We start from the raw sequence: 57,671 nt of genomic DNA, 5'->3' as shown, positions 1-57,671 counted from the left end.
CAGCATGAGAGTAGTTTTGCAACGATCCAAAAGAGCATCGGTGACAGTCGGCGGCGCCATCACCGGCGCCATAAGCTCCGGCTATGTGCTGCTTGTCGGCATCACCCATGAAGATACAGAAAAAGACGCCGATTATTTGGCCGGCAAGATTGCACAGCTTCGCCTGTTCGAAGACGAAGAAGGCAAGATGAACCGGTCGATTCTCGACAACGGCGGCGAGGTCCTGTCGATCTCCCAGTTTACGCTGTACGGCGACGTCAAAAAAGGGCGCCGGCCAAGTTTTATCTCGGCGGCCCGGCCGGAAACGGCTGAACCGCTTTGGCAGGCCTTTAACGACGCGCTGCGAGGTCATGGACTGGTTGTGGAAACCGGCATCTTCGGCGCCATGATGGACGTCCAGCTGGTCAATGACGGCCCGGTGACGATCCTGGTGGAGTCTAAATAGGTTCAAGGCTGAAGAATTCGCTTCAAGCGGCGACTTCCTCGGGAGCAGCCGCCTTACGCTTATTTTTCTAAGTGTATTGCATCTGTTAGCTAAGGAAAAATAGTTTTGCAGCATCAAATAAGATGAATTTTGAGAAGTACAGGCGATTTAGCCTGTGCTTCTTTTTGGTTTGTCCGGCTTATTCACACTTCCTGCGCGATACGCACTTTGGTGGCCGGGGATATGCACGTTTTTTTAAAAATACGCACGTTCAGCAGAAGATACGCACGAAAACCAAAAATACGCACAAAAAAGCACAGAGAAAATTTTCTCCGTGCTTTTTTTATTGGGCTAATTGGGCATCGAAATAATTGATGATGCCGGTGTAGAGGCCGAGCGCCGCCTGTTCGCGGAATTGATTGGTGGTCAGGACGCGTTCTTCGTTGAAGTTGCTGAGGAAGCCAAGCTCGACGAGAACGGCCGGCAGCTGGTTTTCGCGGAGCACCAGGTAATTGCCGTGCTGGACGCCGCGGTCACGCAAGCTTAGTTTGCCGCCAAGGCCGGAGTTTAGGTATTCGGCCAATTCTTTTTGGAAATCGTGCTGGTAATAAGATGTGAATCCGGACACGCTGCTGTCGTCGGTGGCATCATAGTGGATGCTGATAAAAGCATCAGCTCCAGCCTGTTGGCTTTCGCTGACCCGTTTGCGGAGATCGACATACGTGTCGGATTGCCTTGTCGTGACGACTTCAGCTCCTGCCGCTTTCAAATGGTGGGACAGAATTTCTGCCGTTTTTAAGGTCAAATCTTTTTCTTTTGTTTTGCGGGCGCCGACTGTACCGCCGTCATTGCCGCCATGCCCCGGATCGAGGACGATGGTGATGCCGTTCAAAGTGCCTTTTTTGCGTTCAGGCAAATCGGTCTGTTCTTTTTCGCCAGCTGCGTCGTTTGAAGATACGACCCATTCAGCTACAAAAGCAGTTTGCCCATCCGGCAAGGATACTTGATACCATTCGTTTTGCTTGCCGGTCACAGCCAGTTTGTCTCCGGCATCAGCTCGGCTGGCAACTTCAGAAGCGGTTGAAGCTTCGGTCCGGAGATTGGTTCCATCAGTCAGGATGGTAACGGACTCTTTTGCATCGCTCTCTACAGTTTCTGCCGTCTGGTCGGATAATTGGCCGTGGAAAGCATAAACCCAGCCATTTTTGTCTTCAGCCAATTTGATTTCCACCCAATTGCCTGTCATGGAAACGACAGGGAAGACCTGTCCTTGATTGACCTTCTGCTGGATCTTCGAGCTGAGGTCGGGTTTTGAACGGACATTCAATGCGCTGACAGCAACTTCGAAAGAAGAGACTTTTGAAATTGCGTCTTTCTTCTGTGAGGGCTCTGTTTTGTCAGCCGATTGTTCGGAGTCAGCCGTTCCTTCAGCTAGGCTTATGTATTGCTTTGAGACAAATCCGCGCGTATTGCGGAAGCTGATTTCAATCCATTCACCAGTTGTGCTGATCACTTCAGCCTCTTCGCCGGCATTCATTTTGGTCAGCACAGCAGCCGATAAATCAGCTTGGGCACGGACATTCAAGCCATTGACCGAAGATACGGCCGTTTGTCCGGATGCCGTTTGGTCTGCATCGGTAGCTGTTGTCAGCCATGAAGCGATCCAGCCTTCTTGGTTATCGACACGGATTTCCAGCCAATCGCCTTGTTTTGAAATGACGGAAGCGGCCTGCCCTTGCTCTAAATCGCCTGTCACACTGTATGACAACCCCGGACCGGACCTGATATTGATCGTGGTCCCAGAAATTTCGACGGTGCCGGTATCGGCCTGTACATGGTCTTTATCGAGCAGCGGCAAGCTGCCAGCTATAAATAAAAAGAATAAAATAAGTGCGATGGATCCTTTGCGTTTCATGCCATTCCCCCTTAAAACAATTTCTATTCAATAGTATCAAAAAAAGGGCGGCTTGTGTCAAAAAGGTTGACAAGCCATCGGGGAGTTATTAAGATTGGTTTATTATACTTATATATTTGCTGACGACGAAGAAAGTAATTGCATGATTTGGCTGAAAAGAGAGGGAAAGTCTCGGGCTGTAAACTTTCCTGCAGACAACTGCGACGAATAACACTTTCGAGGCTTTTTTCTGAAAAGCGCTTGCCGCTTATTAGGAAGAGACGGAACCGGCCGTTACCCGGAATGAGAGGATGCATCTTTTTGCATCAACTAGGGTGGAACCGCGGAAGCTTATACAAGCTCTCGTCCCTTGCGTAAAGCAAGGGGCGGGAGCTTTTTTATATGGAAAAATAAAGGAGTAGAGAGATTATGAACATTCAAGCACCACGCGGCACTTATGATGTGCTGCCTGACCAATCCGCCAAATGGCAGGAAGTCGAACAAAAGATCAATGAGTTGTGCAGGCTCTACCAATACAAGGAAATCCGCACACCGATTTTCGAACACACGGAATTATTCCAGCGTGGTGTCGGTGACACGACCGATATCGTCCAAAAGGAAATGTATACATTCCAGGACCGCGGCGACCGTTCGCTGACTTTGCGCCCTGAAGGCACAGCTTCTGTTGTCCGTTCCTACGTGGAAAATAAATTATTCGGCATGCCGGACCAGCCGGTGAAATTATTCTATACGGGCCCGATGTTCCGCTATGAACGTCCCCAGGCGGGCCGCATGCGCCAATTTGTGCAATTCGGTGTCGAAGCGATCGGTTCCAAAGATCCAGCCATCGACGCGGAAGTGATTTCATTGGCGATGGAGCTGTACCGCTCTGTCGGCCTCAAGCAATTGCGTTTGGTCATCAACTCGCTGGGCGACACGGAAAGCCGTGTGGCGCACAAAGAAGCGTTGGTCAAGCACTTCGAGCCGAGCATCAATGAATTCTGCGGCGACTGCCAGACGCGCCTGGAGAAAAATCCTTTGCGCATCCTGGATTGCAAAGTGGACCGCAACCATCCGCTGATGGCAACTGCGCCTTCACTTGCCGATTATTTGAACGGGGAATCACAGGCTTATTTTGATGAAGTGCAATCCTATCTTACAAGCATGGACATCAGCTTCGTGGTCGACCCGAATCTGGTCCGCGGGCTGGATTATTACAACCACACCGCATTCGAAATCATGAGTGACGCGGAAGGCTTTGGCGCCATCACGACCTTGGCCGGCGGCGGACGCTATAACGGCCTCGTTGAAGATCTCGGCGGACCGGAATCTCCAGGGATCGGCTTTGCGATGAGCATCGAGCGGCTGTTGTTAGCGCTTGAGATGGAAAAAGTGGAAATCGGCCAATCGCAAAACCTGGAAGTTTACGTGGTGGCGATGGATGAGACGACCAAGAAAAAAGCGTTTTCGGTCGTACGCGACTTGCGCATGAATGGCATTTCAGCGGACATGGATTTTGCTGGACGTAAAGTAAAAGCGCAGATGAAATCTGCCGACCGCAAAGGTGCCGGCTTTGTCATCGTCATCGGCGAAACGGAACTGGAAAGCGGCAAAGTGGCATTGAAGGAAATGGCGACGGGTGAGCAGCAGGAAATGGCATTCGAAGAAATCGCTGGAACCATATTGAAAAAGAAATCACTGGAGGAATAAATATGTCAAGAACGCATTATTGTGGGGAAGTCAACGAAACAGCTACTGGGCAGCGTGTTACATTAAAAGGCTGGGTACAAAAACGCCGGGATTTGGGCGGCTTGATTTTTGTCGATATCCGTGACCGTTCAGGAATTGTCCAAGTGGTCTTCAACCCTGAAATTTCGAAAGAAGCGGCCGCAATCGGCGAATCGCTTCGCAATGAATTTGTAGTACATATCGACGGGCTTGTTGTAGAGCGGACAGAAGGCCAAATCAACGCAGCAATGAAAACCGGGAAAATCGAAGTGCAGGTGGATCATGCGTCCATCATCAATGCAGCGAAAAATCCTCCGTTCGCCATCGAAGACAACACCGATGTCAATGAAGACTTGCGCTTGAAATACCGTTACCTGGACCTGCGCCGTCCTGCTATGTACGAAACATTTAAAATGCGTTCAGACGTCACCAAATCGATCCGCCGCTTTTTGGATGAAGAAGGCTTCATTGAAGTGGAAACACCGATTTTAACGAAATCGACACCTGAAGGCGCACGCGATTATTTGGTGCCAAGCCGCGTCCATGACGGTGAATTCTACGCTTTGCCCCAGTCGCCGCAGCTGTTCAAGCAAATGCTGATGGTGTCAGGCTTTGATAAGTATTACCAGATTGCCCGCTGCTTCCGCGACGAAGACCTTCGCGCAGACCGCCAGCCGGAATTTACGCAAATCGATATGGAGATGAGCTTCCAGACAATGGAAGACATTATCGGGATGAACGAGCGCCTGATGGTTCAGATGATGAAGGATGTTAAAAAAATTGACATCGAGCCGACTTTCCAACGCATGGGCTATACAGAAGCAATGGACCGTTTTGGATCGGATAAACCGGATGTGCGCTTTGGCCTGGAACTGGTCAACGTATCGGATCTGGTAAAAGATTCGGCGTTCAAAGTCTTTACCGGCGCCATCGAAAACGGCGGCCAGGTAAAACTGATCAACATCAAAGGGCAGGCAGCCAATTATTCACGCAAAGACATTGACGCGCTGGGCGCTTTTGCTGCAGTTTATGGAGCAAAAGGCTTGGCATGGCTGAAAGTCGAAGAAGAAGGCGTCAAAGGGCCGATCGCCAAATTCTTTGAAGGCGAAGCGGCAACCGCTTTGACCGAACGTGCAGAAGCAGAAACTGGAGATTTGTTGCTGTTCGTGGCTGATAAAAAGACTATTGTAGCAGATGCACTTGGTGCACTTCGCTTGAAATTCGGCAAAGAGCTCGACCTGATCGACAACTCGGTTTATAAATTCCTTTGGATCACTGACTGGCCGCTGCTCGAGTACGATGACAAGGACGGCCGCTATTATGCAGCACATCATCCTTTCACGATGCCATTTGAGGAAGACCTGGATAAATTGGCCACTGAGCCGGAGAACGTCCGTGCACAGGCTTATGACCTTGTCTTGAACGGCTATGAACTGGGCGGGGGATCTTCCCGTATTTATCGACGTGATATCCAGGAGCAGATGTTTGAAGTGCTGGGCTTCAGCAAAGAAGAAGCCAATGAGCAATTCGGTTTCCTGATGGAAGCTTTCGAATACGGAACGCCTCCGCATGGCGGGATCGCATTTGGTTTGGATCGCCTGGTTATGCTGCTTGCGGGCAGCACCAACCTGCGCGATACCATCGCATTCCCGAAAACTGCCAGCGCCAGCGACCTGCTGACAGACGCGCCGAGCCCGGTTTCCGGTGCACAGCTTGAAGAATTGAGCTTATCGCTGAACATTCAGAATAATAAAAAAGTATTAGATTAAAAGACTTGTTTAAACAAAAAAGGTGTGCTAACATACGGGTATAGAGAATCCTGATGTGTTCGTTTTAAGCAATTCGATTTTGACCCAACATTATGTCGTCGGGAGATCACATTTTACCATGGCTAACATGCCTTAACGGGAAGTTATAAGTGGTGAAGAGGTCACCCACCTGCTTTCAGCGGGTTCAAACGATGCGCACCAACAAAAACGGCACGATTGGGATTCCTAATAAAAAATCATTTTTGTCCCTTCGACAATTTATTGTCGAAGGGATTTTTAATGTGTATACTTTCTCTTATGCGTACAAAATTTGAAAGGCAGTGGCTTAATGTTACACCAATTCTCGAGAAATGAATTAGCAGTAGGAAAAGAAGGAATTGATTTATTGAAAAATGCGACGGTCGCCATTTTGGGCATCGGAGGCGTAGGGTCATTCGCGGCTGAAGCTTGTGCACGGAGCGGCGTAGGCACCATTATCCTGGTGGACAAAGACAATATCGACATCACCAATATCAACCGCCAGCTGGTCGCCAACCTATCGACGGTGGGGCAATCGAAAGCGGGCGTCATGAAAGACCGTATCGCTGACATCAATACAGAATGCAAGGTAATTTCTTTGCATATGTTCTATACAGAAGAAACCTACGAGGAGTTCTTCAGCTATAATCCGGATTACGTCATCGACGCATCCGACACGATGATCTACAAAGTCCATTTGATGGAGGAATGCTATAAGCGTGGCATCAAAATCATCGCCAGCATGGGAGCGGCCAATAAAACCGATCCAACACGCTTTAAAATCGCCGATATTTCCAAGACACATACCGATCCATTGGCGAAAATCATCCGCAAAAAACTGCGCCAGGCCGGAATCTATAAAGGGATTCCTGTCGTTTTTTCAGACGAAAGTCCGATTATCGTCCGTGAAGATGTGGTAGGAAACGTCGGCAAGCCAGATGCCACCATCCGCAAAGCGCAGATGCCGCCGTCCTCGAATGCCTTCGTGCCTTCGACCGTCGGGTTGATCGCTGCCAGCTGGGTCGTCAACGACATCACCAAATCCATCCCGATCACACGCGTCCGTATGAATTAAACGAAAGCCGGCTCTTTTCATGAGCCGGCTTTAGCTTTTAGACAAAAGAGTTATTAGTTAGAAGAATGAACGAGCAATCAGTTGGTTTTATACCGGATCCTTCACTCCAGGCGGATGCTTTCTTATCTGCAGTCAAGTTTTTTCTCGTAGTTTATTAAAAAATAGAGGGAGCGGGCTGAGGAGCGGTTGCTTTTCGTTCCGGTGCACGCTTTCCGCGGGCTCGCGCCCAAGCCTCCTCGTCCACTTCGTTCCCTGCGGGGTCTCGGTCGTCTCGCTATTCCCGCAGGAGTCATGCACCTGCACTACAAGCTATCTGATCGTGCCAAAAAGGGCATGCCAAAAAAACCTGGCGATTCCTGTTTTTTTCACCAGGTTGTCTGTGCTATAGTGAAAGGGAATTGTGTTTACGAAGCCTTGCCAGATTCGTACTGGTAAAGAAGCCCGTGGCGAATAAGGTGAAATGCAACTTTCACGAACTTATTCACACAGGCGATCACTGCAACCTGATGGGGCTTTCCATTGGGTTGCTTTTTTAATTGGTCGTAATGGTCGGCAATGGTGTTGTGCGTTTTTTTGCGGAGGGAAATCATGGTCATCACCATAAAATACAGGATGGTCCGCAGCCGCTTGTTTCCAGGGGGGGACGGCTTCAGCCGCTTCCCTCGCTCTGCTCAGTCCAGGGTCTTCAGCTCGTACTGATCCCTCAGGAGTCGCCGCCTTGCGCTCCGGATCCTGGAGTGGATGTGTTAACATGTGGATTTTTTTCCAGCTAGTTAAGAAATAGAAACAGTGGATTGGACTCGTCGCCCTGATTCAATATGACATCTCTAACCAGGCTGGGTGTGAGACTCCTGTGGTATAGAATCAGTTTAGGCTGAAGATACCAAAGAAAAGGCATTATCCGGTGGGGCTATACCTGTCTATTCATTCTTCGTAGACTTTATCTGCAATCAGCTGCCGGCTTTTTTCATGAGCCGGCTTTTCTGTGCTGTTTTCCATAGATCCGTGCATGAAAAAAGCCATCTCCGTTTAAGGAAATAGCTGTGCTCAATTTATTTTATTTTTTATTTTTCCGGAAGCTTTTCAGCTTTTCGTAGATTCCGGCAAATTTTTTCTCTTCGCCGGCGATGATCGGTTTGTAGAACTCGGCTGATTTCACTTCTTTTGGTAAATAATCCTGATCGGCCCAGCCGCCGAATGATCCGATCGGCGTGTCATGCGGATATTTGTAACCGCCGTGGCCAAGGTCCGCGCTCCCGGCGTAATGGGTGTCCCGCAAATGCATCGGGATGTCGCCGACCTCGCCTTTATTGATGGCGGCCGCGGCGGCATCAATGGCTTTATAAGCCGAATTGGATTTTTCGGACAGGCACATTTCAGCGACGGCCTGGGCGAGCGGAATGCGTGCTTCCGGAAGTCCCAGACGGTCAGCTGCTTGGCATGCCGCCAGTACATGGCCGCCGACAGCCGGATTTGCAAGTCCGATGTCCTCGTAAGCCATGACCAGCAAGCGGCGTGTGACAGCCGTCAAGTCTCCGTTTTCCAGCAGATGCGCCAAATAATACATCGCGGCGTTGACGTCGCTGCCGCGCACCGATTTTTGCAGCGCAGACAACAAGTTAAAGAAATGAGATCCTTTTTTATCGCCAAAAACACCGACACGCTTGATCATCTGTTCGACCATCTGATCTTCGACGATATATTTGCCATCGCGTTCATCAGAAGCGATGACAATCGATTCCAGCATCGTCAACGCTTTTCGGGCATCGCCATTGGTGCCTTCGGCGATTCGTTCAACCTGCTTTTCGGAAATGTCGATCTGCTCGCTGCCAAGGCCGCGCTTCGGATCGGTCAAAGCGGCGTTCAGGAGCTCGATGATGTCATCCTGCGACAGCCGTTTCAGCTGCTTGATTTCGCCGCAGCGTGAACGGATCGCTGGATTGACGTCATGGAACGGATTTTCCGTCGTCGCACCGATGAGGACGATTGAACCGCTTTCGACATGTGGCAGCAAAGCATCTTGCTGCAATTTATTAAAGCGATGAATTTCGTCGAGGAACAGCAGGACTTTTCCGGTCATCCGTGATTCGGCCACCACTTCCTCGACATCTTTCTTGCCGGAAGTGGTGGCGTTCAAAGCGATGAACGGCAGGTTGGATGTGCCGGCGATAGCGTGGGCAATGGAGGTTTTGCCAATTCCAGGCTCGCCGTAAAGCAACATGGACGGCACATGGCCGTTGCTGATCATTTTATATAGAGCCGTATGCGGCCCGATGACATCTTTTTGTCCGACGACTTCATCGATTGTCCGGGGACGCATACGGAAAGCTAAAGGTTCGTTGTGCATCAAAAAACTCCTTTCGTGCATTCGTTCTATCAGTATAGCGTTTGAAGTTTCAAAAGTCATTGCAAGTCCATTCGCCTCAAATTATGCTATACTGTTTTGAAGAATATTGGTATTTATTTGGAGTGAATCAGTTATTTATTATTAGCATTGTTCTGCTAATGATATTCCGCAAATCAGCTGCGCTTTCTGCGGGCTCCCGCCCAAGCTTCTTCAGTCGCTGCGGGGTCTTAGTCGTCTCGCTGTTCCGCAGGAGTCGCACCTGATTTACTCCATATCTTGATGAGTGGTAAAACCTTGCCTGCATCGCTGCGCTAGCTTCGTCACAAAGAGATGCCCCAAACTACCTTTTGTTCATCTCTTGGAAAGTGTCTGCCTGGAGCGATTTCTTTATTTTTAAACAGAAAGATTTTTCGTTAAATTTATTAAACTTAGAGGTGTAATGATGAAAATATCAACCAAAGGCCGTTACGGTCTGACAATTATGATCGAATTAGGAAAACTATACGGAGAAGGCCCAGTGCCGCTTCGTAAAATCGCGGCAGAAAATGATTTGTCTGAAGCTTACCTGGAGCAGCTGGTGGGGCCACTCCGCAACTCGGGTCTTGTCAAAAGTGTCCGTGGAGCATATGGCGGCTATATGCTGACGCGCCATCCGAAAGAAATTTCTGCAGGAGACGTGATCCGAGTCCTGGAAGGCCCAATCCAGCCGGTCGAAGGAATCGAAGACGAAAAGCAGCCTCAGCGTGAGCTATGGGTACGCATCCGCGATGCGGTGAAAAATGTCCTCGACACAACCACCATTGAAGATTTGGCGAATGCCAATAACGGTGAAACAGAAAATTATATGTATTATATATAAGGGAGTTAACTCATCATGAATCAAATTTATTTAGACCATGCGGCGACGTCACCGATGCATCCGGAAGTCGTTTCGGCTTTTTCCGAGGCGCTTGGTACGGTCTATGGCAATCCATCAAGCATTCACGGAACCGGAAGAGCTGCGCGTAAAGCGCTTGATGATGCCCGCAAATTGCTGGCAGCGAGCGTCCATGCCGATGACAATGAAATCATTTTCACGAGTGGCGGAACGGAAGCGGACAATTTGGCGATCTTCGGTACAGCTGCCAAAAAAATGGGTCGGCATATCATTACAACGGTGATCGAACATCATGCCGTGCTGCATGCCTGTGCAAAGCTGGAGCGTGAAGGCTACGACGTGACGTATTTGCCGGTTGGCGAAAATGGCCGCGTGCGAGCAGAAGACGTGAAAAATGCGCTGCGTGACGATACAATTCTAGTGTCGGTCATGTTGGGCAACAACGAAGTCGGCACGATCCAGCCTATCGCTGAAATCGGCGAGCTGCTGAAAGGGACAGATGTCACCTTCCATACCGATGCTGTTCAGGCATACGGTGTTTTGCCGATCGATGTCGACCGCCTGAACGTCGACTTGCTGTCGGTTTCCGCACATAAACTCAATGGCCCCAAAGGCATCGGGTTTCTATACCAGCGCAAAGGAACGGCATTGATGCCGTTAATGTACGGGGGAGAACAGGAACGCAAACGCCGTGCAGGAACGGAAAATGTACCGGCTGTTTCTGCATTTGCCAAGGCTGTGGAGATTTCACTTTCAACGATGGAAGAAAAAACAGCGGCTTTCGAACAATACAAAACCATCTTTAAATCGGCCTTGGACAAAAAGGGCGTCGACTATAAGGAAAACGGCAGCAATCAAATGCCTCATATTTTAAATCTCAGCATCCTGGGCATTGAAATCGAGTCGTTTCTGGTCAATTTGGATTTGGCGGGAATTTCAGCTTCCAGCGGATCTGCCTGTACAGCAGGTTCGATTGATCCTTCCCATGTGCTTGTTGCCATGTATGGTGAACAGGCGGCTGAAATCCGCAATTCCATCCGCTTCAGTTTCGGCATCGGATTGACGTCTGAGGATATTGAACAAGCTGCCGATAAGACAGCGCAAATCAGCCAGCGTTTGGCGTTAAAATGAAAAGGTGAGAAAAAATGACTGCAAAATCACTACAAAATACACGCGTTGTCGTCGGCATGTCCGGAGGGGTCGACTCTTCGGTTGCCGCTTATTTATTGAAAGAACAGGGCTATGATGTTATCGGCATCTTCATGAAAAACTGGGATGACACCGATGAAAACGGCGTCTGCACGGCGACGGAAGATTACGAAGACGTCATACGCGTCTGCAACCAGATCGGCATTCCGTATTACGCCGTGAATTTCGAGAAGCAATATTGGGACAAAGTCTTCACATATTTCCTGGAAGAATACAAAGCGGGCCGCACGCCGAACCCGGATGTCATGTGCAACAAGGAAATCAAATTCAAGGCATTCCTGGAGCATGCTTTGAGCCTGGGTGCGGATTATTTGGCGACCGGCCATTATGCACAGGTGGAGCAAGCGGAAAACGGAGAAACGAAAATGTTGCGCGGCAAAGACAATAACAAAGATCAAACCTATTTCCTGAACCAGTTGGATCAAAGCCAATTGTCTAAAGTGATGTTCCCGATCGGCCACATGGAAAAGAAAAAAGTCCGTGAAATCGCATTGGAAGCCGGTCTTGCAACAGCAACGAAAAAAGATTCCACCGGCATCTGTTTTATTGGCGAACGCAATTTCAAGGAATTTCTGGGACAATACCTGCCAGCGCAGCCTGGCGGGATGGAAACTTTGGAAGGCGTCAAAATGGGCAACCATGACGGGCTGATGTATTACACAATCGGCCAACGCCAGGGCCTTGGCATCGGCGGCGCCGGCGACCCGTGGTTTGTGATCGGCAAAGACTTGAAAAAGAACGTTTTATACGTTGGACAAAATATCCATCACGATGCATTGTTCTCGGATAGTCTGACTGCGGTAAACTTAAGCTTTACGTCAAACACAGCACCAACCGGCATTTTGGAGTGCACGGCGAAATTCCGCTACCGCCAGCAGGACGTGGGCGTGACTGTGGAATTTAAAGGCGAAAGAGCCATCGTGACCTTTGCAGAACCGGTTCGCGCAATCACACCCGGCCAGGCAGTCGTCTTTTATGACGGTGAAGAATGTTTGGGTGGCGGAACCATCGACCGCGTCTTTAAAAATGGCGCACGTCTGGAATATGTAGGCTAATGGGAGAGACAACAATGAATTACAACGAAATCGGCATACAGGCATTACAGGAAGGCAACACCGAAGAAGCGATCAAGGCTTTCACACAAGCCATCGAAGAACAGCCGGAAGATCCGCTTGGCTATATCAATTTTGGCCACGTGCTGACTTCCATGGACGAAATCGACCGTGCAGAGCGGTTTTTCCAAAAAGCCATTGTGCTGGATGAAACATCAGCGACGGCCTTTTACGGCCTGGCCAATCTGTATTTCAATTCAGAGCGCTATGCGGAAGCATTAAAGCTATACGAAAAAGCCTTGCAATATGAACTGGAAGGCGCAGATGCGCATTTCATGGTCGGCAAATGCTTTGAAAAGCTGGATAAGCCCAAATTGGCGCTGCCTTACCTGCAGCGTGCAGTGGAACTTGATGAAAACGATGTCCAGGCCCGCCTGAGCTATGGCATTACGTTGGCATCCATGGAATTGTTCGAACTGGCAGAACCGCAATTTCTGCAGGTGCTCGAAAGAGATCCGAATCATTCGGACGCCCATTATAATCTGGGTGTTCTTTATGCGGTTTCCACAAACCGCACAGAAGATGCCATGCATCACTTGAAACAGGCTTTTACACTTGATGAACAAAATGAAATGGCGCGCTACGCCTACGATATGATCGCAACGACACTGGAATAGCCACGTGAAAGGGAGACGACAGAAATGACCGGACAAATCGATTTGTTTCAAGAAGAAAAGCAGTTTGTATTAGGGCGTCCTGTCGTCTCGATTTTTCACAATCCCCAAAATTTATTCTCCATCGCGAAAGTGAAAATCCAGGAAACCAATACCCCATATACTGAAAAAGAAATTATTGTGTCAGGCTATTTTCCATTGTTGTCGCTTGAAGAGCAATACCGCTTTACCGGCGTGGTGAAAAACCACCCGCGCTACGGCGTTCAGTTTCAGGTAGAGACCTTCTCTAAGGAAGTGCCGGAAACCGAACAAGGAATTATCCATTATTTGTCAAGTGACATGTTCGACGGCATTGGCCAGAAAACTGCGGAAACAATTGTCAAAAAACTCGGCAAAGAGGCCATCAAGAAGATTTTGGAAAATCCGGATGCACTGGATAAAGTACCGCGTCTGTCGGATGATAAAAAAGATACCATCCGTGCAACGCTTCAGATGAACCTCGGCCTTGAGCGTGTCATGATTCAGCTCAACGACTGGGGTTTTGGTCCGCAGGTCGGCATGCGAATCTACCAGGCATATCGCGAGGAAACCATTGATATCCTGACGAAAAATCCGTTCCAGCTGATCGAGGAAATCGAAGGGATCGGCTTCCAGCGTGCCGATGAACTGGGATTGAAGCTCGGCATCACCGGCAGCCATCCGGACCGCATCAAAGCATCGATCCTGCACATCCTCAATCAGGCCTCGCTGTCTGAAGGCCATGTTTATGTAGATGCCAAGACCTTGATCCCCATGGTCAAAGGGATGCTTGAAGCGCGCCAGCAGGGCGACATTCCGATTGAGGCGATTTCCAAAGCCGCTATCGAATTAAATGAAGAAGGCAAAGTGGTGGGCGAAGAAACTCGCCTTTATTTGCCCTCGCTGTATTATTCGGAAGTCGGTATAGCCACCAAGCTGGAAACGCTGCTTGCTGAACAGGAAACCCGCACGAAGTTTCCGAGTTCGGAGGTCCGCAAAGCGCTCGGCGAGGCAGAAGAGCGGCTCGGAGTCAGCTATGCGGAAACGCAGATTGACGCCATTGAAAGCAGCATCAATTCCTCTGTCATGATCCTGACCGGCGGACCGGGTACCGGGAAGACTACCGTGGTCCGCGGACTCGTTGAAATCTATGCGGAGCTGCACGGCTTGTCGCTGGATCCGAAAGAATACGCCAAGAAAAAAGAGCCATTTCCGATCATCCTGGCAGCACCGACAGGGCGGGCAGCCAAGCGTCTGAGCGAATCAACCGATTTGCCGGCGATGACCATTCACCGGCTGCTTGGCTTTAACGGACAGGAAAAAGACGAAGAAACCGAAAAGGAAATCGAAGGCAAATTGATCATCATCGATGAAATGTCGATGGTCGACACCTGGCTTGCGCATCAGTTGCTGAAAGCAGTGCCGGAAGATGCCCAGCTGATTTTCGTTGGGGACCAGGACCAATTGCCGCCGGTCGGACCTGGCCAAGTGCTGCGGGATCTGCTCGAATCAAAACGGATCCCGACTGTGGAATTGACCGATATTTACCGGCAGTCCTCCGGCTCTTCAATCATCGAGCTGGCCCATCAAATGAAAAGCGGCCAATTGCCGGAAGACATCACCGTAAAAACGGCAGACCGTTCATTCATCAAAGCGGGAATCGATCAAATTCCATCCGTAGTTGAAAAAGTAGTGAAGAGTGCCTTGTCAAAAGGCCATTCGATCAAGGATATCCAGGTGCTGGCGCCAATGTACAAAGGTCCGGCAGGGATCGATGCCTTGAACCGGTTGATTCAGGAAATGGTCAATCCGAATCCGGAAGGCAAACGCAAAGAGCTGGTGTTCGGCGACATCACCTACCGCATCGGCGACAAAATCCTGCAGCTTGTCAACCAGCCGGAAAGCAATGTCTTTAACGGCGATATGGGCGAAGTTGTGGCAATTCTCAAGGCGAAAGAAACCGTCGAAAAACAGGACATGCTGGTGGCATCTTTTGACGGCATTGAAGTGACCTATGAACGCAGCGACCTGAACCAGCTGACGCTGGCCTATTGCTGCTCGATCCATAAATCACAGGGCTCTGAATTCTCGACCGTCATCATGCCGGTCGTCCGTGGCTATATGAAGATGCTGCGGCGCAACCTGCTTTACACCGGCATCACGCGAAGCAAGGATTTTCTCATCCTGTGCGGCGACCCGAGCGTTTTCCGCTACGGCGTTGAACGCACGGACGACGCGCAGCGGATGACCACCTTAAAAAACCGGCTGGCAGTGGCGGCGGAAGAACCGAAAACCGAACAGCAGACGAAACAAAAAGCCGAAGCCAAACAAAGCGGACCCGTCAGCCTAACAAATGAAAATGTCCACGCCATCCACCCGATGATCGGCATGGAAGGCATCACACCACAGAAGTTTATGGAAGCTTGATTTGTTAAAGGCACTTTAGAATTTATTGTTGAGCTTAAGAAATAGCTCCAGGCGGACGCTTTCCGCGGGCATGGCCTCTGCCGCTTCCCTCGCTCTGCTCAGTCCAGTGGCTCCGGCTCATGTCGCTCTGTCGCTTTGCTCCATCACTGCTCCCGCAGGAGTCGCCGCCTTCCAGTTTTTCTTTAAAGGTAATGCAAAACAGAAGTAGTAAAATTAAAAGATAGTTGACTAGCTGATTTGAAAAGATTTAAGAGGAAGATGAGTTTTATTATTAACATGGCACTTATAGGTTATGGAGCAAAACAGCTGAGACTCCCGCGGGATAGCGAAGTGCCGAAATCCACTCGGGCGTTTAGCCCGAGTTAGTTCGGCGCAAGCCCGTAGGAAAGCGAAGTTGTTTTGTGGAATAACCACACACCATGTGAACTGAACACGGACACAATAAAAAAGTCCCACTATTGACATCATCCAAAGCTTTTTCTATAATTCAAATTAGACTGATAGACAAACACATTGATGGAGACAGTATAAAATCGCATCCGGACAGAAACAGGGCCCCAGGCTGAAAGGCCCCGACGAGATCTGATTTTAGAAAGCTACTCTGGAGTGCAGCTAATCCCTGCCGTTGAACCGCGTTAAGGTGTTCGAGAGACACGGAGCTTCATGGTCCGTGTAACTAGGGTGGTACCGCGAATTAAAGCCTTCGTCCCTTTTTTGGGATGGAGGCTTTTTATTATGCAGAGGAGGAAAAACAGATGAAAAATTTAAAAGCTGAAGACATCAGACAATTATATCTCGATTTCTTTAAAGAGAAAGGCCATGACCAGGAGCCGAGTGCCCCGCTTGTGCCTTTTGAAGATCCGTCTTTATTGTGGATCAACAGCGGCGTGGCCACCTTGAAGAAGTATTTTGATGGCCGTGTCATTCCTAAAAACCCGCGGATCGTCAACGCACAAAAATCGATCCGCACAAATGATATTGAAAATGTCGGCAAAACAGCACGCCACCATACGTTCTTTGAAATGCTCGGCAATTTTTCCATTGGTGAATACTTCAAGACGGAAGCGATCCACTGGGCATGGGAATTTTTGACTGACGACAAATGGATCGGCTTTGATGCTGAGAAATTATCGGTGACCATCCATCCGGAAGACGAAGAAGCTTATGGCATTTGGTTGAACGAAGTCGGCGTGCCGGCTGAACGCATCATCCGCCTGGAAGGCAACTTCTGGGACATCGGCGAAGGGCCAAGCGGACCCAACTCTGAAATCTTCTATGATCGCGGCGAAAGCTACGGCAACGACTTGAACGATCCTGAATTGTATCCGGGCGGTGAAAATGACCGTTACCTGGAAATCTGGAACCTGGTCTTTTCGCAATTCAACCACAATCCGGACCATACTTATACGCCGCTGCCGAAACAGAATATCGATACGGGAATGGGCTTGGAGCGCATAGCTTCTGTCGTTCAGGACGTACCGACCAACTACGATACCGATCTGTTCGTGCCGATCATCCGGAAAACCGAAGAGATTTCCGGCAAGAAATACGGTGAAGATGCCAATATGGACATGGCTTTCAAAGTGATTGCCGACCATATCCGCACCGTGGCATTTGCGATCGGTGACGGAGCGTTGCCGTCGAATGAAGGCCGCGGCTACGTATTGCGCCGCCTGTTGCGCCGGGCTGTCCGCTATGCGAAAAAACTGGGCGTCGAGAAACCGTTCCTGTTTGAATTGGTTCCGGTTGTCGGCGATATCATGAAAAGCTTCTATCCGGAAGTGAACGACAAGCAGGACTTTATTGTCCGTGTCATGAAACTCGAAGAAGAACGTTTCCACGAAACCCTTCACGACGGATTGGCAATTTTATCATCGGTCATTGAAAAGCAAAAAGCGGCTGGACATTCACAAATTCCGGGTGAAGATGCATTCCGCCTGTATGACACATACGGTTTTCCGGTTGAGCTGACAGAGGAATACGCGGAAGAAGAAGGCATGACGATCGACCACGAAGGGTTTGGGGCAGCGATGCAGGCTCAACGTGACCGTGCAAGAAAAGCGCGCCAGAATGTCAATTCGATGCAGACCCAATCCGAAGTACTGGGCAATATCAAAGAAGCCAGCGAATTTATCGGTTATAGCCAAACGGTATCGGATGCCGATGTGCTGTTCATCATCAAAGACGGCGAACTGGCAGACAGCGCGCACGAAGGCGAAGAAGTTCAGGTTATCCTGGATCAGACGCCATTCTACGCGGAAAGCGGCGGGCAGATTGCAGACCACGGAACCTTGCGCAACGATTTGGTGCAAGCGGCAGTATTGGATGTCAAAAAAGCGCCAAACGGCCAGAACCTGCATTCTGTGCGCGTGGAGACCGGGGAATTGACGAAATCGGCCGTCCATGCACAGGTGGATGCGTCTGAACGCCGCCACACAGTGAAAAACCACACTGCGACACATTTGCTGCATCAAGCGTTAAAAGATATTCTGGGTACACATGTCAACCAGGCAGGATCGTACGTAGGTCCAGACCGTCTGCGTTTTGACTTCTCGCATTTTGGCCAGGTGACCAAAGAAGAACTGGAGACGATCGAGGGGATTGTCAACGAGAAAGTATGGGACGGCATTGCAGTCCAAACCGGCTACCACAATCTTCAGGAAGCAAAAGAAAGAGGTGCGATGGCATTGTTCGGCGAGAAATACGGCGATGTTGTCCGTGTTGTTGAAGTCGGGGGCTATTCACTGGAGTTATGTGGCGGCGTCCACGTGGCCAATACTTCTGAAATCGGTTTGTTTAAAATCGTTTCTGAAGGCGGCATCGGTGCCGGCATCCGCAGAATCGAAGCAGTGACTGGCAAAGGCGCATACGACAGCCTCAAAGACAGCGAACAGATTTTGGAACAGGCTTCAGGGCTTCTGAAGTCTTCTCCAAAAGACATCGTCCAAAAAGTCCAGTCTGTCCAAGCGGAAATGAAATCGCTGCAGCGTGAAAACGAGTCGTTGCTTGCAAAAATATCCAATGCACAATCTGACGATATTCTGGATAGCGCGCAGAAAGTCGGCGATATTACAGTCTTATCCGTCAAAGTGGAAGCGAAAGACAATAACCAGCTGCGCCAGATGATGGACGACCTGAAAACGAAAATCGACAAAGCGGTCATCGTTCTCGGCGCAACAGATGGAGACAAAGTCATGCTGGCTGCTGGCGTTACAAAAGATTTGGCTGGCGGGAACTACCATGCAGGGCAAATCGTCAAACACGTTGCAGAACTTTGCGGCGGAAAAGGCGGAGGCCGTCCGGATATGGCGATGGCTGGCGCAAAAGATGCCGGGAAATTGGAGTCGGCGCTCCAATCAGTTTACAGCTTAGTGAAATAGGTTTAATAAATCTGCGCTATCGGTTATAATGAAAAATAGACAGCGGGAGCAATTATTCTTATTTAAAATCCGAAAGCGAGGTGCTTGTCGTGAGTTCATTTGATCGTACTATGAAATTCGATTCGTCTGATGAGTCGATGGAGCAGGAAGTAAAGCAAGTCATGCTCCAAGTCCATGCTGCACTTGAAGAAAAAGGCTATAACCCGATCAATCAGATTGTCGGATATTTATTATCAGGTGATCCGGCTTATATTCCTCGCCATCAGGATGCGCGAAATATGATTCGCAAAATAGAACGGGATGAAATTCTGGAAGAGCTTGTAAATTTCTACATCAAGAAGAATAACGAGGAATAATGATGCGTATAATGGGACTTGATGTCGGTTCGAAAACAATCGGAGTCGCAATCAGCGATCCGATGGGCTGGACAGCCCAAGGAATCGAAACCGTCAAAATAAATGAAGCGATCGAAGAATTTGGAATGGTTCGCCTTGGTGAGCTGATCAAGCAATATGAAGTGACCGAAGCGGTTGTCGGTTACCCGAAAAACATGAACAATTCAATCGGACCGCGCGCTCAAGCATCTGAAAGATTTGCAGCTTTGCTGAAAGAAGCGTATAGTATACCGGTGGTCCTATGGGATGAACGGCTTACAACGTCGGCAGCAGAGAAGATGTTGATCTCCGCAGATGTCAGCCGTAAAAATCGCAAAAAAGTGATCGACAAGATGGCAGCAGTCATGATTTTGCAGGGCTATCTTGATTTTAAAAAATAATGAGGTGACGCAAATGGAACACGGACAAGAGCACATTACAGTCGTTGATGAAAACGGCAACGAACAATTATTTGAAGTATTGTTTACATTTGAATCAGCTGACTTCGGAAAATCATACGTTTTGTATTTCCCGGTAGGCGCTGAAGAAGATGAAGAAGGCGAGATCGAAATTCATGCATCTTCTTTCACTGAAAATGCTAACTCAGACGAAACAGTAGGCGGGGGCGAGCTTCTCCCGGTTGAAACTGATGCAGAATGGGACATGATCGAAGAAATGTTGAACACGTTCCTTGACGAAGAAGAAGAAAACGAAGAGCTTTAAAAATGAAAGGACGGAATTGATTGCTGATTCCGTCTTTTTCTTTTGTGCGATTTTCTTGTATACTGATAGAAGTTGAACATTAGCAGTCCAACTTCTGCAGTACAGAAAAGCTAGGGGGGGAACCCGTGGAGAAACAGTCAAAAAAAGAGATCATGTTCGAACGCATGACAGAAAAGAAGAAGGAAGTGAGAGTCGTCCGACGCATCGTATTAATAGTCGCGCTGGTTTTGTTGATCATCATCGGAATCGCAGGCTTTCAAACCTATAGTTACGTCACCAATGCACTAGAACCGGTTGACCCCGATTCAGAAGAAGTGATTACCGTTGAAGTGCCGATCGGTTCAAGTCTGGACAGCATTGCAGCATTGCTTGAAGAGAACGGTGTCATCAAAGATGCACGAATCTATAAATACTACGTGAAATTAAACAACGAGTCCGAATTCCAGGCAGGGACATACGGCTTGCTGTCATCTATGACCTTGGATGAAATTACGGAAAGCCTGAAAACTGGTAAAGTATACCGGGAGCCGCTCTTTACGATCAATGTCCCGGAAGGACTGACGGTGGAGGAAATTGCCGAAAATGTCATTGCCGAGAAAACCTCGTTTACGGCTGAGGAATTCCTGGAGAAGATCCAGGATCCTGCATATCTTGACGAACTGATGATCAAATATCCTGATTTATTGTCAGATGAAATACGGGGCGAGGATATCCGTTATGCACTCGAAGGATATCTGTTCCCGGCCACTTACCCCATTTATGAAGAAGATCCTTCGCTGACCCTGTTGATTGAGCAGATGCTTGATACGGCGCAGGCCAATGTCATGCAGTACCAGACCGTGCTGGACGAGCTCGATCAATCGCCGCATTGGCTGCTGACATTCGCTTCCTTGCTGGAAGAAGAAGCAACCGCGCAGGCAGACCGCCAGACCATTGCCAGTGTCTTTTATAACCGTCTGGATGATGATATGCCGCTGCAAACGGACCCGACAGTCATCTATGCAATGGGCGAGCACAAAGACCGGTTATTCAATACAGATTATGAATTTGAACATCCTTACAGCACCTACCAGAACAAAGGGTTGCCGCCAGGGCCCATTGCCAACGCCGGAGGGTCTTCGATCGAAGCAGTGCTGGACCCTGCTGAAACCGAATACTTCTACTTCCTGGCTGATTCGACAGGTGAGAACCATTTTGCCAAAACCTACGAAGAGCATTTGGCCAACCGGGATGAATATATCGGAAATTAAGACTACCGAGAAGGAAGCACCTCGCTTTCCTTCTCTTTTTATGGTAAGATTTGAAGTAATTTTTGCTGGGCCGAAAAGGAGCATTTCAGTATGGTGAATGAACGATTATCAGCGACGCTTGAAGCGATTCAAGCTTATGCCGCTGCGCAGCATGTACCGATTATGGAAGAGCAGGGCATACATGAACTGGTGGAGCTATTAAAAGTTCAGCAGCCTGAAAGGATCCTTGAAATTGGATCGGCTATCGGCTTTTCAGCGATTAAAATGGCTGAGTCATTGCCGTTATGCACGATAGATACGGTTGAACGCGATGATCCCAGGTACCGGAAAGCGGTTGAGTTTATTGCGCAGTCGGGATTTGGGGATCGGATACGCATTTTCCATGCAGATGCGCTGGAGCTGTCTTTGGCTGACCTGAAAAAAAAGTATGACGCCATCTTTATAGATGCAGCAAAAGGACAATACGAACGCTTTTTCGACAAGTACGAAGAGCTTGTGCCAAAAGGCGGAATCATATATTGCGATAATATGGCCATGCATGGACTTTCAGATTTGCCGTTGTCGGAAGTACCGAGAAGAAAGCGGACAATGATCCGCAACTTGGCGGCCTTTAAAGAGCATATGCTCAATCATCCCTGCTATGACACGGAATTATTGTCATCGGGAGACGGCATTATGATCTGCAGGAAAAAATGAATACACTAAAAAGAGGTTTGCAAGGAGCTAAACAACATGTCTAACAAACGGCCGGTCGTAATCGGGATCGCAGGGGGTTCGGGCTCGGGGAAAACGAGTGTAACGAATTCCATCTATGAAGTATTTAAAGAAAACTCAGTGGTGGTAATCGAACAGGATTACTATTATAAAGACCAAAGCCATTTGGCCTTTGAAGAACGCCTGGAAACAAACTACGATCACCCATTGGCATTTGATACGGATCTGCTGATCGAGCATATCAACAGTTTGCTTGAGCGCCAGCCAATTGAAAAACCGGTCTATAATTATGCCGAGCACACGCGTGCAGAAGAAACGGTTCTCATTGAAGCAAAAGACGTTATTATTCTGGAAGGGATTTTGGTGCTGGAAGATGTACGCTTGCGTGAATTGATGGATATCAAATTATTCGTCGATACGGATGGCGATCTGCGCATCATCCGCCGTCTGCTGCGCGACATCAACGAACGGGGACGGACCATCGATTCCGTCATCGAACAATACTTGACCGTTGTCCGTCCGATGCACAATCAGTTTATCGAACCGACAAAACGCTATGCGGATGTCATTATTCCCGAAGGCGGCCAGAACGAAGTGGCAATCGACTTGATGGTTACAAAAATCAAAACTATTCTTGAATAGATTGCTAAACTATAATATGATGAGACCAGACTGACGGATGCACAGAGGCATCCATGTCAGCAGTTGAAGGAGTGGGAAGAAATGGCTAACGAAAAACAATTTCCGATGACAGCTGCAGGAAAGCAGAAGTTAGAAGATGAACTGGACTTTCTGAAAACGATCAAACGCAAAGAAGTGGTTGAACGAATTAAAATCGCCCGCGATTTCGGTGATTTATCCGAAAACGCTGAGTATGACTCCGCTAAAGAAGATCAGGCTTTTGTAGAAGGGCGTATTTCAACACTTGAATCTATGATCCGCAATGCGGTTATCATTAATGAAAATGAATCAAATAAGGATATCGTTCGTTTAGGGACGACGGTTACATTTATAGAAGTTCCAGATGGTGATAAAGAATCCTACACAATCGTTGGATCAGCAGAAGCGGATCCTTTAGAAGGCCGCATTTCAAATGATTCTCCTATTGCAAAAAGCATGATCGGCCGCACAATCGGTGAAAACGTCAAAGTGTTGACACCAGGCGGAGAAATGGAAATCAAGATTCTTTCAATTACGTGATCGAGCGGCCATTCTGTAAAAAGGATGGCCGTTTCTCATTAAATAGGCTTTAAGTGAAACGGGAAATGAAACAAAATTATCGTTGAAACGTCAAATTTGTCATACTGGATTTATGGTAAACTATTTAGAAAGGGGGACATCCAATGACTAACGAAGAAAAACCGTATCCCTCTCGTTTGAAGAAAAAGAAAAACCGGTCAAATTCCATTTTGAATATTATGATCGGCTTGGTATTTGCATTGATTCTCATCATAGGAGTATCCATGCTGTTTAGTGGAGGGGACGATCAGGCTCAAGATCCTGAGGCAGTAACGATTTCACCTGAAACTCAAGATCAAACGAGCGGCTCCGGAGACAGTGAAGGCGAAAGCGCCGGCGCTGAAGAAGAACCGGAAGAAGATACTGAAGCGTCTGATGAAGAAAAAGAAGCGGCAGAAAAAGCTGAAAAAGAAAAAACCAAAAAAGAAGCAGAAGAAGCTAAAAAAGCTGAAGAGGAAAAAGAAGGGTCTGTCACAAAAGGCGGAACCATTACACGTGAAGACTCAAGCGATCCGATTGTGGAAGAAACCATCATCAACACTAGCTGGGAGCCGGTTGGCACAAAGCAAAAAGGTGACCATGTCTCTGTCTACCAAAAGGATTCTGCAGACTGGAACGAAAAAGTCAACGCTGTTTCCTATGCGACAGGGCTTGATGCCAATAATATGTATGTCATGATGATCAAAAATGGCGGCGGTCCGCAGAAGTCAATTGCGACTGTGCAGTCTAAAGATGAGTCTGAAAAATACCGTGTCCACATGGAATGGGTAGACGGCGAAGGCTGGAAGCCAGTGAAGATGGACGTATTAAAAACGCTGGAAGGCGCCTATTGATAAAGGCGTCTTTTTCTTTGCTATAATGGGGTATTGAAAATATATAAGTTGAACTAATTATTTATAATAGGGACTCTTCTGCTGCGGATATTCCGCAGGAAAGCGTCCGCTTATAAGGATAAGATAAATTGATTATGAAATGAGGAATGGCAAAATGAAAATCGGTGTAATTGGTGCAATGGAAGAAGAAGTTCAATTATTGAGAAGCAGATTGGAAAATCCCCAAACTGAAGAAATCGCTAAATGTGAATTTACAATGGGTACATACGAAGGACAGGAAATCGTCTTGCTGAAAAGCGGTATCGGCAAGGTCAATGCAGCGATGTCGACAACGATTCTTCTGCAGCAATACAAGCCGGATATTGTCATCAATATCGGTTCGGCAGGTGGTTTTGATGAGGAGCTTGAAGTTGGCGCCGTGGTTATTTCAGACGAAGTCCGTCACCACGATGTGGATGTCACCGTCTTCGGCTATGAAATGGGCCAGGTTCCTCAATTACCGGCAGCTTTCACTTCCAATGAAGAATTGATCGAGCTGGCGGTCAAAGCTGTTAAGGAAATGGGCGAGCATGATTACGCGGTCGGCCTGATTGCAACGGGGGATTCGTTCATGAACGACCCGGAGCGCGTTGCAAAAGTACGTGAATATTTCCCATCGATGAAAGCTGCTGAAATGGAAGCGGCAGCTGTCGCTCAAGTCTGCTATCAATTTGACGTAGCATTCGTGGTCATCCGAGCTTTGTCTGATATTGCCGGAAAAGAATCTTCTGTGTCATTCGATGAGTTCCTGCCGATGGCAGCTAAGCATTCAACGGAAATCGTCTTCAATGTAATCAGCCAGCTGGCTGCGCGCATTTAAGCTCGTAACCAGCATAGGCCAAAATAAAAAAGCTGAGGACGTTTTCTCAACGTCACTCAGCTTTTTTATACTTTTCTTAAGGTGAAGGTACTGACCATCAATAACGAGCAAATGACGAACAGGAACATGTAGACGACCGGAGAAAAAACCGCCAGCCCGAAATAGGATAAGGTGATGATCGTGCCGGCTGCGGTGATCGGCAAACCGGTAAAATACCCCGTAGCGTCTGAGATATTGAAACGTGCCAGCCGAAAACCGCCACACGAAATATAAAGTACAGTAAAAACCATTCCGATAAAACCAAAGTCCGACAAGACAAGCTGATAAATTAAAATTGCGGGGGCAACACCAAAAGATATTATGTCGCTCATCGAATCGAGCTGTTTGCCTAAATCAGATTCCTGATTGAACTTTCTTGCCACCATACCGTCAAAGCGGTCCAGAAAAGCCGCAATAAATATAAATAGCACACTATAGCTATAAGATCCATTTAAAGTGGCCATGAGTGAAGCACCACCAAACAGCATATTGCCGATTGTGATGGTATTAGCGGTCTGCGACCTCAGCTTTTTTATGGTGTGATCCATTCTTTCTGTAATTAACAATGGAAAACACTCCTTCTTTTTTGTAAACTTGTTCACTCTATTATACTGTGAAAGGTCAAAAAATGGTAGACTATTTTAGCAACGGAGGCTTCTCTATGAAAAAATATCTGTACCAGCGTTCAATCGAACTGACGAACGGAGCTTTTACTTCGAATCTGATTCGACAGTTTGCTCAATCCAAAAACAGCCGCAGGTTTATTCCAGGCTATATTAAAGCCTATCAAATCTTAGTGGATGAAGTCGAAGCGCCCATGGATTCTTTTCCAACGCTCCATGACTTTTTTGTCCGGAAATTGACTGCCGACAGCCGGCCGGTTGCTGATGCGCCGGTGGTTTCGCCCGTCGATGGAAAAATCGAAATTGCTGGAGACATGAGGGAAGGTACCCAGTTTCTGGTGAAAGGCCAGTCCTATTCCTTAGCTGACCTGCTGGGGGACAAAGCATTGGCGGACCGGTATCAGTCCGGTAAGTATGCAGTGCTGTATTTATCCCCTGCTGATTATCACCGGATCCACAGTCCGGCAGACGGAACAGTGAACAAGCAATATGTACTCGGAAAAAAATCGTATCCAGTCAATGCAGCTGGATTACAATATGGAAAAGCGCCAATCAGCGGCAATTACCGCATGATCACTGAGCTGGAAACGGCATTCGGCATGATGCTGGTGGTCAAAGTCGGTGCCATGTTCGTTAATTCCATCAAGCTGACCGAAAACGGCAGCGAGTGGCGAAAAGGTGAAGAAGTGGGCTATTTTAGTTTCGGTTCCACCGTTGTCCTGTTTTTTGAAGAGGATTCCATCAAATTTGTCGAAAATATGTCCGTTGGCCAACGGATCAAGGTGGGAGAAGCGTTAGGAAATATGATATAATCAATAGCATTAAGTTCGGAAAACAGGAGTGGGTTGCAGTGTACCAGAATTTTGTACCAAGCCAATATGTAAAAGAAGTTTTTGACATCAAGCCGGAAACATTGATCGAAAAGAATATTAAGGGCATCATCACGGATTTGGATAATACCCTTGTGGAATGGGATCGTCCGGATGCGACGCCGAAATTGATTGAATGGCTGAAATCGATGAAGGATGCCGGCATCCAGGTAGTGATCGTTTCCAACAATAAAGAATTGCGCGTCAAGTCGTTCGCGGATCCTTTGGGAATTCCATTTATTCACCAGGCTCGTAAACCGATGGGGCGTGCTTTCCGCAAAGCGCTTCGGATCATGGAAGCAAAGCGCGAGCAGGTGGTGGTGATCGGCGATCAGATGCTGACGGATATTTTCGGCGGCAATCTGAACAAAATGCATACGATCCTGGTGTTGCCAGTGGCTCAGTCTGATGGCTTCTTCACACGCTTTAACCGGAGGGTCGAACGCAGAATCATGAAGAGATTGAAAGATAAAGGACAATTGATGTGGGAGGAAGAAAATTGAGTGAAATACCAACTTGCATCGGATGCGGTGTACAGATTCAAACTGAAAACAAAGAAGAGGTAGGATACGCTCCGCCGTCTTCATTGGAAAAAGACGAAATTATTTGCCAGCGCTGTTTCCGCCTGAAGAATTACAATGAACTTCAACCGGTTTCTTTGACCGATGACGATTTTCTTCGTATTTTAAACGGATTAGGGGAACGTGATGGATTAATTGTGAAGATTGTCGATATTTTTGACTTTAACGGCAGCTGGCTCCCGGGCCTTCACCGTTTTGTCGGAAACAACGATATCTTGCTGATTGCCAATAAAGCGGATTTGTTGCCGAAATCGGTCAAACAGCATAAATTGATCCATTGGATGAAACAGGAAGCCCGTAAACTGGGGTTGCAGCCAATTGATGTTTTGACGGTCAGTGCCCATAGAGGAACTGGAATTGCGGAAGCCATGGAAGCGATAGAGAAATACCGAAAAGGCAAAGATGTCTATGTGGTCGGCTGTACGAATGTCGGCAAATCGACTTTCATCAACCGCGTCATCAAACAGGCAACTGGACAGGCGGATGTCATTACGACTTCGCATTTCCCAGGAACCACACTGGATATGATCGAAATTCCATTGGATGACAAACGTTCATTATTCGATACACCAGGCATCATCAACCATCATCAATTGGCCCATCATCTTCAAACGGCAGACCTCAAGCAGATCATGCCTAAAAAAGAAATCAAGCCGCGGGTTTTCCAGTTGAATGCAGAGCAGACGCTATTCATTGGCGGATTGGCGCGCTTCGACTTTATTCAAGGGGAACGCTCGTCCTTTACGGTCCATATCGCCAACGACCTGCCGATTCACAGGACTAAACTGGATAATGCAGATGCTTTGTATGAGCAGCATCTGGGTGATATGCTGGCACCGCCTTCAGCAGAGTACAAAGATGACTTTCCGGAATTGGTCCGCCATGAGTTCAGCATCAAGGATGCAAAGACCGATATCGTCTTTTCCGGGCTTGGCTGGATTACGATTCAGCATGGCAATGCCGTTGTTGCTGCCCATGCACCTAAAGGTGTAGAAGTTCTGTTGCGCCCATCTTTGATCTAGGAGGTTTTTAGATGAAGAAATGGTACGCGGTGATCGGTGATCCGATCGCCCATTCCCTATCCCCATTCATGCACGATACATGGTTCGAGGAACACGGCATTGATGCGGCTTATATCCCGATTCATGTGGAACCGTCGCAGCTGGAAAAATCGTTCGAAGCCATGAAGATTTTGGGCATCAGCGGTTTTAATATCACCCTTCCGCATAAGCAATCCATCGTGCCGTTTCTTGGCAGGCTGGAAGAAAGCGCCATGCAGATGAATGCCGTCAATACGGTGAGTTACGACGGAACCCATTATATCGGCTCGAATACCGATGGCGATGGTTTTGTTCGGTCAATGCTTGTCCATCCTGTTGATAAAGCATCAAAAGTACTGCTTATCGGAGCTGGTGGTGCGGCGAGAGGCATCGCTTTTGCCTTAAAGCGCGCAGGATTCACGGATGTCACGATCACCAACCGGACATTCCGCCGTGCAGAGGAATTAGCCGCTGAAACCAGAGGTTCCGCTGTAACACTTGCAACGGCCGAAGAGCGCATGAATGAGTTTACAGTTATTATTCAAACCACATCCGTCGGTTTGGCCGCGGGCGAAGCTTTGCCGATTTCCCTGGAAAGGGTCAATGCCGGTACTTTGGTGGCGGATATTATCTATAATCCACTTGAAACACCTTTTCTGAAAAAGGCTGAAGAAAAAAAATGCGTTACATTAAACGGTGTCGGCATGTTCGTCTATCAAGGTGCAATTGCATTTGAAAAATGGACAGGCGTACAGCCTGATACTGAAAAAATGATCAAATTGATCACAGAAAAACTAGGAGGCACTTATGTTAACAACTAAACAAAAAAGCTTTTTGAGAAGCGAAGCACATCATCTTGATCCGATTTTCCAGGTAGGCAAAGGCGGCGTCAGCGATACCATGCTCGTGCAGATCAAAGAAGCATTGGAAAAACGCGAATTGGTAAAAATCAGCATTCTTCAAAACAATGAAGACGGCAAAGACGAAGTGGCAAAAGCTCTTGCCCAAGGCACAAAATCAGAATTGGTTCAATTGATTGGCCATACTGTGATTCTTTATAAAAAGTCGGTCCATAACAAAAAGATTGAGCTGCCGGTTAAAAGATGAAAAAAGTGGGGATATTGGGTGGAACTTTCAATCCGCCCCATCTCGGCCATCTGATTATGGCCAATGAAGCGTACTATTCAGCCAAATTGGATGAAGTGCGCTTTATGCCTAATTTTATTGCGCCCCATAAAGAAGTGGCAGGAGCCAGTGCACGGCAGCGGCTAATGATGACCCAACTGGCGATTGCAGGCCATCCGCATTTTGGAGTGGAAGAGTTTGAAATCAACAGCGGCGGAGTTTCCTATTCTTTTGATACTTTGACGAAGCTGACCGAAAAAGAACCGGATACAGAATTTTATTTCATCATCGGGGGCGATATGGTGGAAGGTTTGCCTTCCTGGCATCGCATCGACGAACTGGTGAAGTTGATTCGCTTTATCGGAGTCAAGCGTCCGGGTTATAATACAGAGACTCCGTACCCGGTCATGATGATCGACGCGCCTGAATTGCTGTTGTCATCAACGATGTTGAGAGAACGCGCTGCTGCTGATCGGCCACTTACTTTTTTGGTGCCGGAAAAAGTGGAAGTGTTTATTCGAAAGGAGCGTTTATATGGATCACAGCCAAATGCTTGAGACCGTTAAAGAACGGCTTCCTGAAAAGCGCTTTACCCATGTGCTTGGCGTGGTGGATACGGCAATCGAGCTGGCCAGGGAATTTGGTGTTTCCGAGTCCGATGCAGAAATCGCGGCGATTCTTCACGATGTCGCGAAGTTTTCGGATCGTGACTGGATGAAGTCCATTATCGTCTCTGAAAAGCTGGATCCTCTATTGCTTGAGTATCATTCGGAGCTTTGGCATGCACCGGTAGGCGCTTATTTGGCGGAAACCGAATTCGGTGTGGAAGATAGAGATGTCCTTAACGCCATCCGTTACCATACGACAGGCCGCGAGGATATGTCCGATTTGGAAAAAGTGGTCTATATTGCCGACCTCATCGAACCCAACCGCAAGTTTTCAGGTGTTGAAGAATTGCGACAATTAAAAGAACAAGGATTGGATGTTATGATGGAAGCCTCGGTCAAACATTCCATCGAATTTTTAGTATCGAAAAATCAACCGGTATTTCCGGATTCACTGAAGTGCTACAACTACTTCGTGCAACAGAAAGGGAAAGTGAAAGAATGACTAAAGAAACTTTACTACAAGTGGCGTATAACGCTGCAGAAGATAAAAAAGCAGAAGATATCGTAGTCTTGAATATGGAGGGAATTTCGCTGTTGGCTGACTTTTTCGTTATCTGTACAGGAAACTCCGATCGCCAGGTTCAGTCGATCGCAAGAGCAATCATGGACAAAGCACACGAAGAGGGCCATGAAGTGAAAAGCATTGAAGGATTTGATTCTGCACGCTGGATTCTCGTCGATCTTGGCGATGTAGTGGCACATGTTTTCCATAAAGATGAGCGCTCGTACTACAACCTTGAACGCCTGTGGAGAGAAGCTCCGCAAATGGAAATATGAAATACGGGAAATTTGCCTCAGTCTATGATGGACTGATGGAGGATATTCCTTATGAAAAGTATGTGGAGTGGGTCGCGTCCTGCGTCCCATCCGGCAAGTTGCTGGATGTGGCGTGCGGAACCGGCACATTGTCACAGCTTTTTGCTGAATTGGGCTATGACGTGACCGCCAGTGATTTGTCAGAAGACATGCTGACGGTTGCCAATCAACGTTTCCAGGAAGCAAACCAAGCGATCCCGGTGCTTCAATTGTCTATGGACAACTTGGAGGGACTTGGCGGATTCGATGTTGTCACCATCGCCATCGATTCGCTGAATTATCTGCAGAGCGGCCAGCAGGTCCAGCAGACGTTCAAGGAAGTTCATGATGCATTAAATACGGGCGGCCATTTTTTCTTTGATGTGCATTCTGTGTTCAAAGTGGATGTGGTCTACATGGCCAGTCCATTTGTCTACGATGCAGAAGAAATCGCTTATATTTGGCATACAGAGCCGGGTGAAGCGGAGCACAGCGTGATTCATGATATGACTTTTTTCGTTCGCCACAATGATTTGTTCGAACGCTTTGAAGAAACCCATGAGCAGCAGACCTTCCCGGTCGAAGTTTATAAGAAATGGCTGGAAGCCGCTGGATTTTCCATTGAGTCGGTTACGGCCGATTTTTCGGATCAGGCACCGGACGAAGAAAGTGAACGTATTTTCTTTCATGCCAGAAAAAAATAAGATTGATCCAAACCATCTGCACCGTGCAGGTGGTTTTTTATGTATTTAAAAAGGATAGACAAAGACATTCCAATTATTATATAATTCAAACAGCTTCCATTTAATTGCCTTCTGAAGAAACGAGGAATGCCAGCTGAAACTTTCCCAGCTTCAGAACAAACCCGCATGGCTGCTGATCCCCGCTGCCGCTATTGCGCTGCTCTTAATTTACTTCTTTTTTCCACAAGTGGAGACAGAAACAACTCCTGCTACTTCTCTCGAATTGATCAACGCTGAATCCCCTCAGCAGACAGAAACCCCTGAAAAAGAAAATCCCGCAATTGCAGCAACATTGATGATCGATATGAAAGGCCAAGTGGTGAATCCGGGTGTCTATGAACTGCCGGCAGGTTCCCGCATGCAGGATGCCATCGATGCCGCTGGTGGATTTACGCCTGAAGCGGACAGCCGCGCCATCAATTTGGCATTGATCGTCGTGGATGAAACCAGTCTGTATATACCCGCAACCGGCGAAGAAACCGTTTTGCCTGCAACGGCACAGACTGTTTCAGAAGGTGGCAGCAGCCTGATCAACATCAATACGGCAACTGAAGCGGAATTGATGGAACTGCCAGGCATCGGACCTTCAAAGGCCGCTGCCATCCTGGCCTACAGGGACGAAGCCGGTAGCTTCAAGACCCCGGAAGAATTGACGGAAGTCACCGGCATTGGCGACAAAACCTTTGAACAATTAAAAGATCTCATCACCACTAAATAGAAAAACGCATAATAAAGGCTGTTGACGAAACTGTTGCCTCTGCTACACTTATTTTAACTACACAAGCAGGAGGCAATTAAATGAAGCGAATAACTTGGGACCAATTCTTCATGGCACAAAGCCATTTACTGGCACTCAGAAGCACGTGCACACGCCTGGCTGTCGGAGCGACCATTGTGCGCGACCGAAGAATCATGGCGGGCGGCTACAACGGATCGATTTCCGGTGGCGACCATTGTATTGATAAAGGCTGCTACGTAGTCGATGGACATTGTGTCCGGACGATCCATGCAGAAATGAATGCGTTATTGCAATGCGCAAAATACGGTGTCAGCGTTAATGGAGCCGATATGTACGTCAGCCATTTCCCGTGTCTGCAATGTACGAAATCGATTATCCAGGCGGGCATTTCCCGGCTGTATTACGCCACCGATTATAAAAACCATGAGTACGCCATCGAATTGTTGGAACAGTCTGGTGTAGAAGTGGTGCAAGTGGTATTCGATGAGCGGAAAATCGACTTTTTGAGTGTCGAAAAATCGGCTCTTTATGTGGAGATGCTGGAGAAATTACGTGAAAAAGGCGGAAGCGAAGAAGAATTGGCCCATTATAGCGAACGGGTGAATCAATTATTCGGAGAAATCGAAATGTAACAGCCACACATTTTTTATACCTGGCAGCGGCGACCGCTCTTGCCACATATGCAGCGCATGAAACAGCGGTTCAACTCGTGTTCATGGCGCTGCTTTTTTGTTGGATGTACTGGAAAAAAGAAAGCCCGGCACTGATTGTTGCTGTCGTTGTATTTGGCTGCGCTGTTTACCTGGTGCAGGATTTCCGCAGCCAGGATAATTATGACTACTCACAGCCTTATTCCGGAGAATTGACATTCCGTGCGGGTGCAGTCATCGACGGCGATAGCTTAAGAGGATTTGCGGCTTTGGCGGATGAGACAGTCGTCTATGCCCGTTACCGCGTAAGTTCAGAAAAAGAAAAGCTTCAAATGGAAAAACTGATGGATCAGTTGGTATTTCAGGTGTCTGGTGTTTTTGAAGCGCCCTCACCGCCTTCTCACCGCTATTCATTCAATATGGCCGACTACCTGAAGCACAATGGAGCCGCTTCGCTGTTAGCTGTCCAGTCGATTGACGGCGCTGAGGCGAACGATACGTGGACCAATCGGTTATTGGGCAGAAGAGATGCCTTGAAGCACCACATCCGTGAGCATTTTCCCGAAAGCCTGGTAGCGGAAGCAGAAGCCCTGCTGATCGGTGAACGGGAAAACATGGATCCTGAAGATCAGCGGGTGCACCAGACACTCGGCATCTCACATTTATTCGCCATTTCGGGATTGCATGTCGGAATTGCGTCAGGCCTGCTGTATGTGATTCTCATCCGTCTCCATGTCCGGAAAGAAACGGCAATCATCATTTTACTGATTGTTCTGCCGCTTTATGCGGTCATAGCAGGCGGAGCTCCTTCTGTTTGGCGTGCAGCCAGCATGGTGTCCGTCGTGTTGGCCGGAAAGCTGTTCGGTTTCCGGTTGCCTATTGCATCTATTATGTTAACAAGTATGGTTGTTTTCATGCTGTGGAATCCGTATGCCATGTATAAAATCGGATTTCAACTGTCCTACGGCGCGACATTCGGCATTATTTACTCATTGAAGTTTCTGGGCGGAATTCAATCCTCTGTCAAAACGGGATTTGCCATTACGTTCATCTCGCAGGTGACGCTGTATCCTTTGCTGCTGTTCCACTTTTATGAATTGTCGCTGTCGGCATTTTTGGTCAACAGCCTGTTTGTCCCTTTGTTTACTTTGCTCATCCTGCCGGCTAACTTCTTGCTGCTCCTTCTGACAGCCGTATTTCAGCCCGCCGCCGACTTTGTATTTTACTTTTATGAACCTTTGCGCGGGGGGATCGACCGATTCATGAGGTGGTTGGCTGGATTGCCCTATCAGCTGTGGAATCCAGGAAAGCCCGGTTTTGTTATGGTTTTTATACTGACAGCCAGTGTTTACTTGTTTTATTGCGTCGCTGAACGGAAATTCCGCTTTTGGCAGCTGCTGATTTTATTGATGCCGGCTCTGCTGTTCACTGCACTGCCTTATCTGGATCCGCGCTTGAAGGTGACTTTTCTGGATGTCGGCCAGGGTGACAGCGCACTGATTGAACTGCCTCACCGGAAGGCGATTTATTTGATTGACAGCGGCGGAGTTCTGCGTTTTGATACGGAAGCTTTCAAAGAGAAAAAGCGGCCATATGAAATCGGCCGGCAGGTTGTGGCACCTTACTTGAAAGGCAATGGCATCTCATCGATCGACGCGTTTATCATTTCCCATCCAGATGCGGATCATGCTGAAGGAGCCGAAGAAATCTTCCGGCTGTTTCCGGTCGATGAATTGCATCTGACACCGGGATCGGCATCGAATGCATTGATGGTCGAGCTGGCACCGGACGCGGCAGAAGCTCGAGTGGTCTTCCCGGGTGCCGGGTCGAACTGGACCGTCGGAGAGACGCAGTTTGCCTATTTGTCGCCAACGGATGCTGAGTATGAAGGCAACAACGATTCGCTGGTGCTGTTGATGAAGACTGGAGATTACCGGGTATTGTTTACTGGCGACCTGGAGGCAGGAGGCGAGAGGGAGTTGCTGGCGCCTTATGGCAGCGAACTCGCGGGGCTGACGGTGCTGAAAGTGGGCCATCACGGCAGCAAGACGTCCAGCAGTGAGGAATTTTTGGCTGTTCTCAAGCCTACTCTGTCGATTTTTTCGACAGGCGCAGACAATCGCTATGGCCACCCGAGTCCTGAGGTAGTGGAACGGTTTAATGAAATGAGACTCGATACGCTGAACACCGCAGAAAATGGCACTATCCGGCTGCTTTATGAAAAAGGGGAGTTAGAGCTGGAGACTATGCGTTAACCCTGATAAAGCTCTAGCAAACAAAAATTGTGCTGAACAGCAAAAAAAGGTTCCGGTCATATGACCGAAACCTTTTTTGATTTAATTACCGTGCTGCGAATTGTACAACTCCAGCGATGATAAAGATAAGGGCGAAAAATCCAAAGGATACGACAAAGCCCATACCAGCGTCGATTGCATCGTTACGCTTGGACTGTACATTCTGTTCAAATTCATTCATTGAAATCCCTCCTAATTCCTTCTAATTATAAGCGAAGACTACACAAAAATCTAGATTGAAGTAAACATAAAGAGATGAAATTATGCGTTGACACATATCTGACAAATACACAAAGCGGTGAAAATCCGATATAGTAGAGGGAGGGGAGGCTGATACGATGATTACTTCCGTGTGGAAATCCATGCGCAGCGGACAAATAGACCCTGTTTATCTCATTGTGGGAACAGAAAGCTATTTTATTGAAAAAACCTTGGACTTATTAAAAGATAAATTGACGGACGGCGGCGAACTGGAGCTGACTTTTTTTGATTTGGATGAAGTGCCGGTCGATCACGTCATCGATGAAGCGGATACCATTCCATTCTTCAGCGACCGCAAGCTGATCATTGCAAGGAATGCGTCGTTTCTGAAAGCGGCGGAGCGCGGCAAAGAAAAAATCAATCATGACCTGAAGGCATTGGAGGCCTGGCTGGAACATCCACCGGGCAGCTCAGTGACGATTTTCGTAGCGCCTTATGAAAAGCTGGACGAACGCAAAAAAGTTACCAAGCTGATGAAGCAGCACACTGTACTGGTGGAAGCTAAATCACTGCAGGTGAATGATCTGGAAAGCTGGCTGATGCACGAAGCGAAAAGTTTCGGCAAAGGCATTGACCTGAAGGCGGCTCGTCGGCTGATGGAGATGGCGGGCACCAACCTGACGCTGCTGTCTTCGGAAATCGAGAAGATGTCTCTTTACCTAGGGGCAGCAGAAGGCGATATCACGGTAGAGCTTGTGGAAGTGATGACAGCACGGACGCTTGAGCAGGATGCCTTCAAGATGCTCCAGTCGTATCTGGACGGCGATGTCAGCGGAGCGCTCAGCGTCTATTACGACCTGTTGCGGCAAAAAGAAGAACCGGTTGCGCTGACGGCATTGTTGGCTTCGCAGATCCGCTTTATGATCCAAGTGTATTATTTACAGAAAAAAGGCTATCACGCGCAACAGATCTCCAAGCAATTGAAAGCCCATCCTTACCGGGTCAAACTGCTGGTGGAAAAGCGCCAGCAGATTTCCGAAAAAAGGCTGCTGCAGGTGCTGGGTGATTTGGCGGCTATCGATCTGCAGCTGAAAACAGTCAGTGGCAATCGCGATCGCATCCTGGAATTTTTCCTGATGAAGCGCAGTGGGCATGCCAAGCGCTGAAAAATGCATAGAAAAAAGCCGGTTCCCCTGGAGGAACCGGCTTTTTAAATGTTTTACGCTTGTTTCATCAAGCGAGCTTTTTTACGAGCTGCAGTGTTTTTATGGATCAAGCCTTTAGAAGCCGCTTTTTCCACCTGTTTAATCGCCGCTTTTACAGTATCGCTAGCGTTATCGTCTTTGTTAGTCAAAGCTGTTTCAGCTTTCTTAATAGAAGAACGCATTGCTGATTTTACATGTGAGTTTTGAACATTTTTAGTGTCGTTCGTACGCACACGTTTGATTGCAGATTTAATGTTTGGCATATCTTTCACCTCCTAGACAATATGAAAGAGAGGAAATCATCCCAACTCTTTAATGTCTCTATACAACATGAGTTATTTTATCAAATCAGCGAAAGGAATGCAATAGTTACGTGCAAAGAAGTTTCCCTTGACAGTTAAATGATTTCAGGAGCTTTCATTGCTCAATGTCTGCTGTACTGCTATAATTCATAGTAGTTTATATAGGAGTGAAGAGAATGAATAATGAGGAAAGATTATCCCGTCAAAGCAAAATCCGCAACTTCTCGATTATCGCGCACATTGACCATGGCAAGTCTACGCTTGCAGACCGAATTTTAGAAATGACGGAAGCACTGACTTCCCGAGAAATGAAAGCACAGTCACTGGATTCCATGGATCTTGAACGGGAACGTGGCATTACCATTAAATTGAATGCCGTCCAGCTTAATTATAAAGCCAAAGATGGAGAAATCTATATTATGCATTTGATCGACACGCCGGGACATGTCGACTTCACCTACGAGGTATCACGAAGCCTGGCTGCCTGTGAAGGCGCTGTTTTGGTTGTCGATGCAGCTCAGGGAATTGAAGCCCAGACCTTGGCAAACGTCTACCTGGCATTGGACAATGACCTGGAAATCCTGCCGGTCATCAATAAAATCGATTTGCCGGCTGCAGATCCGGAGCGTGTCCGCCAGGAAATCGAAGAAGTGATCGGACTGGATGCTTCTGAAGCCGTTTTGGCATCAGCGAAAGCAGGAATCGGCATCGAAGACATTCTTGAACAGATCGTCGAGAAAGTTCCTGCGCCAACCGGTGACCCAAGTGCACCATTGAAAGCCCTGATTTTCGATTCTCTTTACGATCCGTACCGCGGCATTGTAGCGTATATCCGGATTGTCGAAGGCACCGTAAAACCCGGCGACCGCATCAAGATGATGGCTTCCGGAAAAGAGTTTGAAGTGATTGAAGCGGGTGTTTTCACCCCACATGCCATTCTCCGCGATGAATTGACAGTCGGCGATGTTGGCTTCTTGACCGCGTCCATTAAAAATGTCGGCGATTCAACTGTCGGCGATACCATTACGCTGGCCAACAATCCGGCAGCGAAAGCATTGCCGGGCTACCGCCGATTAAACCCGATGGTCTATTGCGGTATGTACCCGATCGATACATCGAGATACAACGATTTGCGTGACGCATTGGAGAAATTGGAATTGAACGATGCGGCATTGCAGTTCGAACCGGAATCTTCCCAAGCACTTGGTTTTGGATACCGTTGCGGTTTCCTTGGCCTGTTGCACATGGAAATTATCCAGGAACGCATTGAGCGCGAGTTCAACATCGATTTGATCACCACGGCCCCAAGCGTAATTTATGACGTCCACATGACGGACGGGGAAATTTTAAAAATCGATAACCCTGCCATGATGCCGGATGCACAGAAAATCCAGATGGTCGAAGAGCCTTACGTCAAAGCGACTGTCATGGTACCAAATGATTATGTTGGAGCGGTCATGGAAATCTGCCAGCGCAAACGCGGCAATTTCCTAACAATGGATTATGTCGATGACAGCCGTGTAAGCATCATCTATGAGTTGCCGCTGGCTGAAATTGTCTACGATTTCTTCGATCAATTGAAATCGGGCACAAAAGGCTACGCTTCATTTGATTATGAATTGATCGGCTACAAGGAATCCAACCTCGTCAAGATGGATATCCTCTTGAATACTGAACAGGTAGATGCACTGAGCTTTATCGTTCACCGAGACTTTGCTTATGAACGCGGCAAAGTCATCGTCGAAAAATTGAAGAACTTGATTCCGCGCCAGCAGTTCGAAGTGCCGATCCAAGCCGCCATCGGCCAGAAGATCGTTGCACGCCAAACAATCAGCGCGATACGTAAAAACGTCCTTGCTAAATGTTACGGGGGAGACATTTCCCGTAAGCGGAAACTTCTTGATAAGCAAAAAGAAGGTAAAAAGCGCATGAAGCAGGTTGGATCTGTCGAAGTTCCACAAGAAGCATTCATGGCGATCCTGAAAATGGACGACCAATCAAAATAAACGAAAAAAAGGAGGCGGGAAGTTCAGCCTCCTTTTCTTATTAGAAAAGAGGAAATAAAATGGTAAAAGGATTGTACATCCATATTCCATTCTGCCACCAAATCTGTTTTTACTGCGATTTCAATAAAGTTTATTTCAAAGATCAGCCTGTGGATGCCTACATCGATTCAGTGGGCAAAGAACTGGCATTATGGAAGCAGCAGGGTGCACTCGACAAGCCGCTGGAAACCATCTTTTTAGGTGGCGGTACTCCGACATCCCTGACGCCTGCCCAGTTAGAGAAACTGCTGGGCCATATCCATCGCTACGTGCCGATGGCAGAAAATCTGGAATGGACATCGGAAGCCAATCCGGATGAACTGACCAAAGATAAGATGCAGGTGCTGTTTGACGGAGGCGTCAATCGCTTAAGCATGGGCGTCCAGTCTTTTGATGAAGACCTACTGAAACGGCTTGGCCGGACCCACAGCAATTCAGACGTCAAACGCGCGGTCGATTCAGCCCGTCTGGTCGGCTTCGAGAATTTGAGCTTTGACTTGATGTACGGCTTGCCTGGGCAAACCATGCAGCAATGGGACGACACGCTCGAGCAGGCTTTTGCTTTCGACTTGCCGCATTTCTCTGCTTATTCGCTGATCATTGAACCAAAAACCGTTTTTTATAATTTAATGACGAAAGGCAAGCTCAATACTGTCACAGAAGATCTGGAAGCCGATATGTACGAAAAACTGATGAATGAGATGGACAAAAGAGGTTTGAAGCAATACGAAATCTCTAACTTTGCGCGTCCAGGACATGAATCTCACCATAACCTATTGTATTGGGACAATGTCGAATACATCGGTGTTGGAGCCGGGGCACATGGCTATGTGGATGGCGTCCGTTACTCGAATGCCGGTCCGTTGAAAAAATACATGGAGCCGTTGGATAGCGGCGAACGGCCGATTCTAAATACGCACAAAGTGCCGGTTCACGAAAAGATGGAAGAAGAAATGTTTTTGGGGCTGCGGAAAACAAATGGCGTGTCCTTGATCCACTTCCAGGAGAAATTCCAAAAACCGATTCAGGATGTTTACGGCACCATACTGGAAAAAGAAATCATCAAGGAAAACTTGGAGATTTCCGGCGGCTTTGTCCGGTTGACCAGAAAAGGCCGATTTGTCGGCAATGAAGTTTTTGAGCAATTTTTATTGGCGTAAAGCTCTTCCGTTGACAAGGATCATTATATTTGTTAATTTTAATGTAGTATTAGCACTCGGGTACGTAGAGTGCTAACAGAGGTGATGATCATGTTAACAGAACGGCAACTGCTCATCTTAAAGGTGACAGTAGATGATTATATTCAATCAGCTCAGCCGGTAGGATCGAACCAACTCTCCAAGAAACCCGAAATCCCTTTTAGTCCGGCGACCATCCGCAACGAAATGGCGGATTTGGAAGGCATGGGCTTTCTGGAAAAGACCCATACGTCTTCCGGGCGCATTCCGTCGGAGAAGGGATACCGCTATTACGTCGACCACCTGCTGACACCAAGGGCGCTGCCGCAGCAGGACATTGTGCAATTGCGCTCGGTTTTCGAAGAAAAATTGACAGAGACTGAGCAAGTCATCAAGCGCTCTGCGATGATCCTTTCGGAACTGACCAATTACACGTCCATTTTATTGGGTCCTGATGTGCGCAGGCATATCGTCAAAAAACTGTCGATTGTGCCATTGACGCAGGATACGGCGGTTGCGATCATCGTAACCGATTCAGGGCATGTGGAAAATCGCATGTTTGCCATTCCGCCGGGCCTCAATCCATCGGATATTGAAAAAATGGCCAATATCCTCAATGAACGGCTTGTCGGCGTGTCGCTGAATAATCTGCACCTGCGGCTGGAACAAGAGACGCTGACGATTTTAAAGCAGCATGTTGAACGTTACGGTGAACTTTTCCATACGTTCAGAAAAGCGGTTTTGCTGCCTCATGATGATGAAAACATCTATTATGGTGGAAAGCTGAACATCCTGAAGCAACCGGATTTCCATGACCTTCAGAAAATCAGAGATTTGATGGATGTCATGGAAGAATCCAAGCACATTCCGATGATCCTGCCAGTGGGAAGCCAAGGCCTCCATATTCGCATCGGTTCGGAAAACGCGCTGTCGGCAATGGAAGACTGCAGTGTCATTACAGTGTCGTATAATATCGGAGAAGAACAGACGGGGTCAATCGCCATAATCGGTCCAAAACGGATGGATTATAAACGCATCGTTTCCATATTGGATTTGTTGAGCGGCGATTTGTCTAAAGAGCTGACCCGTATCTTTAAAGGAACGTGAACAAAGGAGGAACAGATTTGCCTAAAAAAAATAAAACAATGAAAACAGAAGAGCATGCTGAAGATGTTGAAGTGAAAGAGCCAGTCTCGGAAGCAGATATGGAAGAGCAATCAGAATTCGCGGATACAGAAACACCGGAAGCTGATTTTTCTGCTGAAGCAGAACAAGAAACTGTAGATGAAGCAGAAGAGCTTCGCAAGCAGCTTGAAGTAGAACAAAACAAATATTTGCGTCTTATGGCAGATTATGATAATTTCAAACGGCGTACTCAAAAAGACAAAGAAATCGCCAATAAATTCCGCTCGCAATCCCTGCTGTCGGATCTTCTGCCAGTACTGGATAATTTCGAGCGTGCATTATCGCTCCAAACAAACAGTGAAGAATCGGCTTCCTTGCTGAAAGGCGTCGAGATGGTGCAAAAATCATTGACCGAAGCTGTAAGCCGTGAAGGCTTGGAAGAAATCAAAGCGGTCGGCGAACCATTCGACCCGAATTTCCACCAAGCGGTCATGCAGGAAAAAGATGAATCCGCTGAACCGGGAATTGTCTTACAGGAGTTGCAAAAAGGCTATATGCTGAAAGGCCGTGTTCTGCGTCCAGCAATGGTAAAAGTAAACGAATAAGTAGACGAGCAAAGAAACAAATAAAAATTATTGGAGGAATTTAAACATGAGCAAAATTATCGGTATTGACTTAGGTACAACTAACTCAGCAGTCGCAGTATTAGAAGGCGGCGAACCAAAAATCATTCCAAATCCAGAAGGCAACCGTACAACACCTTCTGTAGTAGCTTTCAAAAACGGTGAACGCCAAGTCGGCGAAGTGGCAAAACGCCAATCCATCACCAACCCGAACACGATCCAGTCTGTAAAACGCTTGATGGGCACTCAGCAAAAAGTAACAGCTGAAGGCAAGGAATATACGCCTCAGGAAGTTTCTGCAATGATTCTTCAATACATCAAAGGCTACGCTGAAGAATATTTAGGCGAAAAAGTTACAAGAGCGGTTATCACAGTTCCTGCTTATTTCAATGATGCGGAGCGCCAGGCAACTAAAGACGCTGGACGCATTGCAGGTCTTGAAGTGGAACGGATCATCAACGAGCCGACTGCAGCAGCACTTGCATACGGCCTTGATAAAATGGACACAGACGAAACAGTTCTTGTTTATGATCTTGGCGGCGGTACATTCGACGTATCGATCCTTGAACTTGGCGACGGCGTATTTGAAGTAAAATCAACTGCCGGCGATAACCGTCTGGGCGGAGATGATTTCGATAAATTGATCATCGATTATTTGGTACAGGAATTCAAGAAAGATAACGGCGTCGACTTGTCTAAAGACAAAATGGCGACACAGCGCCTGAAAGACGCTGCTGAAAAAGCGAAAAAAGATCTTTCCGGTGTTTCTTCAACTCAAATCTCATTGCCATTCATCACTGCTGGAGAAGCGGGACCGCTTCACTTGGAAGTTACAATGAGCCGTGCGAAATTTGATGAGCTAACTTCTTCATTGGTTGAACGCACAATGGGACCTACTCGCCAAGCGTTGAAAGATGCTGGCATCTCAGCTTCTGAACTTGACCGCGTTATCCTTGTCGGGGGATCTACACGTATCCCGGCTGTACAGGAAGCAGTCAAGAAAGAAACAGGCAAAGAGCCGCATAAAGGCGTTAACCCGGACGAAGTTGTAGCAATGGGCGCAGCAGTTCAGGGCGGCGTATTGACTGGCGACGTAAAAGACGTTGTATTATTGGACGTAACACCATTGTCACTTGGTATCGAAACAATGGGCGGCGTGTTCACGAAATTGATCGAGCGCAACACAACAATCCCGACTTCAAAATCACAGACATTCTCAACTGCCGCTGACAACCAGCCAGCTGTAGATATCCATGTACTGCAAGGGGAGCGCCCGATGGCAGCAGCCAACAAAACGCTCGGCCGTTTCCAATTGGCTGATATTCCACCAGCACAGCGCGGCGTACCGCAAATCGAAGTAAGCTTTGATATCGATAAAAACGGCATTGTCAGCGTTAAAGCGAAAGATCTTGGTACACAAAAAGAGCAGACCATCACAATTCAATCCAACACTTCTTTGACAGACGACGAAATCGATCGCATGATCAAAGACGCAGAAGAAAACGCTGAAGCGGATGCGAAAGTAAAAGAAGAAGTGGAACTTCGCAACGAAGCGGATCAAGCTGTCTTCACAACTGACAAAACGATCACTGATCTTGGTGAAGCTGTTTCTGAAGAAGAGAAAAAACAAGCGGAAGATGCACGCGATGAATTGAAAGCTGCATTGGAGTCGGATAACATCGACGACATCCGTGAGAAAAAAGACAAACTTCAGGAAATCCTGCAAGGCTTGTCAATGAAAGCTTATGAGCAGGCAGCAGCAGCTCAGCAAGCATCACAGGAAGACGGCGCAGCGCCAGACAACGACGACGTAGTCGACGCTGAGTTTGAAGAAGTAAAAGACGACAATAAGTAAGACCTTGAAAAGTCAAAGCAAAGCAACATGCTTTGGCTTTTTCAATGTCTTTGCAACAGCGATTTAAACCGTGTACAATTACAGTTGATTGCTAGAGGGAGAGTGACTTATGAATAAGCGAGATTATTATGAAGTATTAGGCGTATCCAAGTCTGCTTCTAAAGAAGAAATAAAAAAAGCTTACCGGACCTTGTCAAAAAAGTTCCATCCGGATATCAATAAAGAGGCCGATGCTACCGAGAAATTCCAGGAAGTAAAAGATGCCTATGAAGTATTAAGTGACGAGCAGAAACGTGAGCAATATGATCAGTTTGGCCATCAGGATCCAAATCAAGGCTTTGGAGGCGGAGGGGATGGCTTCGGTTTCGACGACATCTTCAGCACGTTCTTTGGCGGCGGTACGAGACGCCGCGACCCGAATGCTCCACGCAAAGGCGATGATCTGCAGTATTCCATGACCATCGATTTCATGGATGCCGTGTTCGGCAAGGAAACAGAAGTTGAAATTCCAAAAGATGAAACATGCGGTACTTGTGACGGTTCGGGTGCTAAGCCTGGAACAAAGAAAAAAACATGTCCATATTGCGGAGGCTCTGGGCAGATGAATGTGACACAGGACACGCCTTTCGGCCGAATGGTCAATCGCCGTGCCTGCCAGCATTGTGAAGGCACCGGTCAGATTATCGAAGAGAAATGCACGACTTGCCGCGGCGAAGGAAAAGTCCGCAAAGTCAAAAAAATCAAAGTCACGATTCCAGCCGGTGTCGATGATGGCCAGCAATTGCGTGTCACGGGCCAAGGTGCACCAGGCGCCAATGGAGGGCCGAACGGGGATCTGTACGTGGTATTCCGCGTAAGACCGCATAAACAGTTCCAGCGGGAAGGCGACGATATCTATTTGGATATCTCCGTTACCTATCCGCAGGCTGCATTGGGTGACGAAATTGAAGTGCCGACGATTTCTGGAAAAGTGAAATTGAAAATTCCAGCCGGCACGCAAAGTGGAGCACGTTTCCGCCTGAAAGGCAAAGGTGTTCAAAACGTCCATGGTTATGGCACTGGCGACCAGCATGTCATTGTCCGCATAAAAACACAGACAAAACTCAGCGAGAAACAAAAACAGCTATTGCGTGAGTTTGCTGAAATCAGCGGAGATATTCCAGAAGAACACAGCAGTTCTCTTTTTGAAAAAATCAAACGCACTATCAAAGGTGAATAATAAAAGCTGGAAAAAATAGGGCATTATTGGTTCGTTGCCAATTAAGGCAATCCAATTTTTACAAACAGAAGACTCTTGCGAAAAGCAGGAGTCTTACTGACTGTAAAGACGAAAAAGGAGCTGGGCGGAATTGAAATGGTTAGAACTGTCGATTCATACGACAAACGAAGCGATTGAAGCAGTTTCCAATATTATGCACGAGGCGGGAGCCAGCGGGGTTGTCATTGAGGATTCGGAAGACTTGACGAAAGAAAGAGAATATCGTTTCGGTGAAATCTATTCGCTTGATCCGGATGATTTTCCGGTGGATGGGGTTATCTTGAAAGCCTATTTGCCAGTCAACAGCTTTCTGGGAGAGACGGTCGATGCTATTAAATTGGCCATCAATAATCTGGTCTCGTTTGGCATCAATCTGGGCAAAAACGAAGTGACCATCAGTGAAGTGAACGAAGAAGACTGGGCGACATCATGGAAGAAATACTACCATCCCGTAAAAATTTCTGAACGCTTCACGATTGTTCCGACATGGGAAACCTACAATCCGGTCTCAAGCGATGAATTGATCATTGAATTGGATCCAGGGATGGCATTCGGAACAGGAACCCATCCAACCACTGTCATGAGCCTCCAGGCTTTGGAAAAGACGATCCGCCCCGGTGACCGGGTCATCGATATTGGGACAGGGTCCGGCGTGCTGGCCATTGGAGCGGCGTTATTGTCCGCCAAAGAAGTCTATGCACTTGATTTGGATGATATTGCTGTAACAGCAGCGAACGTTAATGTGAAGTTGAATAATGTCCAGAATATTGTCACGGTGGAAGAAGGCAATCTGGTAGATAAGATAGACAAGCCGGGTGACGTGGTGGTCGCCAATATTCTCGCCGAAGTCATCATGTCATTTACCGATGACGCGTTCAATATCGTTAAACCGGGTGGCCGCTATATCACTTCAGGCATCATCGCGGCGAAAAAGAATGATGTCAAAGCCGCGCTTGAGACTTCCGGTTTTGTCATTGAAGACGTCATGATGATGGAAGACTGGGTTACCATCGTTTCAAAAAAACCTGAATAACGGGGTGCCACCATGCAGCGATATTTTATAGAAGGCAAAATTCCTGAAAATCGAATAGTGGCGATAACCGGCGATGATGCAAAGCACATCGCCAAAGTTATGCGCCAAACACCCGGCGACTACTTGATCGCAGTCATGGAAGGCGAGGCCTATCTTGCGAAGATCCGGTCAGCTGACTTTGATGTGGAAGTTGAACTTGGTGAAGTATTGGAGACGCAGGTGGAATCGCCGAAAAAAGTGACCATCGCCTGCGGACTCCCGAAAGGCGACAAGCTTGATTTGATCACCCAAAAAGCGACAGAATTGGGGATGTACGCGTTGCTGCCATTTACGGCAGAACGGTCCATCGTCAAATGGGACAATTCCAAAAGTGAAAAAAAGATTGGACGCCTTCAAAAAATCGCCAAGGAAGCTGCGGAGCAGTCGCATAGGACGCATGTCCCTGAAATCCACAACCTCCACAGCTTCAAGCAGTTACTGAGCAAAGCCGAATCTTATGGTGTGGTGATCGTGGCCTATGAAGAAGAGGCACGGCAAGGCGATAGGACGCGGTTTGCCGAAATTTTGAAATCATTGTATGATAAAGATTCAGCTCTTATCGTTTTTGGTCCGGAAGGCGGTATTTCTGAAAGGGAAGTGGCGGCACTAAAAAGCGCCGGCGCCACCTTTACTTCTCTTGGCCCGCGGATTTTGCGGACAGAAACAGCACCTTTGTATGCACTGGCTGCCATTTCCTGCGAATTCGAATAAAGCCTTGTGCTGCTTCCGGACATCCTCAAAAATGCAGGGCACTGAACGGCAGCAATGTTTCCCGGTTGGGGGAAATGGCTTGATAAACAAAATGACTTTTTAAAAGAATGGAGATTTTATTCATGACAAACATTGCATCCTTTATTGACCATACTTTATTAAAACCTGAGTCGACAGAAAGCCAAGTAGTTCAACTGTGTAAAGAAGCAGCTGAGTTTAAATTCGCATCTGTTTGCGTCAATCCAACTTGGGTGGAAACAGCAGCGGCGGAGCTAACGGGCAGTGATGTGAAAGTATGCACAGTTATCGGATTTCCGCTTGGCGCTTCTACTTCTGAGACAAAAGCTTTTGAAACAACGGACGCTCTTTCAAAAGGCGCCGGTGAAATTGACATGGTCCTGAACATCGGCGCATTGAAAAGCGGCAATACCGACCACGTGAAAAAGGACATCGAAGCGGTCGTCAACGCAGCAAAAGGCAAAGCCATCGTGAAAGTGATTCTTGAAACCTGCCTGCTGACGGATGAAGAAAAAGTCACTGCTTCACGTCTGGCCAAAGAAGCAGGAGCTGACTTTGTCAAAACTTCCACCGGCTTTTCTACCGGTGGAGCAACTATTGAAGATGTGAAATTGATGCGCGAGACAGTTGGAGCTGATTTGGGTGTCAAAGCTTCCGGCGGGGTCCGCAGCCTGGAAGATGTTGAAGCGATGATCGAAGCTGGAGCTACGCGCATCGGCGCTAGCTCTGGTGTGAAGATCATGCAGGGCTTAACTTCGGATTCCGATTATTAACTATTGACCTTTCTTTGAGAATACGATATAATTTTAGAGTATATAACACTTGTTGTTCTTCGCTTCAACGTGTGTTCGGAGGGAGGGAAAAAGAGATGTCAAAAACTACTGTTCGTAAAAACGAATCGATTGAAGATGCTCTTCGCCGCTTCAAACGCACTGTTTCTAAATCTGGAACAATGCAAGAGGTTAGAAAGCGCGAGTACTATGATAAGCCGAGCGTGAAACGTAAACTAAAATCAGAAGCTGCCCGTAAACGTAAATTTTAATTGACTTTAACGAGTATAATGACTTTTAAAAAATATGAACGACCAGCCTAAACCGCCAACGCGATCAACGTGTGGCGGTTTTTCTATTTGTCACATTTGCAACATTTGTAAGCGCATTCTTTCGTTATTGGGGAAGCTTTCCTTTATAATAAAAATAGATACGTCGGGCGCATAATTGTATCAGTTTGGTTTGTGGACATTCCGCAAACCGACTTTGCTACGAGGCGCATTGGATCTAACCTGCTGAGCTGGTATGAGGTTTCAGGTTCTAACTGTCAAGTGCTTGTGCGCAACAGACCCGGCACCCATTTGGATATCGACAGCGAATATTTTCTTTCTATATGTTCAGCCCAGAAAAATGAAACTTAATTTCTGGTCATCCGTATATATACAAACAGTAAATCTGTAATGTGAAAGGAGAGATCCCATTGAGCAGAGTCAAAGTCTATCTGGGTTTTGGACTTTTACTGTTATCGTTTCTGCTCATGCTCCCGGCTATCCAGGCTGACACTTCGACAGTGTATGTCATACCCATCGAAGATGAAGTTGAAAGAGGACTGCAGGCTTTTATTGAACGGGGCATTGAAGAAGCGGAAGATGCTGGAGCCGAAGCCATTATTTTTGAAATTGATACACCTGGTGGATTTGTAAATGCGGCAGATGGCATAGCCCGTCTGCTCGACAAAACGTCAATGGAAACACTGGCCTTTATCAATCAGGATGCGCTTTCTGCCGGAGCTTTTCTGGCTTTGCACAATGATGAGATATATATGCATCCCAATGGCCGCATGGGAGCCGCACAGGTGATTGATCAGGCTGGAAACGCAGCTGCCGACAAAGCGAACAGTGCCTGGCTAGCCTCCATGAGAAGTGCAGCTCAGACAGTGGAACGTGATCCGAAGTATGCATTGGCGATGGCAGATGCCTCGGCCAGCCTACCTGAACTGGGAGTGGCTGAAGGAGAATTATTGACCTTGGGTGCACTAGAAGCTGAGCAGGTGGGTTACTCAGAAGGAACTGTATCCACTCTCGATGAGTTGCTCGTTTTGAAAGGCTTTGAAAATGCCACTATTGTGACGATCGATGAAACTTTTTCAGAAAGCCTTGCCCGTTTTCTGACCAACCCGATTGTGGTGCCCATCCTCTTGTCATTTGCAGGTCTTGGATTGCTTCTTGAGCTGTTTACGCCAGGAGTCGGGATCCCCGGAATGTTCGGCCTGACTTTTCTGATGCTGTTTTTTTATGGACATCTGGTAGCAGGCTTGGCTGGTTATGAGTCCATTATTCTATTGGTCATCGGATTCGGGCTTTTGGTGGCAGAATTCATCATACCTGGAGGTGTTGCCGGCTTCCTGGGGATTGCTGCCATTCTCGGCAGCATATTATTGGCGGGAGGAGACCTTAAGTCCACCGCCATAGCAGTACTTATTGCAATGATTGCAGCAACAGTAGGGATGGTGATTGTAGTGAAATTTTTTGGTAAACGGCTGGATTTGTTCAAACGGATTATCTTGACTGATGCCACCGACACGGAACATGGTTATGTGTCGACTACAAATCGCCCAGAGCTTGTCGGCAAAATTGCTTATACAGTGACGGCGCTTCGTCCGTCCGGCACTATCAGGTTGGACGATGAACGTATAGACGCTGTATCTGAAGGCAGGTTCATCGACAGCGGAAAAGATGTTAAGATAATCAAGGTAGAAGGTTCACGTATCGTTGTTCGGGAACTTGAAAAACAAGAGGAGGAATAGAGGAATGGGACTTGAAACAATTGGTTTAGGTGCAGCAATAATAGGTATCATCATCGTTTTGGCGATTTTCTTCACATTCGTGCCAATTACATTATGGATTTCAGCATTGGCCGCTGGAGTGAAAATCAGCATCTTTACACTGATCGGTATGAGATTACGCCGGGTTATTCCATCACGGATCGTAAATCCATTGATCAAAGCATCAAAAGCTGGGTTGTCAGTAACCATCAACCAGTTGGAAAGCCATTACTTGGCCGGCGGTAACGTTGACCGTGTCGTCAATGCATTGATTGCGGCACACCGTGCTAATATCGAATTGCCGTTTGAACGTGCAGCAGCCATCGACCTGGCAGGTCGTGACGTATTGGAAGCTGTTCAAATGTCGGTAAACCCGAAAGTGATCGAAACGCCATTTATCGCAGGTGTTGCGATGGACGGAATTGAAGTAAAAGCAAAAGCGAGAATCACTGTTCGTGCAAACATCGACCGTTTAGTCGGTGGTGCAGGTGAAGAAACGATCGTTGCCCGTGTTGGTGAAGGTATCGTCTCGACACTTGGTTCAAGCACAAGCCACAAAAAGGTTCTTGAAAATCCGGACCTGATTTCTCAAACAGTCCTGTCTAAAGGACTGGATTCAGGTACAGCTTTCGAAATCCTATCGATTGATATCGCAGACGTTGATATCGGCAAAAACATCGGTGCAGAATTGCAGACGGAACAAGCGGAAGCAGATAAGAAAATTGCCCAGGCTAAAGCCGAAGAACGCCGCGCAATGGCTGTAGCAAGCGAACAGGAAATGAAAGCAAAAGTTGTGGAAATGAGAGCGAAAGTTGTCGAAGCGGAAGCGGAAGTGCCATTGGCAATGTCTGAAGCACTCCGTACTGGTAATATTGGTGTCATGGATTATGTCAATTACAAAAATATCCAAGCTGATACAGGTATGCGAGAGTCCATCTCGAAAACAGGAATGGACAAATCCGGCGATAAATAATCGGCGGTAGCCATAAGGGAGGTTTGTCGTATGGAAGCTCTCATATTTGGACTGGTGATCATGGCGGTAGGCGCTTTTTTCAATAAAAGCAAAAAAGATTCAGCCAATGATGCTCCGGCTACACCTGTCTCGACAAGGCCAACTACTGGTACAGACAGGCATTCCGGACAAAGAACGTTCAAACGAGTAGAAGATTATGCGAAAGAAATTTATGGGGAACTGCAGAATCAGAAAACTCAACGGCCTGAACTTGCAGAAAAAGCCGAAAGAAAAATTGAAGAAGCTGTCAATCGGAAACCGCTCCGGGAAGCGCGCCAGGAAGTACAGCGCCGTGTTACGCCAAGGGAATCACGGAACGAGATACACGACCGCATTAAGGAAACCGAAGGAAGGTCTTTGCAAGGTCGTTCGTCCGCCCCGCAAGTGGAAAAAGACACCGATGAACTCCTGCCTTTGAGCAGCGAGGACGTCAGAAGAGGAATCATCATGGCGGAGATTTTGATGCCGCCAAAGTCCAAGAGATAGCAGCAGCCGGCCGGTGAAAATTGGTCGGTTTTTTATTTTATATAATAGTATTATGTAAACTTTAATGAGGGTGGTGTTTATATGCTGACCCTGTATGCTGTTTTCAAATAAAGCAATTTATGAAAGGGGAATTCTGGGCTCTGACTTAAATAAGGTAAATATTTTACAAGTGATTATCTTTAGTGATAGAGTGAAAATAGCAGTAAATACTCGATTCCAAGGAGCGTCCACATGACAGAAAATAATTTACTAGAATTACATGTGAAAGACCCAAATGAAGCGGTTCAGCTGCTCGGGATATCAGACAACCATTTAACATTGATCGAAGAAGCTTTCGATATTCAAATTATCACCCGCGGAGAAGTCATCAAGCTATCAGGTTCCGAAGAAGGCAAACAGACGGGGAAATTATTAATAGAACAATTGCTGCGGGTCATCCGCAAAAATATCAATATCGATCAGCGGGATATTGTTTCTGCCATTGAAATGGCCAAAAATGGCACGATTGAATATTTCGCAGAACTTTACGATGAAGAAATTGCCCGCAATGCCAACGGCAAATCGATTCGTGCGAAGACCATTGGCCAGCGCCATTACATCCATGCTGTCCGCAGCAAAGATCTGGTTTTCGGGATTGGTCCTGCTGGAACGGGCAAAACTTACCTGGCAGTGGTGATGGCCGTCCAGGCGCTTAAAAATGGTCAAGTAAAGAAAATCATTTTGACGCGGCCCGCTGTGGAGGCAGGAGAAAGCCTCGGCTTCCTGCCCGGCGACTTGAAGGAAAAAGTGGATCCTTACCTCCGCCCGCTCTATGATTCGCTGCATGATGTGCTGGGATTGGAGCAAACCAACCGGTTTATCGAACGCGGCACCATTGAAATTGCCCCCCTCGCCTATATGAGAGGCCGCACATTGGATGAAGCATTTGTCATTCTTGATGAAGCGCAGAATACCACGAAGGCACAGATGAAAATGTTCCTGACACGTCTCGGTTTTGGTTCGAAAATGATCATTACTGGCGACAAAACACAGATCGATCTGCCGCGCGGAGCTGAATCCGGTTTAATTGCTGCTGAAACGATTTTGAAAGGTGTGCGAAACATCCATTTCCAGTATCTTGAAAGCGGCGATGTGGTCCGGCATCCGCTGGTGGCGAAAATTATCGAAGCGTACGAAAACCAGCCTACTTAACAGTTTTATAAAAAAGGTGCGGGAATCCATATTCCTGCACTTTTTTTGCGTAAATAAGCTTGTATGCCTATTCAACTTATCTGTTGTCACACCGAAATTTGGGTATAATTTCAAAATTTTAGAAATACACCGTGAAATCCATTTCTTTAGTTGTTATGATGGAAGTAAGAAATGCGGGGTGTACGGGCATGCGTCAAAAAGCACAAAAGATTTTCGGGAAATTGGGCTATCGTAAAATGATGATGGCGGGCATTTTAATGACCGGCCTGATTCTATATGCTTTTTTAATGGACTCTGTCCGTGGAAATACTTACGACATCAACCTTTTTCAGTTGTCATCAGAAACGATTCGCTCTGAAAAAACAGTGGAAGATCCAATCAAAACCGAGTTGGAAAGGCAAAGGCTTGCCGAAGAAGTGGCACCGAGCTATCAGTTTGTTGATGAAATTGCTGCCAATCAATCAGCGGTGATCAAATCCCTTTTCGGCTACCTTGTGGAGGCAAAAGCCGTACCGGAAGATGAAGATGCGGAAAGTTCTTCCGAAGCGATGATGGCCCAACTGCAGGAAGATCTGCGGCTGATGGAGACCAGTGAAAATGGCCTGCGCTTGACGGACGAAATGCTGGACGCTTTATTGTCGCTCTCAAACAGCAGTCTGCTGGATGTCCAGGAAGAATTGGACAGTTTGCTGCAGTCTTATTTAAATGAGCCGATACGGGTAGAGGGAGTTGCACGGATCCGGACTGAAATTGAACAAGATATCCGCCGAAGCGAACAAATTCCAGATAATATTGTCCTGGCGGCAGTGACGATTGGGAGGTTTGGAATTATTCCGAACGAGCTGGTCAACGAAGAGTTGACCGCCGGGCAGGTGGAGCAGGTTCGCAACAGTGTAGAGCCGACGCGTATCTTGCAAGGCCAGGTGCTTGTACAGGAAGGCCAGGTAGTGGACAGGGAAGTCTACCGTCAGCTCGAACTGGCTGGAATGACAGAAGAACAGCGGAATTACAAGCCGTTGCTGGGATTGCTGATTTTTGTAGTGATCGCTATGGGCCTCATGGTGGCTGTGGTGTCACGTTCACAGAAAGATGACCAGAGCAAAATCACTGAATTACTGGTTATGATCGTGGTCCTCACCATTTCATTGGCGCTTATGAAGTTGTTATATGCCGTTAGCGGAAATTTTGAATTGGTGATCGCCTTTATTTTTCCTACTGCACTGGCGGGCATGCTGGTCCGGCTGCTGGTCAATGAACGGGCAGCTGTCTATGTGACCATCCTTATTAGTGCGGCAGCTGGCATCATGCTGCAAAGTGGATATTCTGCTTCCCTGCAGGTGGATGTCGCCCTCTATATCCTTTTGGGAGGATTAGCGGCGATTTATTTGATCGACCGGGATGGCGGCCATCGCCGGCTGATGCAAATCAGTTTGGCAGTGGCTGGAGTCAATCTGCTGTTTGTCGCTTTTTATCTATTGATCGGCCAGACACAATACAGCTGGTCGGAAATCGGCTTTTATTTTACAGCTGCACTTGTTTCGGGTCTGTTGTCCGGCGCATTGGCAATCGGCTTGCTGCCGTTTTTCGAATCCCTTTTCGGCATGTTGTCGACGATGCGTTTGATTGAGCTGTCCAATCCGAACCATCCGCTGTTGAAAAAGATTCTGATGGAAACGCCAGGCACCTATCACCATAGCTTGATGGTCGCCAATTTGGCGGACGCTTCCTGTGAGGCGATCGGAGCCAATGGCCTGCTGGCGAGAGTCGGCTGCTATTACCATGATATCGGCAAAACCAAAAAGCCGCAGTTTTTCATTGAAAACCAAGTGAATATCGAGAATCCGCACGACCGCCTGCCACCGGAAAAAAGCCGGGATATCATCTTGGCGCATGGCGTACAAGGAGCTGACATGCTCAAAAAGTATAAAATGCCTAAGGAAATCGTTGATGTTGCTGCGCAGCATCACGGTACTAGTCTTTTGAAATTTTTCTACTACAAAGCGAAAGAAAACGATCCCGGCATCGAGGAAGAGTCCTTCCGCTACGAGGGGCCGAAACCGCAGACCAAGGAAAATGCCATCATCTGCATCGCAGACAGCCTTGAGGCAGCGGTCCGTTCGATGAAAGAGCCAACATCTGAAAAGATAAAAAAATTAGTGGAATCGATAGTAGAAGATAAACTGAAAGATGGGCAATTCGAGGAATGTGATATATCCTTGAAAGAGCTGAAGACGGTGAAGGCGGTTATGTGCGAAACCTTAAATGGCATCTTCCATTCCCGCATCGAGTATCCGAAAGAACCCAATTGATAGGAGGAGCAGCTATGATAGCTATTGATTTTATGGACGAAACAGAAAGCCTGAACCAGCAGGAACTTGATTTTGTGCAAAAAATACTGGAGCACGCAGCGAAAGAAGAGGGCTTAGGACAATCTGAAGTGTCGGTGACCTTTGTCACCAATGAAATGATCCGTGACATCAACCGCGAATACCGAGGCAAAGACCAGCCGACCGATGTTATTTCGTTTGCTATGGAGGAACTGGGTGAAGGAGAGACGGCCATCATCGGTTCTCCAGAGCCGCGTATGCTCGGAGACATTATCATTTCACTGGACCGCACGAAAGAACAGGCTGCAGACTATGGCCATTCGTTCGAGCGGGAACTGGGGTTTCTGGCCATTCACGGTTTTCTGCATTTGCTGGGATATGACCATATGACAGAAGAAGAAGAAAAGAAAATGTTTGCCCGTCAAGAGGAAATTCTGATTTCACTCGGTATAACGCGTGATAAACATGGCGGCGCGTAGATTTTTCCGCTCTTTTCAGTTTGCAGCCCAGGGCATCAGCACCGCCATAAAGCGTGAACAGAACATCCGCTTTCATTTATTGGCAGCTGTGGTAGTGGTGCTTACAGGATTTTTGACGGGCTTGTCTTATATGGAATGGCTGGTGGTCATTCTGCTGATTGGCGGCATGATTGCATTGGAAATGGTCAATTCCGCTATCGAGCGGGTCGTTGACTTGGTGACTTCCGAGCTTCATCCCTTGGCTAAACAGGCCAAGGATATGGCTGCAGGTGCAGTTTTGGTATTTGCCGCGGCAAGTGCTATAATTGGATTACTGATATTTTTACCTAAATGGCTATAAATTCACAGAGGTGATAAACATGGAAAAAGAACAATTGATGGAGCAAGCGATAGCGGCACGCAGCAATGCATATGTGCCTTATTCAAAATTTCCTGTCGGTGCAGCCTTGCTGACAGCTGACGGCAAAGTATACACAGGCTGCAATATCGAAAACGCAGGCTATTCTATGACCAATTGTGCAGAGCGCACAGCAGTGTTCAAGGCGGTATCTGAAGGCGACAAGACCTTTAAGGCATTAGCGGTATCTGCAGACACGCCGGGCCCTGTATCGCCCTGTGGTGCATGCAGACAAGTGTTAGCTGAGTTCTGCGCGCCGGATATGCCGGTTTACTTAACAAACTTAAAAGGTGACGTCCAGGAAACAACAATCAGTGAATTGCTTCCTGGCGCATTTTCAACGGAGGATTTAAAATATGCAGCCAGAGAATAACGGATTCAAATCAGGATTTATTTCCATCATCGGACGCCCGAATGTCGGCAAATCGACATTCCTCAACCGGGTGGTGGGCCAAAAGATTGCCATCATGAGTGACAAGCCCCAAACCACACGGAACAAAGTTCAAGGCGTCGTGACCACTAATGACAGCCAAATGGTTTTCATCGATACGCCAGGCATTAACGAACCGCGCCATAAACTGGGAGACTTTATGTTGAAAGTGGCCAAAAACACTTTTCGTGAAGTGGACGTGCTGCTGTTTGTCGCAAGCGGCGTGGACCGTGTCGGCAAGGAAGACCGCTATATTCTTGACATGCTGAAAGGCATCGATGTGCCGGTATTTTTGGTCATCAATAAGATTGACCAGGTGCATCCTGATAATTTGCCGAAGATCATCGAATCGTACCGCAAAGAATTCGATTTTGCAGAAGCGATTCCGATTTCAGCGCTCGAAGGCAATAATGTCGAGACCTTATTGGCGAAAATTAACGAACGCCTGCCAGAAGGCCCGCAATATTACCCGGCTGACCAAGTCACAGACCACCCGGAGCGGTTCATCATTTCCGAGCTGATCCGTGAAAAAGCCCTGCATTTGACACGCGAAGAAATTCCGCATTCTATTGCTGTTGTCATTGAAAAGATTGCACCGGATTCTGAAAACAAGGACATGATCCGTGTCCAGGCAATCATCATGGTCGAGCGCGATTCCCAAAAAGGCATCGTCATCGGCAAAAAAGGTGTGCTCCTAAAACAAATTGGTACACGTGCACGCCAGGATATCGAAAACCTGCTTGGATCTAAAGTGTATTTGGAACTATGGGTCAAAGTGCAAAAGGATTGGCGCAATAAAGCGATGCATTTACGTGATTTCGGCTTCAGAGATGACGAATACTAAGGAGTCCTTCCCATGCAAAGTCAAGTAGAGGGAATTGTCATTCGTACGATGCCATACGGTGAGACGAATAAGATTGTCACCTTGTTTACGAGAGAAGCGGGGAAAATAACCTGCATGGCAAGAGGTGCCAAAAAGCCAGCCAGCCGGCTGGCGGCGATCACCCAGGTCTTTACCCATGGCACCTTTTCGATCTATAAAGGAAGAGGGATGGGCACGTTGCAGGCAGGCGATCCGCTGGAATCGCTACGGCATATCCGGGAAGACATCATGTCGACCGCCTATGCCAGTTATGTGACTGAACTGATTGACCGTTTGACAGAGCAGGACGAGCCGCAGCCCGTCGTTTTTGATATGCTTTATCAGGCACTGCACGCGATTGACGAAGGCTATGATCCGGAAGCGATCACCTTGTTTGTCGAGTGGAAGATGCTTCAATTGGCGGGTTTGACGCCGACGCTGCATCAATGTGCCAACTGCGGAGCAACAGAAGGGGAATTCGCCTTTTCTTTTCAGGAACTGGGTTTTCTCTGCCACCGCTGCTTCCATATCGACCGTTTCATCATCCGCTTAAGCCCGGCTTTGGTGAAGTTGATCCGCACTTTCTATTTTGTGCCGATTGAACGGGTAGGCTCCTTGACTTTGAAAAAAGAATCCAAGACCCTGCTCAAACAAATCGTCCGCACGATTTACGAAGAAAAGGCGGGGATTCGCTTAAAATCCAGGAAGTTCCTTGAGCAACTGGAACGGACACCTGAATTTTTACCGAAAAAAGAAGAGTTGCCAAAAGACGAATAGTCTTTTGGCAACTCTTTTTGTTTTGCTTTTAGTTGAAAAGGAGTGAAGAAATCGCTTTATGCCTGTCAGAGCTGATCAGGCACTTCCGCTTTTCTTTGATGTCCAGACTCCAGTGCCTAGCTCTTCGGGTCATAAGTCAACCCGACTGTGCGGCAAAGAACGCCGCTCTGCCGGTCTGCCTTATGCCTGTCAGAGCTGATCAGGCACTTCCGCTTTTCTTTGATGTCCAGACTTCAGTGCCTAGCTCTTCGGG

The 57,671-nt window shown here is 47.5% G+C and carries 56 protein-coding genes, 1 other RNA gene, 1 pseudogene and 2 other annotated features; of the genes and pseudogenes, 53 read left to right on the top strand and 5 right to left on the bottom strand.

Annotated elements, in window-relative coordinates; all coding sequences use genetic code 11:
* The first annotated feature begins 4 nt into the window (after window positions 1-4).
* Window positions 5-445 (top strand): D-aminoacyl-tRNA deacylase, encoded by a 441-nt coding sequence (gene dtd, locus J7I83_RS00835; protein WP_215098792.1) that lies wholly within the window; start codon window positions 5-7, stop codon window positions 443-445.
* A 322-nt stretch (window positions 446-767) separates the two neighbouring features.
* On the opposite strand, the gene J7I83_RS00830 is transcribed toward dtd, so the two are convergent.
* The gene (locus tag J7I83_RS00830) at window positions 768-2,339 is read right to left on the bottom strand and encodes an N-acetylmuramoyl-L-alanine amidase family protein (RefSeq protein WP_215098791.1); all 1,572 of its coding nucleotides are present in this window, start codon (window positions 2,337-2,339) and stop codon (window positions 768-770) included.
* A 113-nt stretch (window positions 2,340-2,452) separates the two neighbouring features.
* Window positions 2,453-2,692, top strand: a binding site (T-box leader).
* Window positions 2,693-2,747: 55 nt separating this feature from the next.
* Here J7I83_RS00830 and hisS point away from each other — a divergent pair.
* The 4 genes from hisS (at window position 2,748) to J7I83_RS00810 (ending at window position 6,908) form a co-directional block, all read left to right on the top strand.
* Window positions 2,748-4,028, top strand: coding sequence for a histidine--tRNA ligase (gene hisS / locus J7I83_RS00825; RefSeq protein ID WP_215098790.1), 1,281 nt, complete (start codon window positions 2,748-2,750; stop codon window positions 4,026-4,028).
* Window positions 4,029-4,030: 2 nt separating this feature from the next.
* The gene (gene aspS / locus J7I83_RS00820) at window positions 4,031-5,815 is read left to right on the top strand and encodes an aspartate--tRNA ligase (RefSeq protein WP_215098789.1); all 1,785 of its coding nucleotides are present in this window, start codon (window positions 4,031-4,033) and stop codon (window positions 5,813-5,815) included.
* A 44-nt stretch (window positions 5,816-5,859) separates the two neighbouring features.
* Window positions 5,860-6,042, top strand: a non-coding RNA gene (ssrS, locus tag J7I83_RS00815) — 6S RNA.
* 101 nt (window positions 6,043-6,143) lie between these two features.
* Entirely contained in the window at window positions 6,144-6,908 is a 765-nt protein-coding gene (locus tag J7I83_RS00810; protein WP_215098788.1) for a tRNA threonylcarbamoyladenosine dehydratase, read from the top strand.
* Between the two features lie 1,057 nt (window positions 6,909-7,965).
* On the opposite strand, the gene J7I83_RS00805 is transcribed toward J7I83_RS00810, so the two are convergent.
* Window positions 7,966-9,255, bottom strand: a complete 1,290-nt coding sequence (locus tag J7I83_RS00805) for a replication-associated recombination protein A (protein WP_215098787.1) — start codon at window positions 9,253-9,255, stop codon at window positions 7,966-7,968.
* 442 nt (window positions 9,256-9,697) lie between these two features.
* Here J7I83_RS00805 and cymR point away from each other — a divergent pair, with 442 nt between their 5' ends.
* The 15 genes and pseudogenes from cymR to mtnN all read left to right on the top strand — a co-directional run bounded on the left by cymR (window position 9,698) and on the right by mtnN (window position 24,884).
* On the top strand, window positions 9,698-10,114 hold the full coding sequence (cymR, locus tag J7I83_RS00800) for a cysteine metabolism transcriptional regulator CymR (protein WP_215098786.1): 417 nt from the start codon (window positions 9,698-9,700) through the stop codon (window positions 10,112-10,114).
* Window positions 10,115-10,129: 15 nt separating this feature from the next.
* The gene (locus tag J7I83_RS00795; protein WP_215098785.1) at window positions 10,130-11,263 is read left to right on the top strand and encodes a cysteine desulfurase family protein; all 1,134 of its coding nucleotides are present in this window, start codon (window positions 10,130-10,132) and stop codon (window positions 11,261-11,263) included.
* A 14-nt stretch (window positions 11,264-11,277) separates the two neighbouring features.
* Entirely contained in the window at window positions 11,278-12,396 is a 1,119-nt protein-coding gene (gene mnmA, locus J7I83_RS00790; RefSeq protein ID WP_215098784.1) for a tRNA 2-thiouridine(34) synthase MnmA, read from the top strand.
* Window positions 12,397-12,410: 14 nt separating this feature from the next.
* Window positions 12,411-13,070 carry a tetratricopeptide repeat protein gene (locus tag J7I83_RS00785; protein WP_215098783.1) on the top strand — a complete coding sequence of 220 codons (660 nt, stop codon included), beginning with the start codon at window positions 12,411-12,413 and terminating at the stop codon, window positions 13,068-13,070.
* Window positions 13,071-13,094: 24 nt separating this feature from the next.
* A complete protein-coding gene (recD2, locus tag J7I83_RS00780) occupies window positions 13,095-15,512 on the top strand; it encodes an SF1B family DNA helicase RecD2 (RefSeq protein WP_215098782.1) in 2,418 nt (805 codons plus the stop codon).
* A 504-nt stretch (window positions 15,513-16,016) separates the two neighbouring features.
* Window positions 16,017-16,226: a binding site (T-box leader), on the top strand.
* A gap of 41 nt (window positions 16,227-16,267) precedes the next feature.
* Window positions 16,268-18,892: an alanine--tRNA ligase gene (gene alaS / locus J7I83_RS00775; RefSeq protein ID WP_215098781.1), complete on the top strand. Its 2,625-nt coding sequence runs from the start codon at window positions 16,268-16,270 to the stop codon at window positions 18,890-18,892.
* An 89-nt stretch (window positions 18,893-18,981) separates the two neighbouring features.
* Window positions 18,982-19,248, top strand: a complete 267-nt coding sequence (locus J7I83_RS00770) for an IreB family regulatory phosphoprotein (RefSeq protein ID WP_215098780.1) — start codon at window positions 18,982-18,984, stop codon at window positions 19,246-19,248.
* Between the two features lie 2 nt (window positions 19,249-19,250).
* Window positions 19,251-19,667: a Holliday junction resolvase RuvX gene (gene ruvX / locus J7I83_RS00765; protein WP_215098779.1), complete on the top strand. Its 417-nt coding sequence runs from the start codon at window positions 19,251-19,253 to the stop codon at window positions 19,665-19,667.
* Window positions 19,668-19,680: 13 nt separating this feature from the next.
* A complete protein-coding gene (locus J7I83_RS00760; protein ID WP_215098778.1) occupies window positions 19,681-19,989 on the top strand; it encodes a DUF1292 domain-containing protein in 309 nt (102 codons plus the stop codon).
* Window positions 19,990-20,114: 125 nt separating this feature from the next.
* Complete coding sequence (gene mltG / locus J7I83_RS00755; RefSeq protein WP_215098777.1) at window positions 20,115-21,239, top strand: endolytic transglycosylase MltG; 1,125 nt, start codon at window positions 20,115-20,117, stop codon at window positions 21,237-21,239.
* Between the two features lie 90 nt (window positions 21,240-21,329).
* Window positions 21,330-21,935, top strand: coding sequence for an O-methyltransferase (locus tag J7I83_RS00750; protein ID WP_215098776.1), 606 nt, complete (start codon window positions 21,330-21,332; stop codon window positions 21,933-21,935).
* Between the two features lie 27 nt (window positions 21,936-21,962).
* Window positions 21,963-22,595: pseudogene (gene udk / locus J7I83_RS00745) on the top strand (uridine kinase); the annotation flags it as partial.
* A gap of 81 nt (window positions 22,596-22,676) precedes the next feature.
* The gene (gene greA, locus J7I83_RS00740; protein WP_215098774.1) at window positions 22,677-23,153 is read left to right on the top strand and encodes a transcription elongation factor GreA; all 477 of its coding nucleotides are present in this window, start codon (window positions 22,677-22,679) and stop codon (window positions 23,151-23,153) included.
* Between the two features lie 143 nt (window positions 23,154-23,296).
* Window positions 23,297-24,025, top strand: coding sequence for a DUF1510 family protein (locus J7I83_RS00735; protein ID WP_215098773.1), 729 nt, complete (start codon window positions 23,297-23,299; stop codon window positions 24,023-24,025).
* Between the two features lie 154 nt (window positions 24,026-24,179).
* Window positions 24,180-24,884, top strand: a complete 705-nt coding sequence (mtnN, locus tag J7I83_RS00730; RefSeq protein WP_215098772.1) for a 5'-methylthioadenosine/S-adenosylhomocysteine nucleosidase — start codon at window positions 24,180-24,182, stop codon at window positions 24,882-24,884.
* Between the two features lie 65 nt (window positions 24,885-24,949).
* Here mtnN and pssA read toward each other — a convergent pair whose 3' ends face one another.
* Complete coding sequence (gene pssA / locus J7I83_RS00725; RefSeq protein WP_215098771.1) at window positions 24,950-25,489, bottom strand: CDP-diacylglycerol--serine O-phosphatidyltransferase; 540 nt, start codon at window positions 25,487-25,489, stop codon at window positions 24,950-24,952.
* A 95-nt stretch (window positions 25,490-25,584) separates the two neighbouring features.
* Between pssA and J7I83_RS00720 the strand changes: the two genes are divergently transcribed.
* The 12 genes from J7I83_RS00720 to J7I83_RS00665 all read left to right on the top strand — a co-directional run bounded on the left by J7I83_RS00720 (window position 25,585) and on the right by J7I83_RS00665 (window position 35,011).
* Window positions 25,585-26,358: a phosphatidylserine decarboxylase gene (locus J7I83_RS00720; RefSeq protein ID WP_215098770.1), complete on the top strand. Its 774-nt coding sequence runs from the start codon at window positions 25,585-25,587 to the stop codon at window positions 26,356-26,358.
* Between the two features lie 38 nt (window positions 26,359-26,396).
* Window positions 26,397-26,918, top strand: coding sequence for a YqeG family HAD IIIA-type phosphatase (locus J7I83_RS00715; RefSeq protein ID WP_215098769.1), 522 nt, complete (start codon window positions 26,397-26,399; stop codon window positions 26,916-26,918).
* Window positions 26,915-28,018 carry a ribosome biogenesis GTPase YqeH gene (gene yqeH, locus J7I83_RS00710; RefSeq protein ID WP_215098768.1) on the top strand — a complete coding sequence of 368 codons (1,104 nt, stop codon included), beginning with the start codon at window positions 26,915-26,917 and terminating at the stop codon, window positions 28,016-28,018. The genes J7I83_RS00715 and yqeH overlap by 4 nt, the downstream gene beginning before the upstream one ends.
* Before the next feature lie 11 nt (window positions 28,019-28,029).
* A complete protein-coding gene (gene aroE / locus J7I83_RS00705; protein ID WP_215098767.1) occupies window positions 28,030-28,857 on the top strand; it encodes a shikimate dehydrogenase in 828 nt (275 codons plus the stop codon).
* The gene (gene yhbY / locus J7I83_RS00700; RefSeq protein ID WP_215098766.1) at window positions 28,844-29,143 is read left to right on the top strand and encodes a ribosome assembly RNA-binding protein YhbY; all 300 of its coding nucleotides are present in this window, start codon (window positions 28,844-28,846) and stop codon (window positions 29,141-29,143) included. Before aroE ends, yhbY begins: the two co-directional genes overlap by 14 nt.
* Entirely contained in the window at window positions 29,140-29,718 is a 579-nt protein-coding gene (locus tag J7I83_RS00695; protein WP_215098765.1) for a nicotinate-nucleotide adenylyltransferase, read from the top strand. Before yhbY ends, J7I83_RS00695 begins: the two co-directional genes overlap by 4 nt.
* Window positions 29,696-30,271, top strand: coding sequence for a bis(5'-nucleosyl)-tetraphosphatase (symmetrical) YqeK (gene yqeK, locus J7I83_RS00690; protein WP_215098764.1), 576 nt, complete (start codon window positions 29,696-29,698; stop codon window positions 30,269-30,271). Before J7I83_RS00695 ends, yqeK begins: the two co-directional genes overlap by 23 nt.
* Window positions 30,268-30,606 (top strand): ribosome silencing factor, encoded by a 339-nt coding sequence (rsfS, locus tag J7I83_RS00685; RefSeq protein ID WP_215098763.1) that lies wholly within the window; start codon window positions 30,268-30,270, stop codon window positions 30,604-30,606. Before yqeK ends, rsfS begins: the two co-directional genes overlap by 4 nt.
* Complete coding sequence (locus J7I83_RS00680) at window positions 30,603-31,328, top strand: class I SAM-dependent DNA methyltransferase (RefSeq protein WP_215098762.1); 726 nt, start codon at window positions 30,603-30,605, stop codon at window positions 31,326-31,328. The genes rsfS and J7I83_RS00680 overlap by 4 nt, the downstream gene beginning before the upstream one ends.
* Before the next feature lie 226 nt (window positions 31,329-31,554).
* Window positions 31,555-32,085 (top strand): helix-hairpin-helix domain-containing protein, encoded by a 531-nt coding sequence (locus J7I83_RS00675; protein ID WP_353048215.1) that lies wholly within the window; start codon window positions 31,555-31,557, stop codon window positions 32,083-32,085.
* 80 nt (window positions 32,086-32,165) lie between these two features.
* On the top strand, window positions 32,166-32,738 hold the full coding sequence (locus J7I83_RS00670; RefSeq protein ID WP_215098761.1) for a ComE operon protein 2: 573 nt from the start codon (window positions 32,166-32,168) through the stop codon (window positions 32,736-32,738).
* A gap of 104 nt (window positions 32,739-32,842) precedes the next feature.
* Window positions 32,843-35,011 carry a DNA internalization-related competence protein ComEC/Rec2 gene (locus J7I83_RS00665; protein WP_251047368.1) on the top strand — a complete coding sequence of 723 codons (2,169 nt, stop codon included), beginning with the start codon at window positions 32,843-32,845 and terminating at the stop codon, window positions 35,009-35,011.
* Between the two features lie 85 nt (window positions 35,012-35,096).
* Here the strand turns inward: J7I83_RS00665 and J7I83_RS00660 are convergent, their stop codons facing one another.
* Window positions 35,097-35,231: a YqzM family protein gene (locus J7I83_RS00660; RefSeq protein ID WP_006828710.1), complete on the bottom strand. Its 135-nt coding sequence runs from the start codon at window positions 35,229-35,231 to the stop codon at window positions 35,097-35,099.
* A gap of 157 nt (window positions 35,232-35,388) precedes the next feature.
* On the opposite strand from J7I83_RS00660, the gene holA reads away from it, so the two are divergent.
* A complete protein-coding gene (gene holA, locus J7I83_RS00655; RefSeq protein WP_215098759.1) occupies window positions 35,389-36,417 on the top strand; it encodes a DNA polymerase III subunit delta in 1,029 nt (342 codons plus the stop codon).
* Window positions 36,418-36,470: 53 nt separating this feature from the next.
* On the opposite strand, the gene rpsT is transcribed toward holA, so the two are convergent.
* On the bottom strand, window positions 36,471-36,719 hold the full coding sequence (gene rpsT, locus J7I83_RS00650; protein ID WP_215098758.1) for a 30S ribosomal protein S20: 249 nt from the start codon (window positions 36,717-36,719) through the stop codon (window positions 36,471-36,473).
* Between the two features lie 215 nt (window positions 36,720-36,934).
* On the opposite strand from rpsT, the gene lepA reads away from it, so the two are divergent.
* The 20 genes from lepA to recO all read left to right on the top strand — a co-directional run bounded on the left by lepA (window position 36,935) and on the right by recO (window position 57,418).
* On the top strand, window positions 36,935-38,764 hold the full coding sequence (gene lepA, locus J7I83_RS00645; protein ID WP_215098757.1) for a translation elongation factor 4: 1,830 nt from the start codon (window positions 36,935-36,937) through the stop codon (window positions 38,762-38,764).
* Between the two features lie 59 nt (window positions 38,765-38,823).
* Window positions 38,824-39,963, top strand: coding sequence for a radical SAM family heme chaperone HemW (gene hemW / locus J7I83_RS00640; protein ID WP_215098756.1), 1,140 nt, complete (start codon window positions 38,824-38,826; stop codon window positions 39,961-39,963).
* 90 nt (window positions 39,964-40,053) lie between these two features.
* A complete protein-coding gene (hrcA, locus tag J7I83_RS00635; RefSeq protein ID WP_215098755.1) occupies window positions 40,054-41,088 on the top strand; it encodes a heat-inducible transcriptional repressor HrcA in 1,035 nt (344 codons plus the stop codon).
* Between the two features lie 17 nt (window positions 41,089-41,105).
* Complete coding sequence (gene grpE, locus J7I83_RS00630; protein ID WP_215098754.1) at window positions 41,106-41,711, top strand: nucleotide exchange factor GrpE; 606 nt, start codon at window positions 41,106-41,108, stop codon at window positions 41,709-41,711.
* Window positions 41,712-41,757: 46 nt separating this feature from the next.
* The gene (dnaK, locus tag J7I83_RS00625; RefSeq protein WP_215098753.1) at window positions 41,758-43,584 is read left to right on the top strand and encodes a molecular chaperone DnaK; all 1,827 of its coding nucleotides are present in this window, start codon (window positions 41,758-41,760) and stop codon (window positions 43,582-43,584) included.
* Window positions 43,585-43,693: 109 nt separating this feature from the next.
* Window positions 43,694-44,803 carry a molecular chaperone DnaJ gene (gene dnaJ / locus J7I83_RS00620; protein WP_215098752.1) on the top strand — a complete coding sequence of 370 codons (1,110 nt, stop codon included), beginning with the start codon at window positions 43,694-43,696 and terminating at the stop codon, window positions 44,801-44,803.
* 130 nt (window positions 44,804-44,933) lie between these two features.
* Window positions 44,934-45,875 carry a 50S ribosomal protein L11 methyltransferase gene (gene prmA, locus J7I83_RS00615; RefSeq protein ID WP_215098751.1) on the top strand — a complete coding sequence of 314 codons (942 nt, stop codon included), beginning with the start codon at window positions 44,934-44,936 and terminating at the stop codon, window positions 45,873-45,875.
* Between the two features lie 12 nt (window positions 45,876-45,887).
* Window positions 45,888-46,625 (top strand): 16S rRNA (uracil(1498)-N(3))-methyltransferase, encoded by a 738-nt coding sequence (locus J7I83_RS00610; RefSeq protein ID WP_215098750.1) that lies wholly within the window; start codon window positions 45,888-45,890, stop codon window positions 46,623-46,625.
* A 122-nt stretch (window positions 46,626-46,747) separates the two neighbouring features.
* On the top strand, window positions 46,748-47,416 hold the full coding sequence (deoC, locus tag J7I83_RS00605) for a deoxyribose-phosphate aldolase (protein ID WP_215098749.1): 669 nt from the start codon (window positions 46,748-46,750) through the stop codon (window positions 47,414-47,416).
* A gap of 95 nt (window positions 47,417-47,511) precedes the next feature.
* The gene (gene rpsU, locus J7I83_RS00600; RefSeq protein ID WP_006828698.1) at window positions 47,512-47,685 is read left to right on the top strand and encodes a 30S ribosomal protein S21; all 174 of its coding nucleotides are present in this window, start codon (window positions 47,512-47,514) and stop codon (window positions 47,683-47,685) included.
* A gap of 428 nt (window positions 47,686-48,113) precedes the next feature.
* On the top strand, window positions 48,114-49,439 hold the full coding sequence (locus J7I83_RS00595) for an NfeD family protein (protein ID WP_215098748.1): 1,326 nt from the start codon (window positions 48,114-48,116) through the stop codon (window positions 49,437-49,439).
* Window positions 49,440-49,443: 4 nt separating this feature from the next.
* Window positions 49,444-50,430, top strand: a complete 987-nt coding sequence (floA, locus tag J7I83_RS00590) for a flotillin-like protein FloA (protein ID WP_215098747.1) — start codon at window positions 49,444-49,446, stop codon at window positions 50,428-50,430.
* Window positions 50,431-50,460: 30 nt separating this feature from the next.
* Complete coding sequence (locus J7I83_RS00585; RefSeq protein WP_215098746.1) at window positions 50,461-50,955, top strand: hypothetical protein; 495 nt, start codon at window positions 50,461-50,463, stop codon at window positions 50,953-50,955.
* Window positions 50,956-51,186: 231 nt separating this feature from the next.
* Window positions 51,187-52,146, top strand: coding sequence for a PhoH family protein (locus J7I83_RS00580; RefSeq protein WP_215098745.1), 960 nt, complete (start codon window positions 51,187-51,189; stop codon window positions 52,144-52,146).
* A gap of 188 nt (window positions 52,147-52,334) precedes the next feature.
* Entirely contained in the window at window positions 52,335-54,455 is a 2,121-nt protein-coding gene (locus J7I83_RS00575) for an HD family phosphohydrolase (protein WP_215098744.1), read from the top strand.
* A 14-nt stretch (window positions 54,456-54,469) separates the two neighbouring features.
* Window positions 54,470-54,952, top strand: coding sequence for an rRNA maturation RNase YbeY (gene ybeY / locus J7I83_RS00570; RefSeq protein ID WP_215098743.1), 483 nt, complete (start codon window positions 54,470-54,472; stop codon window positions 54,950-54,952).
* The gene (locus J7I83_RS00565; protein ID WP_215098742.1) at window positions 54,939-55,292 is read left to right on the top strand and encodes a diacylglycerol kinase family protein; all 354 of its coding nucleotides are present in this window, start codon (window positions 54,939-54,941) and stop codon (window positions 55,290-55,292) included. The genes ybeY and J7I83_RS00565 overlap by 14 nt, the downstream gene beginning before the upstream one ends.
* A 19-nt stretch (window positions 55,293-55,311) precedes the next feature.
* Window positions 55,312-55,722 (top strand): cytidine deaminase, encoded by a 411-nt coding sequence (locus J7I83_RS00560; protein ID WP_215098741.1) that lies wholly within the window; start codon window positions 55,312-55,314, stop codon window positions 55,720-55,722.
* Window positions 55,706-56,623 (top strand): GTPase Era, encoded by a 918-nt coding sequence (era, locus tag J7I83_RS00555; RefSeq protein ID WP_215098740.1) that lies wholly within the window; start codon window positions 55,706-55,708, stop codon window positions 56,621-56,623. Before J7I83_RS00560 ends, era begins: the two co-directional genes overlap by 17 nt.
* A gap of 12 nt (window positions 56,624-56,635) precedes the next feature.
* The gene (recO, locus tag J7I83_RS00550) at window positions 56,636-57,418 is read left to right on the top strand and encodes a DNA repair protein RecO (protein WP_215098739.1); all 783 of its coding nucleotides are present in this window, start codon (window positions 56,636-56,638) and stop codon (window positions 57,416-57,418) included.
* Window positions 57,419-57,671 lie beyond the last annotated feature (253 nt).

The organism is Planococcus sp. ISL-110 (assembly GCF_018613575.1).
Lineage (GTDB): Bacteria > Bacillota > Bacilli > Bacillales_A > Planococcaceae > Planococcus.
The sequence above is the reverse complement of the archived record's forward strand: the minus strand, read 5'-3'. Positions and strand labels throughout refer to the sequence as shown.

Excerpts from the sequence above, each read along its gene's own strand:
- J7I83_RS00670 (WP_215098761.1), top strand. The coding sequence starts at position 32,166 with ATGAAGCGAATAACTTGGGACCAATTCTTCATGGCACAAAGCCATTTA.
- mnmA (WP_215098784.1), top strand. The coding sequence starts at position 11,278 with ATGACTGCAAAATCACTACAAAATACACGCGTTGTCGTCGGCATGTCC.
- holA (WP_215098759.1), top strand. The coding sequence starts at position 35,389 with ATGATTACTTCCGTGTGGAAATCCATGCGCAGCGGACAAATAGACCCT.
- J7I83_RS00720 (WP_215098770.1), top strand. The coding sequence starts at position 25,585 with ATGAAAAAATATCTGTACCAGCGTTCAATCGAACTGACGAACGGAGCT.
- era (WP_215098740.1), top strand. The coding sequence starts at position 55,706 with ATGCAGCCAGAGAATAACGGATTCAAATCAGGATTTATTTCCATCATC.
- alaS (WP_215098781.1), top strand. The coding sequence starts at position 16,268 with ATGAAAAATTTAAAAGCTGAAGACATCAGACAATTATATCTCGATTTC.
- greA (WP_215098774.1), top strand. The coding sequence starts at position 22,677 with ATGGCTAACGAAAAACAATTTCCGATGACAGCTGCAGGAAAGCAGAAG.
- recD2 (WP_215098782.1), top strand. The coding sequence starts at position 13,095 with ATGACCGGACAAATCGATTTGTTTCAAGAAGAAAAGCAGTTTGTATTA.
- J7I83_RS00695 (WP_215098765.1), top strand. The coding sequence starts at position 29,140 with ATGAAAAAAGTGGGGATATTGGGTGGAACTTTCAATCCGCCCCATCTC.
- hemW (WP_215098756.1), top strand. The coding sequence starts at position 38,824 with ATGGTAAAAGGATTGTACATCCATATTCCATTCTGCCACCAAATCTGT.
- ybeY (WP_215098743.1), top strand. The coding sequence starts at position 54,470 with ATGATAGCTATTGATTTTATGGACGAAACAGAAAGCCTGAACCAGCAG.
- J7I83_RS00805 (WP_215098787.1), bottom strand. The coding sequence starts at position 9,255 with ATGCACAACGAACCTTTAGCTTTCCGTATGCGTCCCCGGACAATCGAT.
- rpsU (WP_006828698.1), top strand. The coding sequence starts at position 47,512 with ATGTCAAAAACTACTGTTCGTAAAAACGAATCGATTGAAGATGCTCTT.
- yhbY (WP_215098766.1), top strand. The coding sequence starts at position 28,844 with ATGTTAACAACTAAACAAAAAAGCTTTTTGAGAAGCGAAGCACATCAT.
- lepA (WP_215098757.1), top strand. The coding sequence starts at position 36,935 with ATGAATAATGAGGAAAGATTATCCCGTCAAAGCAAAATCCGCAACTTC.
- J7I83_RS00660 (WP_006828710.1), bottom strand. The coding sequence starts at position 35,231 with ATGAATGAATTTGAACAGAATGTACAGTCCAAGCGTAACGATGCAATC.
- J7I83_RS00680 (WP_215098762.1), top strand. The coding sequence starts at position 30,603 with ATGAAATACGGGAAATTTGCCTCAGTCTATGATGGACTGATGGAGGAT.
- J7I83_RS00785 (WP_215098783.1), top strand. The coding sequence starts at position 12,411 with ATGAATTACAACGAAATCGGCATACAGGCATTACAGGAAGGCAACACC.
- rsfS (WP_215098763.1), top strand. The coding sequence starts at position 30,268 with ATGACTAAAGAAACTTTACTACAAGTGGCGTATAACGCTGCAGAAGAT.
- J7I83_RS00565 (WP_215098742.1), top strand. The coding sequence starts at position 54,939 with ATGGCGGCGCGTAGATTTTTCCGCTCTTTTCAGTTTGCAGCCCAGGGC.
- J7I83_RS00560 (WP_215098741.1), top strand. The coding sequence starts at position 55,312 with ATGGAAAAAGAACAATTGATGGAGCAAGCGATAGCGGCACGCAGCAAT.
- dnaJ (WP_215098752.1), top strand. The coding sequence starts at position 43,694 with ATGAATAAGCGAGATTATTATGAAGTATTAGGCGTATCCAAGTCTGCT.
- rpsT (WP_215098758.1), bottom strand. The coding sequence starts at position 36,719 with ATGCCAAACATTAAATCTGCAATCAAACGTGTGCGTACGAACGACACT.
- hrcA (WP_215098755.1), top strand. The coding sequence starts at position 40,054 with ATGTTAACAGAACGGCAACTGCTCATCTTAAAGGTGACAGTAGATGAT.
- J7I83_RS00810 (WP_215098788.1), top strand. The coding sequence starts at position 6,144 with ATGTTACACCAATTCTCGAGAAATGAATTAGCAGTAGGAAAAGAAGGA.
- hisS (WP_215098790.1), top strand. The coding sequence starts at position 2,748 with ATGAACATTCAAGCACCACGCGGCACTTATGATGTGCTGCCTGACCAA.
- mtnN (WP_215098772.1), top strand. The coding sequence starts at position 24,180 with ATGAAAATCGGTGTAATTGGTGCAATGGAAGAAGAAGTTCAATTATTG.
- J7I83_RS00585 (WP_215098746.1), top strand. The coding sequence starts at position 50,461 with ATGGAAGCTCTCATATTTGGACTGGTGATCATGGCGGTAGGCGCTTTT.
- J7I83_RS00830 (WP_215098791.1), bottom strand. The coding sequence starts at position 2,339 with ATGAAACGCAAAGGATCCATCGCACTTATTTTATTCTTTTTATTTATA.
- recO (WP_215098739.1), top strand. The coding sequence starts at position 56,636 with ATGCAAAGTCAAGTAGAGGGAATTGTCATTCGTACGATGCCATACGGT.
- J7I83_RS00795 (WP_215098785.1), top strand. The coding sequence starts at position 10,130 with ATGAATCAAATTTATTTAGACCATGCGGCGACGTCACCGATGCATCCG.
- J7I83_RS00750 (WP_215098776.1), top strand. The coding sequence starts at position 21,330 with ATGGTGAATGAACGATTATCAGCGACGCTTGAAGCGATTCAAGCTTAT.
- J7I83_RS00665 (WP_251047368.1), top strand. The coding sequence starts at position 32,843 with ATGTACTGGAAAAAAGAAAGCCCGGCACTGATTGTTGCTGTCGTTGTA.
- dnaK (WP_215098753.1), top strand. The coding sequence starts at position 41,758 with ATGAGCAAAATTATCGGTATTGACTTAGGTACAACTAACTCAGCAGTC.
- cymR (WP_215098786.1), top strand. The coding sequence starts at position 9,698 with ATGAAAATATCAACCAAAGGCCGTTACGGTCTGACAATTATGATCGAA.
- floA (WP_215098747.1), top strand. The coding sequence starts at position 49,444 with ATGGGACTTGAAACAATTGGTTTAGGTGCAGCAATAATAGGTATCATC.
- J7I83_RS00610 (WP_215098750.1), top strand. The coding sequence starts at position 45,888 with ATGCAGCGATATTTTATAGAAGGCAAAATTCCTGAAAATCGAATAGTG.
- aroE (WP_215098767.1), top strand. The coding sequence starts at position 28,030 with ATGAAGAAATGGTACGCGGTGATCGGTGATCCGATCGCCCATTCCCTA.
- J7I83_RS00760 (WP_215098778.1), top strand. The coding sequence starts at position 19,681 with ATGGAACACGGACAAGAGCACATTACAGTCGTTGATGAAAACGGCAAC.
- J7I83_RS00735 (WP_215098773.1), top strand. The coding sequence starts at position 23,297 with ATGACTAACGAAGAAAAACCGTATCCCTCTCGTTTGAAGAAAAAGAAA.
- deoC (WP_215098749.1), top strand. The coding sequence starts at position 46,748 with ATGACAAACATTGCATCCTTTATTGACCATACTTTATTAAAACCTGAG.
- J7I83_RS00580 (WP_215098745.1), top strand. The coding sequence starts at position 51,187 with ATGACAGAAAATAATTTACTAGAATTACATGTGAAAGACCCAAATGAA.
- J7I83_RS00575 (WP_215098744.1), top strand. The coding sequence starts at position 52,335 with ATGCGTCAAAAAGCACAAAAGATTTTCGGGAAATTGGGCTATCGTAAA.
- aspS (WP_215098789.1), top strand. The coding sequence starts at position 4,031 with ATGTCAAGAACGCATTATTGTGGGGAAGTCAACGAAACAGCTACTGGG.
- ruvX (WP_215098779.1), top strand. The coding sequence starts at position 19,251 with ATGCGTATAATGGGACTTGATGTCGGTTCGAAAACAATCGGAGTCGCA.
- yqeK (WP_215098764.1), top strand. The coding sequence starts at position 29,696 with ATGGATCACAGCCAAATGCTTGAGACCGTTAAAGAACGGCTTCCTGAA.
- dtd (WP_215098792.1), top strand. The coding sequence starts at position 5 with ATGAGAGTAGTTTTGCAACGATCCAAAAGAGCATCGGTGACAGTCGGC.